General features: G+C 55.0%; 40 protein-coding genes and 1 pseudogene. 20 read left to right on the forward strand and 21 right to left on the reverse strand.

What is annotated here, in order from left to right; genetic code table 11:
• Nucleotides 1-853: 853 nt before the first annotated feature.
• Complete coding sequence (locus SM755_RS19270) at nucleotides 854-2,785, reverse strand: MEDS domain-containing protein (protein WP_323174073.1); 1,932 nt, start codon at nucleotides 2,783-2,785, stop codon at nucleotides 854-856.
• Nucleotides 2,786-3,349: 564 nt separating this feature from the next.
• Here SM755_RS19270 and SM755_RS19275 point away from each other — a divergent pair.
• A complete protein-coding gene (locus tag SM755_RS19275) occupies nucleotides 3,350-4,003 on the forward strand; it encodes a ribonuclease HI family protein (RefSeq protein ID WP_323174074.1) in 654 nt (217 codons plus the stop codon).
• Between the two features lie 148 nt (nucleotides 4,004-4,151).
• Here SM755_RS19275 and SM755_RS24520 read toward each other — a convergent pair whose 3' ends face one another.
• From SM755_RS24520 to SM755_RS19290, 4 genes are all read right to left on the reverse strand, one after another.
• Nucleotides 4,152-4,451, reverse strand: coding sequence for a transcriptional regulator (locus SM755_RS24520; RefSeq protein WP_369335261.1), 300 nt, complete (start codon nucleotides 4,449-4,451; stop codon nucleotides 4,152-4,154).
• A 3-nt stretch (nucleotides 4,452-4,454) separates the two neighbouring features.
• On the reverse strand, nucleotides 4,455-5,087 hold the full coding sequence (locus SM755_RS19280) for a hypothetical protein (protein ID WP_323174075.1): 633 nt from the start codon (nucleotides 5,085-5,087) through the stop codon (nucleotides 4,455-4,457).
• A 369-nt stretch (nucleotides 5,088-5,456) separates the two neighbouring features.
• Nucleotides 5,457-6,257: an iron-sulfur cluster assembly protein gene (locus SM755_RS19285; protein ID WP_323174076.1), complete on the reverse strand. Its 801-nt coding sequence runs from the start codon at nucleotides 6,255-6,257 to the stop codon at nucleotides 5,457-5,459.
• On the reverse strand, nucleotides 6,257-7,321 hold the full coding sequence (locus tag SM755_RS19290) for an amidohydrolase family protein (RefSeq protein ID WP_323174077.1): 1,065 nt from the start codon (nucleotides 7,319-7,321) through the stop codon (nucleotides 6,257-6,259). The genes SM755_RS19285 and SM755_RS19290 overlap by 1 nt, the downstream gene beginning before the upstream one ends.
• A 170-nt stretch (nucleotides 7,322-7,491) precedes the next feature.
• Here SM755_RS19290 and SM755_RS19295 point away from each other — a divergent pair, with 170 nt between their 5' ends.
• Nucleotides 7,492-8,535, forward strand: a complete 1,044-nt coding sequence (locus SM755_RS19295; RefSeq protein ID WP_323174078.1) for an NAD(P)-dependent alcohol dehydrogenase — start codon at nucleotides 7,492-7,494, stop codon at nucleotides 8,533-8,535.
• A gap of 104 nt (nucleotides 8,536-8,639) precedes the next feature.
• On the forward strand, nucleotides 8,640-8,912 hold the full coding sequence (locus SM755_RS19300; protein ID WP_323174079.1) for a helix-turn-helix transcriptional regulator: 273 nt from the start codon (nucleotides 8,640-8,642) through the stop codon (nucleotides 8,910-8,912).
• 510 nt (nucleotides 8,913-9,422) lie between these two features.
• Here SM755_RS19300 and SM755_RS19305 read toward each other — a convergent pair.
• Nucleotides 9,423-10,505 carry a class I SAM-dependent methyltransferase gene (locus SM755_RS19305; protein ID WP_323174080.1) on the reverse strand — a complete coding sequence of 361 codons (1,083 nt, stop codon included), beginning with the start codon at nucleotides 10,503-10,505 and terminating at the stop codon, nucleotides 9,423-9,425.
• A gap of 150 nt (nucleotides 10,506-10,655) precedes the next feature.
• On the opposite strand from SM755_RS19305, the gene SM755_RS19310 reads away from it, so the two are divergent.
• Nucleotides 10,656-11,561 (forward strand): transcriptional regulator, encoded by a 906-nt coding sequence (locus SM755_RS19310; RefSeq protein WP_323174081.1) that lies wholly within the window; start codon nucleotides 10,656-10,658, stop codon nucleotides 11,559-11,561.
• Between the two features lie 404 nt (nucleotides 11,562-11,965).
• Here SM755_RS19310 and SM755_RS19315 read toward each other — a convergent pair whose 3' ends face one another.
• Nucleotides 11,966-13,360, reverse strand: coding sequence for an ATP-binding protein (locus tag SM755_RS19315; RefSeq protein WP_323174082.1), 1,395 nt, complete (start codon nucleotides 13,358-13,360; stop codon nucleotides 11,966-11,968).
• Between the two features lie 327 nt (nucleotides 13,361-13,687).
• Here SM755_RS19315 and SM755_RS19320 point away from each other — a divergent pair, with 327 nt between their 5' ends.
• Nucleotides 13,688-14,887: an HD domain-containing protein gene (locus SM755_RS19320; RefSeq protein WP_323174083.1), complete on the forward strand. Its 1,200-nt coding sequence runs from the start codon at nucleotides 13,688-13,690 to the stop codon at nucleotides 14,885-14,887.
• 185 nt (nucleotides 14,888-15,072) lie between these two features.
• On the opposite strand, the gene SM755_RS24525 is transcribed toward SM755_RS19320, so the two are convergent.
• Nucleotides 15,073-15,369, reverse strand: coding sequence for an ArsR/SmtB family transcription factor (locus SM755_RS24525; protein WP_369335262.1), 297 nt, complete (start codon nucleotides 15,367-15,369; stop codon nucleotides 15,073-15,075).
• A 258-nt stretch (nucleotides 15,370-15,627) separates the two neighbouring features.
• On the opposite strand from SM755_RS24525, the gene SM755_RS19325 reads away from it, so the two are divergent.
• The 6 genes from SM755_RS19325 (at nucleotide 15,628) to SM755_RS19350 (ending at nucleotide 21,799) form a co-directional block, all read left to right on the forward strand.
• Nucleotides 15,628-16,440, forward strand: a complete 813-nt coding sequence (locus tag SM755_RS19325; protein WP_323174084.1) for an IS5 family transposase — start codon at nucleotides 15,628-15,630, stop codon at nucleotides 16,438-16,440.
• 101 nt (nucleotides 16,441-16,541) lie between these two features.
• Entirely contained in the window at nucleotides 16,542-17,681 is a 1,140-nt protein-coding gene (locus tag SM755_RS19330) for an acyl-CoA dehydrogenase family protein (protein ID WP_323174085.1), read from the forward strand.
• Nucleotides 17,682-17,686: 5 nt separating this feature from the next.
• Complete coding sequence (locus SM755_RS19335) at nucleotides 17,687-18,058, forward strand: tautomerase family protein (RefSeq protein ID WP_323174086.1); 372 nt, start codon at nucleotides 17,687-17,689, stop codon at nucleotides 18,056-18,058.
• A gap of 158 nt (nucleotides 18,059-18,216) precedes the next feature.
• The gene (locus SM755_RS19340; RefSeq protein ID WP_323174087.1) at nucleotides 18,217-18,942 is read left to right on the forward strand and encodes a helix-turn-helix domain-containing protein; all 726 of its coding nucleotides are present in this window, start codon (nucleotides 18,217-18,219) and stop codon (nucleotides 18,940-18,942) included.
• Nucleotides 18,943-20,135: 1,193 nt separating this feature from the next.
• On the forward strand, nucleotides 20,136-20,483 hold the full coding sequence (locus SM755_RS19345) for a hypothetical protein (protein ID WP_323174088.1): 348 nt from the start codon (nucleotides 20,136-20,138) through the stop codon (nucleotides 20,481-20,483).
• A 368-nt stretch (nucleotides 20,484-20,851) separates the two neighbouring features.
• A complete protein-coding gene (locus SM755_RS19350; protein ID WP_323174089.1) occupies nucleotides 20,852-21,799 on the forward strand; it encodes a halo transducer protein in 948 nt (315 codons plus the stop codon).
• Between the two features lie 93 nt (nucleotides 21,800-21,892).
• Here SM755_RS19350 and SM755_RS19355 read toward each other — a convergent pair whose 3' ends face one another.
• The 9 genes from SM755_RS19355 to SM755_RS19395 form a co-directional block, all read right to left on the reverse strand.
• Nucleotides 21,893-22,924 carry a phosphate uptake regulator PhoU gene (locus tag SM755_RS19355; protein WP_323174090.1) on the reverse strand — a complete coding sequence of 344 codons (1,032 nt, stop codon included), beginning with the start codon at nucleotides 22,922-22,924 and terminating at the stop codon, nucleotides 21,893-21,895.
• 79 nt (nucleotides 22,925-23,003) lie between these two features.
• Nucleotides 23,004-23,672 carry a phosphate signaling complex protein PhoU gene (gene phoU, locus SM755_RS19360; protein ID WP_323174091.1) on the reverse strand — a complete coding sequence of 223 codons (669 nt, stop codon included), beginning with the start codon at nucleotides 23,670-23,672 and terminating at the stop codon, nucleotides 23,004-23,006.
• 5 nt (nucleotides 23,673-23,677) lie between these two features.
• Nucleotides 23,678-24,562, reverse strand: a complete 885-nt coding sequence (gene pstB, locus SM755_RS19365; RefSeq protein WP_323174347.1) for a phosphate ABC transporter ATP-binding protein PstB — start codon at nucleotides 24,560-24,562, stop codon at nucleotides 23,678-23,680.
• Between the two features lie 32 nt (nucleotides 24,563-24,594).
• Complete coding sequence (pstA, locus tag SM755_RS19370; protein ID WP_323174092.1) at nucleotides 24,595-26,163, reverse strand: phosphate ABC transporter permease PstA; 1,569 nt, start codon at nucleotides 26,161-26,163, stop codon at nucleotides 24,595-24,597.
• Complete coding sequence (gene pstC, locus SM755_RS19375; RefSeq protein WP_369335263.1) at nucleotides 26,163-27,296, reverse strand: phosphate ABC transporter permease subunit PstC; 1,134 nt, start codon at nucleotides 27,294-27,296, stop codon at nucleotides 26,163-26,165. Before pstC ends, pstA begins: the two co-directional genes overlap by 1 nt.
• 55 nt (nucleotides 27,297-27,351) lie before the next feature.
• On the reverse strand, nucleotides 27,352-28,461 hold the full coding sequence (locus SM755_RS19380) for a PstS family phosphate ABC transporter substrate-binding protein (RefSeq protein ID WP_369335264.1): 1,110 nt from the start codon (nucleotides 28,459-28,461) through the stop codon (nucleotides 27,352-27,354).
• Nucleotides 28,462-29,727: 1,266 nt separating this feature from the next.
• A complete protein-coding gene (locus SM755_RS19385; protein ID WP_323174094.1) occupies nucleotides 29,728-32,262 on the reverse strand; it encodes an HTH domain-containing protein in 2,535 nt (844 codons plus the stop codon).
• Nucleotides 32,263-32,413: 151 nt separating this feature from the next.
• Nucleotides 32,414-32,782: a hypothetical protein gene (locus SM755_RS19390; protein WP_323174095.1), complete on the reverse strand. Its 369-nt coding sequence runs from the start codon at nucleotides 32,780-32,782 to the stop codon at nucleotides 32,414-32,416.
• Complete coding sequence (locus SM755_RS19395; RefSeq protein WP_323174096.1) at nucleotides 32,779-33,081, reverse strand: hypothetical protein; 303 nt, start codon at nucleotides 33,079-33,081, stop codon at nucleotides 32,779-32,781. The genes SM755_RS19390 and SM755_RS19395 overlap by 4 nt, the downstream gene beginning before the upstream one ends.
• A 188-nt stretch (nucleotides 33,082-33,269) precedes the next feature.
• On the opposite strand from SM755_RS19395, the gene SM755_RS19400 reads away from it, so the two are divergent.
• Nucleotides 33,270-33,479 (forward strand): winged helix-turn-helix transcriptional regulator, encoded by a 210-nt coding sequence (locus SM755_RS19400; protein WP_323174097.1) that lies wholly within the window; start codon nucleotides 33,270-33,272, stop codon nucleotides 33,477-33,479.
• An 8-nt stretch (nucleotides 33,480-33,487) separates the two neighbouring features.
• On the opposite strand, the pseudogene SM755_RS19405 reads toward SM755_RS19400, so the two are convergent.
• A pseudogene (locus SM755_RS19405) lies at nucleotides 33,488-33,712 on the reverse strand (transposase); the annotation flags it as partial.
• Between SM755_RS19405 and SM755_RS19410 the strand changes: the two are divergent.
• The 6 genes from SM755_RS19410 to SM755_RS19435 all read left to right on the forward strand — a co-directional run bounded on the left by SM755_RS19410 (nucleotide 33,667) and on the right by SM755_RS19435 (nucleotide 47,387).
• Nucleotides 33,667-34,698, forward strand: a complete 1,032-nt coding sequence (locus SM755_RS19410; protein ID WP_323174098.1) for a hypothetical protein — start codon at nucleotides 33,667-33,669, stop codon at nucleotides 34,696-34,698. The pseudogene SM755_RS19405 and the gene SM755_RS19410 sit on opposite strands and share 46 nt — an antisense overlap.
• A gap of 449 nt (nucleotides 34,699-35,147) precedes the next feature.
• The gene (locus SM755_RS19415; RefSeq protein WP_323174099.1) at nucleotides 35,148-37,886 is read left to right on the forward strand and encodes a hypothetical protein; all 2,739 of its coding nucleotides are present in this window, start codon (nucleotides 35,148-35,150) and stop codon (nucleotides 37,884-37,886) included.
• 31 nt (nucleotides 37,887-37,917) lie between these two features.
• Nucleotides 37,918-41,907, forward strand: a complete 3,990-nt coding sequence (locus tag SM755_RS19420) for a helicase-related protein (protein ID WP_323174100.1) — start codon at nucleotides 37,918-37,920, stop codon at nucleotides 41,905-41,907.
• Nucleotides 41,908-41,909: 2 nt separating this feature from the next.
• Nucleotides 41,910-43,994: a hypothetical protein gene (locus SM755_RS19425; RefSeq protein ID WP_323174101.1), complete on the forward strand. Its 2,085-nt coding sequence runs from the start codon at nucleotides 41,910-41,912 to the stop codon at nucleotides 43,992-43,994.
• Nucleotides 43,987-44,889, forward strand: a complete 903-nt coding sequence (locus tag SM755_RS19430; RefSeq protein ID WP_323174102.1) for a phospholipase D-like domain-containing protein — start codon at nucleotides 43,987-43,989, stop codon at nucleotides 44,887-44,889. The genes SM755_RS19425 and SM755_RS19430 overlap by 8 nt, the downstream gene beginning before the upstream one ends.
• A 206-nt stretch (nucleotides 44,890-45,095) precedes the next feature.
• On the forward strand, nucleotides 45,096-47,387 hold the full coding sequence (locus SM755_RS19435; RefSeq protein ID WP_323174103.1) for a pentapeptide repeat-containing protein: 2,292 nt from the start codon (nucleotides 45,096-45,098) through the stop codon (nucleotides 47,385-47,387).
• A 95-nt stretch (nucleotides 47,388-47,482) separates the two neighbouring features.
• On the opposite strand, the gene SM755_RS19440 is transcribed toward SM755_RS19435, so the two are convergent.
• The 3 genes from SM755_RS19440 to SM755_RS19450 all read right to left on the reverse strand — a co-directional run bounded on the left by SM755_RS19440 (nucleotide 47,483) and on the right by SM755_RS19450 (nucleotide 51,978).
• On the reverse strand, nucleotides 47,483-49,744 hold the full coding sequence (locus SM755_RS19440) for a DNA cytosine methyltransferase (RefSeq protein ID WP_323174104.1): 2,262 nt from the start codon (nucleotides 49,742-49,744) through the stop codon (nucleotides 47,483-47,485).
• Between the two features lie 114 nt (nucleotides 49,745-49,858).
• The gene (locus tag SM755_RS19445) at nucleotides 49,859-51,157 is read right to left on the reverse strand and encodes a DNA cytosine methyltransferase (RefSeq protein ID WP_323174105.1); all 1,299 of its coding nucleotides are present in this window, start codon (nucleotides 51,155-51,157) and stop codon (nucleotides 49,859-49,861) included.
• A gap of 56 nt (nucleotides 51,158-51,213) precedes the next feature.
• The gene (locus SM755_RS19450) at nucleotides 51,214-51,978 is read right to left on the reverse strand and encodes a hypothetical protein (RefSeq protein ID WP_323174106.1); all 765 of its coding nucleotides are present in this window, start codon (nucleotides 51,976-51,978) and stop codon (nucleotides 51,214-51,216) included.
• A gap of 643 nt (nucleotides 51,979-52,621) precedes the next feature.
• On the opposite strand from SM755_RS19450, the gene SM755_RS19455 reads away from it, so the two are divergent.
• Together SM755_RS19455 and SM755_RS19460 are read left to right on the forward strand one after the other, a co-directional pair.
• Nucleotides 52,622-55,984 (forward strand): AAA family ATPase, encoded by a 3,363-nt coding sequence (locus SM755_RS19455; RefSeq protein ID WP_323174107.1) that lies wholly within the window; start codon nucleotides 52,622-52,624, stop codon nucleotides 55,982-55,984.
• On the forward strand, nucleotides 55,977-57,317 hold the full coding sequence (locus tag SM755_RS19460) for a hypothetical protein (protein WP_323174108.1): 1,341 nt from the start codon (nucleotides 55,977-55,979) through the stop codon (nucleotides 57,315-57,317). The genes SM755_RS19455 and SM755_RS19460 overlap by 8 nt, the downstream gene beginning before the upstream one ends.
• Nucleotides 57,318-57,671: the final 354 nt, after the last annotated feature.

A 57,671-nucleotide genomic window follows, 5' to 3' on the forward strand; every position in this document is an offset into this window, starting at 1 on the left:
TCATCGGCGGTTTCCCGCTTCATCTTCCAAATTCTACCGGTCGAAACCGACGCTGTCTAGTGATTCACCAAAGCCAATCCGGCCAAAAACCAACTAGTATACAACGGGTTGCATCCGTTGGACAGGGTCACAAGCAGTCTACCAGCCTATGGCATATTTATCATCATACTGGTGGGTTGTGTGCGATCAAATGGACGCTCAGTAGAGGTGGATCGACGGTGTCTGAAAGTACGGTTCCGGTGCTCCCCGAATAGATACTCGGTCGCGTTGCTCGTCGGCAGGATGCACTCAAGGCGGTTCATCGCGAATACGCCCAAGACAGTGAGAGCGATGGAACGCCCGAGTCAGAGTACCGTGGCGTGACTGGCAATCAGTTTCGAGGGACAAGTGGGACGAAGTCCGCTACGCCGACGGATCGACGTACGGCGAGAAGACCATCGAACGAGCGATTGTGACCACCTCCGACCTCTACGATCCGGACGCTCGAGACGACTTGAGTGAAGGGAGTTCCAGTCAGAGCGAGTCGTTGACCGCCAGCAGTCGTGACGAACCAGCGCAAAATCATGCAGATCTGCTCGAGAAAAATAGACTATTAACCGACTGCGTCGACGAACGTGGGACAACTCTCGAGAAGACAGACGATCGTATCGGCGAACTTGAGACGACCAACGAAGCGCTTCGAGAGCAACTCAGTGACTGTCAGAAGGCACTCGAGCCTCGTGATCAGTCTTTGAACCCGAGATGGATGAAGCGGGTGCTGATGACGGTGACTCGAACTGGGGTCGTGCACGGGGTTCGCCGGGAATGATAACGCTGCACAATAAGAACGATAGCGAGTTATCAATACAGAATCTCATGTGTCGAGAGCCGGGAGCGTAAACGAAAACGTCGATCCGTCTCCGGGCTCAGAGTCAACCCAAATCTTGCCACCGTGGCGCTCGACAATCCGCTCACAGAGTGCCAGTCCAATGCCCGCTCCTTCGTATTCATTGCGTGTGTGGAGGCGCTCAAAAACCTCGAAGATGCGGTCCTGATCGTCGGGGGAGATGCCGATTCCGTCGTCGCGCACGGAGATGCGCCACATCTTGCCGGCACGGCCTGTGGAGATCACCACTTGTGGCTGCTCATCGCCACTGTACTCGATCGCATTGTCGATCAAGTTCTGCAACAGTTGCCGTAATTGATTCGCATCCCCCTCGACCTGCGGAAGGTCTTCGACCGTTACCTCAGCATCTGTCTCCTCAATGCGAAGGTGCAAGTCGGCCAGTACCTCGTCGGCGAGGGCATCGAGATCGACGGATTCGAACGACTTCCCTCCGGTTTCGATCCGTGAGTATTCGAGGAGCCCATCGATCATGTCCCGCATTCGGTCCGCCCCATCGACCGCGAACTCGATGAACTCTTCCGCATCTGCATCTAGATCGTCGGCGTACCGGGTTTCGAGTAGCTGTAAGTAACTGGATACCATCCGTAGGGGCTCTTGTAGATCGTGAGAAGTGGCGTGAGCGAACTGCTCGAGGCGCTTGTTGGACTCTTCGAGGCGCTGCTCGTATTCACGGCGTTCGAGTTCTTGCTGGACCCACTGTCCCATCGATCTCAGAAACGTACGCTCGGCGTCCGAAAACGGCGTGTTTCGAGATTCGGGGGACACGAAAAAGAACGATCGATCGAGTCCGTTTTCCACTCGGAGTCGCGTTCCCAAATACGATCTCACGCCGAATTTCTCGTAGGCTACCGTTCCCTCAAATCCTTCATCTGCGGGTGCGATGATGCTGATCGGGTTGCCGCCGTCGGTCAGGACGCGACAGTACGTCTCGGAGAGGCTTACTGTGACGCCGGGTTGGAGGTGGTCGTGCGAATCGCTGACATGTTCGACTTCAAAGAGGTCCATCTGCGGATCGATACGAGCCATGCCGCCGAGATCGAGATCGAATCGCTCGCATCCGAGCTCGAATAGGTCTTGGAGTTTTTCGTCGAACGACCGCTCGGGTTCCGACGTGATTTCGTAGAGTTGGCTCTGGAATCGATCGCGCTCGGTTAGTTCGCGTTGAGTCTGGGCATACCTGAGTAACCCCTCGACTGTCTGATCTACGTCGAGCGGTGGGTGGTCTGTGCCGAAGAACTCGTCCGGAGGCTGGTAGTAGAAGTTCTGACAGACCATCCCATCGTACACCACGAGCGGATGGCTCCGAATCACGTCCGAAAGCACGTCCGTAGAAAACCGATCGCGATTATACTGGCAGAGGACGACGTAATCATCGCCTTCGTAAATCGTATTGAGCAGCGCTTCATACCGGATTAATTGATCGAGTCCGGTGTCCTCATCAAGCGCCCACGTCATCTCGGCGGCGGCCCGCACGCCTTCGTACCCCTCGCGATCACACGCCTCGGCGAGGGTTTCCTCCCAGAACTCGACCATCGTCTCCGGCTCGAACTCGCCCGTCCGGAGGTACGTGTCCGCTTTCGTGCGGATCGATAACGCGCCGGTCTCTCGGGCGGCTTCGACGTCGATACCGCCGTCTCGGAGTGCGTCGAGGACATCTTCCGTCGTATTCTCGTCCGCGACGTAGAGGCACTGCTCTCCCCGTTCAAGCCCCTGTTTGATGAACGGCACGACCGCGGCGAACTGATCGTCCTGGGTATCGTACACGGAGGCGAGATGATCGTTTGATCCGTCGCCGCACTGGTGGTCGTGGATCGCGCTCGCCTTCTGTCGTGTTTCGACGCCAGAGAGGGCGCCATCAAGGCCGAACTTCGTACGTTCGTTAGATTGCTGTTTGCTCATGCTCAGAATTGGGGGTGCAGGGATTGAGAGGACAGTGAGTCGTTCGGAGAGTCTCGCCAATAAGCCACGCCATTTTCACCATGGAACGATTGGCTCAAGGAAAAAAGTTCGCATGGGACAACGCGGCCCTGAACTCGTACTCCGTATTCGGCAGTTCGCTCCTCTCAAAATTACAGACAAGCGAGCGCACGTCGGTGGGTCGAGCGATTTGTACACTGCTATGATCATCAGAAATAACAGCCGTCGCTTGGCAGGAGACTATCAGTCTAGGTGTGAAGCGACAGTGTGCTGTCCAGCACGGATTTCACGGCATGAACGAGGGTCCGGTTTCGGCGTGAAACGATGTGGTCGCCTTGCTGAGCGCAGTTGCCTATTCAGCAGGCTGTTTGTACCAGCTGCGGCGGTTTAGGGGCCGACTGATTCGAAGCGGCCCGCCACCGATGCCACCTGAAGAGATTATCCCGCTTGACCACAGAGAACTCGTATGCAGTGGTTCGACCAGCCAACGAGATCATTCGGGAGCGGGTGTGAGGGCTCGGAACCGGAGCCCGAAGGGACAGCGACGTGACCGACGATCCACTTCCGGCCGAACACCTCTCGCCGCTCGCCACGCTCGTCGACGAGGTACTCGCGGGCGTCGGCTACGAGGTAGCGGCCGCCACCGACGCCATCGACGATGCTGTTCCCGGCTACGGCGGTCTATTCGACCCCGCGACCACCCCAGACGAGTTGCACCACGCGCTCGAAAGCCTATTGGAGTCGGGACTCACCCGGCCGCCCATCTCCGAACCGACGAGCGACACGTTCGTCCTCTACGTCGACGGCAGTTCACGTGGCAACCCCGGCCCCGCGGGTGCAGGCGCTGTCATCATGGACGGTGCGGAGGACCAACTCGCCCGTCTCGGCCGACCCGTCGGCTCCCGAACGGGGAACAACACCGCCGAGTACGTCGCCCTCCAACTCGGGCTCGCCGAACTGTTGGCTCGCTACGAGCCACGCAGGCTGGAAGTACGCATCGATTCGATGACGGTCATCCGAGACATCTGGGGCGGCAATGACCCGACGGAACCGGGCGTCGAGACATACAGCGAGGCCGTCACGGCGGCACTGTCGCGCATCCCGGACCACCGGTACACGCACCTGGCCGACAGCGACCCGAACCCCGCTGATGCACTCGCGACGGTGGGAGCCGATATCGCAGCCTTCGGGCCTGGATAGTAGCGTTCCGCCGCTTTAAATCCCGAATCCAAGCCCGCCTCGGAAATGCCGTGCTCGACGCTTGTCGCCCATGAACTCGCGGAATCAGAGGACAGCGCCGAACCATCGGGATCGTCGTCGACGCCGGCCTCGTAACGTCGACAGCCGGTTATTCTGGCTCTACTTCGTCTAGAAACTGGCGTAGTTCCTGCAGGTATGTCTGAAACGATGAGACACCGCTTTGAGTGATTCGATAGCGGGTTTCGAAGCCGCTCTGGGTCCATGCTCGACGGGTTTCGATGTACCCTGCATCTTCGAGGTTCTCCGCGTGAGAGGCGAGGTTGCCATCAGTTAGCTCCAACAAATCTCGGAGTCGCGTATACGAGACGTCACGGTGCCTATACAGGAATCCCATGATTCGAAGCCGGGTGGGTTGATGGATGAGTGTGAGATCTGAAGGAAGGTCCATCTGTCACCCTCTCATCGATATGACCCATCCAGTAATAAAGTACGCTGCTCCCTGGAGAAACCCGGTCGTGAAACCCGCGCCGATGGGCGTGAGGTCGACGGTAGAAAGAACGATGTTACCGAGAACGATCCCGGTACCGGCCACAACCAGGGGAAGCAATACCCATTTTGCCTGGTATATGCGGGAGAAAATGATGCCGAGAAGAACTGTGAAGAGTCCCCCCGAAATCCCCATCGCGATGAAGGTGTTACTGTTGGGTCCGAGAGCAACCAAGACAGCAGTTGCAATCAAAACGAACGCAATTGTAAACCCGGCTCCCAGTAACCAGTTATCGGCGGTCGTCGAGTTCCGACCGAGAGAGACCGAATGAGTGGTCCAGAGTGCTGATGTAACAGCGACAGCCGCTACGATCCACGGCAGCCAGAGAACCGAAAGCACGACTGAACCATACTCGTGTGCAGTGAGCCACGGATCCGCCGCTGTATAGGAAATCGGAATCGCTGCAATAGCGAACGCGAACACCATGAGAGTGAGACCAAACGTCCGAGCAGTCAGTTTTTCGTCGTATCCTTCAATCTCTGTGAGCGCCTGTACAGCCTCGAGAGGTGGCAAATCATCAGTCGTCTCTTCTGTCATCAGTTCTCATTAACGCTGTGTAGATATAGCAGATTCGACCCTTTGTTCCGCAAAGGGCCGGATGGATGAACTCGTTACGTGTGGTGGACTGCTCGTGGCGGCGTGACAGCTGTTCGCCGGCCGAGCGACTCTACGCGACCGTTTGAGTACTCGATGCTGGTGAACGCGTCCTTTCGGACAGCGTCTTCGGCTATGCGTTCGAAGGACGGGGTCCCGGCGTACTACAGGTTCAACCGTGAGACTGGCTAGTGGTGTGGTCCCACTCACACTGCCCAGTGCCGCTTCCGTCGTGGCGTTGCGAGCCGACTCAACAGCACCGGGAGACGGGATTCTGTCTACGAATTCGATTCCTGACAGCCGTCTGCGTTGCTAGGTTCCTCGAGCCTCTCTGGCCTCCCGAAGACCATCGCAAATGCCACCCTGGCTCGACATATTGACCTGCGCGAGGCGGCCGCGCCGATGGACGAGTTCAAATGACTCGGAATCGATCGGTTCGCCTTCGGGCGTCCGGAACAGGATGTCCTCCGCGGAGGAGACAAGGTCCGTTTCACGGGCCTTCTCGAGGTAGCGATCGATCGGCGCTGCCGGGACGGTGACAGCAAACGAGCGATCGGAGACGTAGACGGCGAGTGTTTCGTCCGTATCGCTCGTACCGGACGATTCGGCTGTCTCGTCGGTTTCGAGGTCGGTTCCTCGGAGTTCGGTGATCGTTTCCGGATCGAGACCGGCCTCGAGGAGCGTCTCGACCGCATCGTACTGACGGGCGACGCGGGCCTTCTCGTCGAGTTCTTTACGAACCGCCTCGACGTCGTCGGCGGCGTCCGGGAACGCCTCGGTGAACGACAGATCCTCATTGACGCCGCGGTTGATCTCCGCCTCGTGCATGTGCTCGTGAAGCGTAATGTGTGCGTTCTCGACGCTCGTCAGGGATTCGATCTCGTCGCGGGCGTCGATCGCCATCATCCAGGCGAAGGCAGGTGAACACCAGGCGGTTGGGAGCGTGAGGTCGATACGCACGTGCCGTCCCTCGATCGTTATCGCGTCGATATACTCTAGGGTGACGATCGAACGATCGAGTTCGGGATCCGTGACGCGGTCCAGTCGGTCGCGGACGGCCGCCCGCGTGGGAGGCGAGGGGAGGGCGGGGCCGTCGGAGTCGTGTGTAGTCATCAGTCGTCTGCGGGTGCAGGATCTCCGCTTGCATAGTGGTCCTCGAGGCCGAACTGCCGGCTGATCTCGTCGTTTCGGAACGTCTCGCGCTTGGCCTCGATATCGATATCGTAGAGTTCGGCGGCGTTCTCGCCCATGACCTTCTTCTTGGTTTCGAGATCCCACTCGACGCCGTACTCCGCGCGGTGTTCTTGCGTGAGTTCGGCTTCGAGGACCTCCTCGACGAGCCAGTCGGGGTTCCAGATCGCGTAGTCCGAGCCGAACAGCACGCGGTCCTCGCCGAGCCACCAGAGGAGTTCGGAGAGAATTTCGGAGAACTTTCCCGGTCGGTTCTGGGCGAACGGTGCAGCGACTGCGAGTCCGCCGTAGACGTTGCTCTCCTGTGTGCCGATCCAGCAGAAGTCGTCGAGACGGGGGAGCCCGACGTGTTCGACGATGAAGTTGAGTTCGGGGAACGACGAGGCTGCGTCGTCGATGTCGCTGACATCGAAGGCATCGCGGTTCAACGGCCGGATTGTCGGGCCCTTATGGGCATGGATGTTCTCGATGCCAAGTTCCAAACACTTCTCGAGGAACTCGAATGCTTCCTCATCGTCGAGTCGCCACCCCTTCGAGTCGCCACGCCACTCGGCGGTATAGAGCTTCACGCCGGGGATGTCGTATTTATCGTGGAGTTCATCGAGGTATTCGAGGCCCTCGTCTCCATCGCGGGGATCGAAGGTGCCGTTGAGCACGAATCGCTCGGGGTACTCGGCCGCGAGTTCGGCGTTCTGCTCGGTCGTGTTGAACCCTTCCGTGTAGAAGTCGGTGAGGTACGTCGGTTGGAAGATTGCCATGTCCGCGGCTGCAGTGGCGAACAGGTCCTCGACCATTCGGTCGGGACCGTACTTCCGATACTCGTCCATATCCCACTGCCGGTCTTCGGGTGTGAACGTCGTGTGATAGTCGTAGAAACACTGGATGAACTCCTCGCCACCTCGGTGGTCGATGTTCTCCTCTGTGGCGTCCCAGAGGTGCACGTGCCCGTCGATGACGAATATTTCCTCTCCGTTGTGCTGATACATCCTATCACGGGAATCATTGTCATACTACATTATTCTTTCTTATAGATGGCTGAACTGCCACGGAACGTTATCCGTCCGTGTACTCTCGGCAGTCTCGCAAGGGACATATTCGAGTTGCGATACGCTGGGGGAATGTTATCACGCCTGGCCGTGAACTGAGGTGTGCTACCATGCAAACAGCCAGGCTCCACGAGTATACAGCGGACATGCACAATGCGCTCTCGATCGACGAGATTGATCGGCCTGATCTCGAGCGATCCGACCAGGTACTAGTCGAGGTCAAGGGCGCGGGATGGTGCCAGACGGACAACCACATCATCGAAGGGATGTGGGCCGACTACGCACCGCAGGATCTGCCGATGACGCTCGGACACGAAAATGCCGGCATCGTTGCCGAGACCGGAGACGAGGTGACGCTGGTCGAGGAGGGTGATCCCGTTATCTGCCATCCCGTCCAGACGTGTGGCATCTGTCGTCCCTGCCGACTCGGCGAGGATATGTACTGTGAGAATAGCGCGTTTAACGGTCTCACAACCGACGGTGGCTTTGCGGAGTACCTCCAGACCAACGAGCGTGCGGTGATCCCGCTTCCCGACGGTGTCGACCCGACCGAGATTGCACCCCATGCCGACGCTGGCATCACGGCCTACCATGCCGCAAAGAAGGCGGTCGATGAACTGAACCCCGGCGACACCTGCGTCGTCATCGGCGTTGGTGGTCTCGGCCACATTGGACTCCAGTGTCTTGATGCAATGTGTGCCGCCGATATCGTCGCCATCGATATCAAAGATGAAGCGCTCGAACTGGCCGATGATCTCGGTGCCCATCACACGGTCAACTCTGCCGAGGAGGACATCTCAGACGTTATCGCAGACATAACCGACGACGAAGGTGCTCAACAGGTGGTCGACTTCGTCGGGCGAGACGAGACGACTGGTCTGGCACCGGAAATCGTCGCCGCAGGCGGCGACCATCACATCGTCGGCTACGGTGGCCATATCCACGAACCCAGCCAGACGCTCGTCGACGGCGAGTTCTCCTTTCGGGGAACGTTGGTCGGCAAGTACGCCGAATTGCAGGAACTCGTTGCCCTCGTCGATCGGGGCGCTGTCCAGTTGCGAACCGAGCGCCACGATCTCGACGAGATCAACACGGTTGCGGAACGACTCGAGCACAACGAGATCGAGGGCCGGGCGATCGTCCTCCCGCCCTAACCCTGTGTGGTGAATGATGTTGCGGTCTGATCCGGTGACTGCTATGTGGATTCCACCCGTTTATGGTCGAGATAACAAACACCGTATTACTCAAAACCTGTCCTATGGACGACCTCACAGGATTTCAGCGCGACTTGCTGTATGTAATCGCTGGTGCTGTTCGACCATCCGGACAGGATATCAAAGACGAAATTGAGGGGTATTACAGTAGCGAGATCAATCACGGACGGCTCTATCCGAATCTCGACACTCTTGTCACCAAAGAACTCGTCGAAAAAGGGCAACTCGATAGACGAACGAACTATTACGCGATTACAAACGACGGCGAGCAAGCTATCGAGGATCGACGGGCGTGGAAGTCACAGTACGTCGACTAGCCGAGAACTGTCGTGATTGCGTGCGGTCTTTAGTAGCGAATCTAGCCACCAAGCGGAGTTTCGATGCATCCTTCGCTCGGTTGAAAGATCAACAGAGTTTCATTACTCGCTTTACTTTGTGATCGTGTACTGTTTTGTCGCAGCCGTGGGTGTCTCTGCCGGTCGAAACCCTGACGATGTGGAGTGTTCATCTTGTTACGCCGCTGTACAATACGCGCACAAACTGCCGGGTCAGTTCACTTCTGAGGATAGTAACAGAAAGGCACACATTGACTCCACCCACCGAGGGTGTGATCACTCATTGTTTTGGAGTTTGATTTTGATGGTGGTCATTTTCACACCATATATTACGAATATAGGGTTGCTGTGATCTGACAGTAGCACTACTGGAACCGACTGACAGGGACACAGAAGGTCTCATCGAGTGGGCAGCTGTACCACGTGTCGGATCGACCGGGAGGACACTCAGTAGTACATGCTGAACCGCCACTGATTTGGACGGGGATGTCGTCACGGCTTGGCTTCGAGTACGAGGTTGAACGGTGTCTCAGTCGCACGACGGAACCGAGTGAACCCGCCCTCAGTGATCACCTCACGGAGGCGCGCTTCGCCACCCTGTGCTCCCAATACGGGATCACCACCTTGGTCGAGCGAGTTCGGAACACAGGCCATCGTCGAGGCGCAGTAGAACGCTCTCCCAACCGGATTCAGGTTATCCTCGATCCGGTCGTTGGCGAACGGCTCGACTACCATCCACGCCCCGTCGCCGACGAGTGTTTCCCGGACGTATGACGCGACGCCGACCGGATCGCCCATGTCGTGGTACGCGTCGAACATCATCACGAGGTCGTAGTCGGTCCCATTGTACTCCTTCGCGGTCGCTACTTCGAACCGGATACGGTCCGCAACACCAGCCTCTTCGGCCCGCTCGCGGGCCACCTCGACCGAGTGATCGTGATAATCGATAGCGACGAACTCCGAATTGGGATAGGCTTCGGCCATGACGATTGTCGATGCACCGTGACCACAGCCCACATCGGCCACGCGCGCACCGTCCCTGAGCCTCGTTTCTATCCCATCGAGTGCGGGGATCCATTCATCAACGAGATTCGTCTCATAGCCCGGCCGGTAGAAGCGCTCGGTACCGTGACACACGTCTTCGTCTTGCTCATGCCAGCCCACGCCGTCGCCCGTTCGGAAATCGGCTTCGATCTTTGAGAGGGTCTTCTGATAGCCTATCAACCCCTGGAACCCACCGACGAGGAACGCAGGGCTGTCTTCGTCGGCCAGCAGTGCCGCTTGCTCGGGGGTGAGGCTGTAGCGGCCCGTCTCGGGATCGTAGGTGATGTATCCGCCGGCCGCCCCTGCGGCGAGCCACTCGTTGACGTACGGTTCCACGGTGTCGGTCCGCTCGGCCAACTCAACGGGGAGGAACGGTCCGCCGTCGGCCAACGCTTCGTAGAGACCGAGCTTATCGCCGATGACGATCAATGACGCGTAATAAGCTGCCCCGAGCTCGTTGACGGCCATTCCGACGAGTTCATCTAATTTTTCTTCGTCGACCGGTGCGTCGGTGGTTGTCGGTGGTGCCATATCTGAACGATGGTCGGCAGACATAGTGACCTCATCTATTAAAACGGCGTTTGCCGACGTGAACTCCGTTTCAGGACGTGAGAGGAATTTTGCGTCGTGTGCGGGATAGAATTACTATCTCTGCTGTCCTACGCTGAGCTAGTGAATGACATGGACCCTCACGAAGACGCCCGATCAGCTGGCCGTGTGTTCAAACCACCTGCGTCGCCGATCCTAGAGGCTGTCCTGCAAAACGCGCGAAATCAGAAGTATCTCGGGAAGCGTCTCGATGCAACTGGGAACCGGATTGAGTCTGATCGTCTTGTCGACATTGTGCGTCACGGACCGGCCCTCGAAGCGCTCCGCGAGAAGCCACTAGACCGCCGAGAGATTGAGGAACAGCTCGATGTCTCGCGGGCGACGAGTCACCGCCTGATGAAGTGGCTCGGCGAACAGGGATTCGTCGAGAAGAGTGATGGTCGGTTTCAGTTGACAGGACGGGGCGAGGCAGTGACTGACGAAGTACTGCGGTTCGAGGCGAACGTGAGCACCGCCCACCGGATGGGGCCGCTATTGGACGTGATCTGCCCGCACCACGCGGAGTTCGCCATTGAGCCGATGGTTGATGCAACCGTGACTCTCGCAGAACCGGCTGATCCGTATTGGCCGGTCGAGCGGTTCATCTCCCTTGTGAGCGAGTCGGAGACGTTTCGGGGATTTAATACAACACATCTGGCTCCGTTGAACGTCGGTGAATTCTACCGACAACTGTTCGACGCTACCGAAAGCGAGATCGTTTATCCATCGCACATCATCGAGAATATATTAGACGTGTATCCGACCCGGGCGAACGAGGCGATCGACCGCGGGCAGGTAACCTTCCGGACCCGCGAGGAGTTACCGTACGGACTCGCTATCTTCGACGACCGCGTCGGGATCGGTGGATACAACGACGAGACGGGGCTGATGCAGGCGTTCGTCGATACGGATTCGTCCCTGGCTCGCGAATGGGCCGAACGGGTCTACGAATCAGTCAAGACAGATTCTACGCCACTTGACAGACGGACGGATCAGTGAGATCTATTCGCATCAAGTTAGAACCAACAGCCAACGAACACTTCGAAAACCCGCATCGACGCTTGGACTCACAGCCACTGGTGACGGTGAAATTCACCTCGAGTACTCCTTGCAGTCGGTCACGCAGTCATCGGTTGTTCTCCCAAAACACCCATTCTGCCGAATCGAGAAAGGTGTCGGACACGTTCGAAGCAAGCCGTTCGGAGTCGGTTCTCAAGCGAGTCGTCGGACCAGCCGGTGTGTATCGTCATTTCGAGAAACGTGCGATCGACTCGCTACGTATCCGACCGCTCCTCTCTGGACATCACTCCGGTGTCCGCAAAGCGCGCCATCGAAGCAAGAACACTCAGAGCTTGATCCTGAAGCGACCTGTTCCACCGAGAGACGCTTAATACGGCTGAAGCCTACGACACCGGGGACAGGAGCGTATCCATCTCTGTCAGACTGAACAGCGACCAATTGTCGTCAAGTTCCTCAGCAAGCCCATCGACAAATCCGCTTTTCGAGAAGAGGGCGAATTCCTCGTCGCGAGTATTTGGCCCCCACCGAACCTGTTCAGCGTTGTCTTGCAGCGTCGTCGCGAGTGAATACCCAACAGGCTCTGTCGTCCACTTGCATTCTGCGAGTAGCACTCGATCATCATCCGGAGCAAGGCCGACGATATCAATCTCATCTCCGCCATACCACCACCGGCCCACTTCGGAGTAGGGGCCGAGTTCATCGCGTCGAATCGCTGCCCAGACCGCTTCCCGGCAAACATCTTCGAATGTCGTCGCAACGTAATCGGGAAGGTTCGGTTCAATAGTGTTGTTATAGACGACCGTTGGCGCTTCTTCGATGCTAGAGCGGTTGGGTTCGACGAATCGGAACCAGAACCGCAGGAATTCATCGGCGACGAGGTATCGGGATCGCTTCGATTGCTTCGCTGATGCGGTCACCGGAACCTCGCGGTCGATGAGACGCAGTCGGCGCAGTGTCTGCAGGTACTTCGATAACGGTCCCGAGTCAATGCCCGTCGCGCCGGCGATCTCATTCGGGGTTGTATGGCCCGTTGCGACTGCCTCAAGAATGCTCATGTATCGAGCCGGGTTCCGGAGCTCAGTACGCAGCAGGAATTCGGGTTCGTTGTAGAGGACCGCCGTCGGAGAGAGTACCTGTGTCTGGATATTTTCGGCGAGTGGCTGCGTATAGTCGAACAGCGTGAGATACATCGGCGTTCCTCCGGTAACGGCGTACGACCGAATCGCATCGTCGAAGTCGTACGCGATGGCCTCGCGGGCCTGCTGGAACGAGAACGGTTGGAGGTCGATCTGTCCCGTTCGGCGGCCGTAGAGCGGGCTTTCGTGGGCGAGGATTTCGGATTCCATCGTGCTGACGCTGGAACCACAAAGAGCGAGCATCGACTCGGTGTCCTGGAGCCGTTCATCGACAAACGACTGGAGATACGACGGGAGTGAGTCGTTTTCTTCGACGAGGTAGGGGAATTCGTCGATAACAACGATGAGCGGTTCGGCGGCGAGTTTCTCGCCGAGGTAGTCAAACGCATCGTCCCAGCCATCAACGCGAGGAACCCGGTCGTCGAAGTAGTCAGCAACCTTTTCGACGAATTTCTCACGTTGGCGGCTCTCGGCTTCCTGCGACGCAAGGAAGTAGAGATGTGGCTGCTCCTCACAGAACTCTTTGAGGAGTTCAGTCTTTCCGACCCGGCGGCGGCCGTAGACGACGAAGAACTCGTGTCCCGGTGACTCAAACGCCGTCTCCAGGGCGTCGAGTTCTGCTTCTCGGTCGTAGAAGGTCATACTCTAGATAATGATTATTGCGATAACGACTTATAGATTCCGCTGCTTCCAGTACAGTACCAGTGGAAGAACCAGTGGGTCAGTCCCTACTCAAGGTACTACTATAGCGGCTCACTGGAATCCTCATTGGTGATAGGGTTGGCACCCCAGCGATACGCATAGGGTATCTATATACTGTCTCGTTCTTCTAATTCGTCCTCCAATTTCGAATCATAGGGCTCTGTTGAAATCATCAAAGAGTTACACGTTCGACCAGTAGTTTGATTGGATTCCCATAGAGTACAGACCCCGACAACATCTACTGAGATCCTTTCGATGTAGATTTATGTGAAGACCGAATCACCCGGCCTCGTGAAAAATATTCGCGACCCGCTCTATGGATTCATCACGATCAATAAGATGGAACTGGACATAATAAGTGCACCAGAAGTTCAACGACTTCGCCGGGTTGCGCACCTCGGGTTATCGGACGCGGTGTATCCGAGTGCCACGCACTCTCGATTCGAACATTCGCTAGGGGTGATGCATCTCGTTGGAGAATTAGCTAAATCGTTGAGTCTTCCTGAGGACACGATCCAGGCATACAGGATTGCAGGACTCTTGCACGACGTTGGTCACTCGCCGTTTTCCCATGCGCTGGAGAAGGTCATCGAGGAGAGACTGGGGTTTGAGCACGAACGGCAGTCAGAACGTATCATCAAAGAACTCGAAGATCTGTATACCCCAGACGCTGAGTTCGTCATAGACATCATTCGGGGAGATAGCAGCTATAACATCGTTGCCGGAGCTATTGACGCCGATCGACTCGACTATCTTCAACGGGATTCGCTTCGAACGGGGTTTCAGAACAGTAGCGTCGATGTCCGGACTATCGTCAAGTTCGCTCAGACACACGAGGACCAGGTCGTTTTTGACAAGAAAGCAGTTCAGGCGATTGAGGACATGTTTTCGGCCCGGCTCAGGATGATGAAGACCATCGCCGGACACCATGCAACGTGTATCGCTGAAGCGATGCTTCGACGGGCTGTTAACGACTTTCTTGACAGTACCTCGTACACAGCTGAAGACATTCTCACGTGGGACGACTACCAACTCCATACGCGCCTTCTGGAATACGAAGGGCACGAGAACATTCCAAGGAAAGGAGACGGGAGGTTGTACACACGGATTGTGAATCGGAATCTCTACAAACGAGCCCTCTACGTTAACGAGAACTCTATTGGTCGCGAGACGATCTCCGAAATCGCAAGTGAGTATGACAATCCAACCAGTATCGAAGAGCAAATTGCAACTGCTGCCGGGGTCAGTCCGCAACACGTCATCGTGGACCTGCCGTCACTTCCTGATGATGAGAGTACGCACGTCCGCATCATGATGCCCGATGGAGTACAAGCCTTCTCTGACATCTCGCCGATACCGTCGCACCTCGTTGACGTGGGGTGGCGAAACACTACTCTCGGCGTGTATTCTCCAAAGAGCGATAACAGCGCTGTGCAGGAAGCTGCACGGGACTATTTCGGAGTTTGATCGTGTCGGCTTTGGTGAATCGCCATGCAGCGTTCGGTTGAGTGGTTTTTGAAGGCCTGCGACAGAGTCCAATTGCTCTGCCATCATGGATTCCTTTGAAATCGTATCGACATTGTCTCAGAGTAGCGCCACAAACTACTGAATCCTCCCTCAGAAGTTGACGCTGTCTAGTGATTCACCAGAGCCTAAATTTTCATTTCTTGGCCTTTCGCGGAGTATCGGGTGCCCGCAACACGAATCATGCCTGCTTCTTCCAGCTTGTCAAGGTGGTACGACACCCGTTGGAGGGTCATATCAAGCCGCTCAGCAAGTTCAGAGGGAACGGCGGGGTCTTCGTAGATCTCGGCTAACAGATTGCGAGCAGTGTCAGAGGCCAATGCATCCACTATGGTCTCCATTTCTTCGCTCTCGATACCAACGACCTGTAGTTCTCCTTCTTGAGTAGGGCTTACACGGGGACCAGAAGAGGGTAGCAGGGACATTATTTAGCTATACGTACTCATCTCACTATGAGACCACGGGGAAGGTTGTGTACCATACCATCTTGGAAATAAGTACGCATCATTTCTATCCTCCGAGGTTGTGGAAGTTCACAGTCTCGGAGGATGGGATCGTTGTGTGTGTCTTTATTTCTCTGACCAGACTCCCGGAACATCTGTTAAGTAGCTACTTCGAATTTACCAGTAGTGGCTCTGCTGAAATCCTCGGAGAGTTACAGGTTCGTCCGGTAGTGTGACCGAATGCAGACCCTCTCGAAGTCACGATTACTCCGGTTCGTTGAGCAGGCATTTCACTTGGCCCGACGAGCTGTCGCTCGCTACTCTTCGAAGTTCTCGAAACGCCGGCACACACTTCACCAGCACATCGTCTTGCTCTGCCTCAAGGTACGGAAGAATACGACGTACCGGACGCTTCTTGACGAACTCACCGAGATGCCTCGGATTCGGAGCGCCATTGAACTGGAGGAGCTACCCTCTCCTTCGACGTTGTGTAAGGCGTTCAACCGGCTCGATATGGCTGTGTGGCGCGTCCTACTCAACCTCTCGGTCACACTCCTCCCGACCAACGGTGTCGTCGGAATAGATGCCTCTGGCTTTGACCGCAGTCACGCCTCGAAGCACTACACGAAGCGAACGAAGTTGACGATTCAGCAGTTGAAAGTCACACTTCTCGTGAACACGGGAGCGAATGCCATCCTTGATCTCCACGTGACGACGACCAGAAAACATGACTCGAAGATCGCACCGTCACTCATCAAGCGGAACACCGGTGAGGTGGCGATTTTCCTCGGTGACAAGGGCTATGACGACCAGAAGATTCGGGCGTTAGCTCACGAGGAGAATCTTCGCCCGCTTATCAAGCACCGCGAATTTTCGTCGCTCCACAAAGCGTGGAACGCTCGACTTGACGCTGACCTCTACGGACAGAGAAGTCAGAACGAGACAGTTAACTCTCGCCTCAAGCGGAAGTACGGTGTGTTCATCCGCTCACGCCACTGGTGGAAACAGTTTCGAGAGCTCGCCATCACCTGCCTCACGCACAACCTCGACTGATCACTCTAATCGGTACAGATTGTCCCCGTCACGGATGTTCCCCAGCCAGCCTGCTATAGCAGGTTCTAGGTTTACTCGGCGAGGGACACCCCCCATGACATATGAGGTTTGACCTGACCGAGGATCAACGGGCTCTTCGAGATGAGGTTCGGGTGTTCACAAAAGAAGAGATCGAACCAAAGGCGAGAGACCTTGACCGGGAGGAGGAGTATCCGAGCACGATCTTCGACGAACTCGGCGAACGCCGTTTGACGGGCGTGACAATCCCGGAAGAGTACGGGGGACGGGGCGAAGGCTTCGTTGAGCTCGCGTTAGTGATCGAAGAGCTATCGGCTGGGCTAATGTCCGTGGCGAGCACCATCGGACTCCATCTCGGAGTTGCGGAAGTCGTCGAGCGCTTCGGAACCGAGGCGCAGTGCGAGGACTTCCTCCCCGAGATGGCGTCCTTCAACACTGTCGGCGCTCTCGGCTTGAGTGAGGCGAACGCAGGGAGTAATAAACTGGAGATGGAGACTACCGCCGAACGTGACGGCGATGAGTGGGTTCTCAACGGCCACAAGCAGTGGGTGACGAACTTTCTCGATACGGACTACGTCCTCACGTACGCGAAGACCGGCCCCGATGAGGACGCGCCACACAACATCAGTGCGTTTCTTGTCCCGACCGACGACTTCGAAGTCGAGACGGTGTGGGAGACGCTGGGCGCGAACAGTGTGAAGTCCCCGCGCGTCTCTCTCTCGAATGTTCGTGTTCCCGATGATCGACTCATCGGTGAGGAGGGCGAGGGCTACGTTCAGCGTGGTGGGCTTCATACTGGGGTGAATGTCCCCGCTCGCGGCGTCGGCATCGCCCGCGCTGCCCTCGAAGATACGGTGGCCTACACAAGCAGTCGTGAGCAGTACGGCCAGCACATCAGCGACTTCCAAGGGGTCAGCTGGGAAGTCGGCAAGATGGCCGAACGAGTCGATACCGCCCGGTTGCTCACCCTCCGCACAGCCGACCGTGCAGATCGCGGACACGACGCCACACGCGAATTCAGTATGGCGAAAATCAATGCGACACAAGCCGCCGTGGACAACGCGAACGAGGCAATGCAACTCCACGGTGGTATTGGTTACACGACGGAACACGACGTCGAGCGGTATCTGCGTGATGCGAAACTCCTCACGATCGCTGGCGGTCCGAATGAAGGCCACAAGAATACGCTCGCAGAAGCAGTCTTTGAGCAGTACGAGGGGTAAGTTCAATGCCACTAGTTAGAATTTCAGTTCTTGATAGAAAGGACGAGGGGTATCGCAAAACTGTCGCAGATCGGGTTAACGAGGCGGTTCTCGAGACGCTCGACTTCCCGCCGGATGACCGCTATCAGCTCATTCAAGGGTTTTCTTCGCAGGATTTCGAGTTACAGAATCGAGAGGGTGACCGAGTTGTCCTGGAACTGACGATGCGTGCTGGCCAAGCTCGAGAGGACAAACAAGCATTTTACGCCCGCGTCGCTGAATTATTGGAACAAGATCCGGGTATCCCGCCAGAAAATGTAATGATCGTCATTACTGAGAACGGCGAGGAAGATTGGTCATTCCAAGATGGTGTGGCCCAGTTCATAGCTGACAGCTGATCTGATTCAGTATACGTCTGCTGTACTATTCGTTTTCACCGTTCCTCGATTCGTGAATAGATGATCGATTACAGTTTGTTACCGAGTTTCAGTAACTTAGTAGGGTTAACCGTTATTTTGTTAAAGAGCATAATGGGAGCTAGGGGTAAACAGCAGTAATGCCGAAATTTGAACAATTTGACGGTGCGCTTCACGTGTCAATTGATCTTTGGTACCCTGATTGCTGGGAGATTGAGATCACCGAGTGCCTCGATGTTGGGATTCTCGGATACGGAATCTATTCGACTGGCAGCGAGGTTGCGACGCTTTTCACGATCTACGCAGACGATCATGAATCGATTACGGAGGGAATTGAGGCCATTCGCGCGTCTGAAAATGTTCATTCTGTCTCCCAGATGGCGTCTGGCTTCCGGCAGACCTCGATTCCGAAGCCAGGAAATGCAACGCGTGATCTCCTTGTCGTTCACGATGGGCGAAAGCAGATCAGCCAGCCACTCACCTCTCGTGGGTTCGTGTGTACAGGACCGATCGACATTCGGGGTGGGCGGGAGTATTGGAGTCTCACAACGAACCATGACCGGGAGACGGTTCGGGTCAAGCTTGATGAGGTTCGTGAGCAGATGAGTGCGGAGATTAATGTGCGGAGTATGAAGCAGCAGAGCCCTGGAACTGCGCCGACCACACTTCCGGTGGATCAGTTCACGAAGCGCCAGTTAGAGGTATTCCAGTTCGCTCGTGAGCAGGGGTATTACGAGTATCCGAAGGAAACGACAGCTGGCGAATTGGCAGATGAATTAGAAATCACCACATCAACGCTCCACGAACACCTTCACAAGGTGGAGGCGGTCTTACTAGGGAGAAACGGTCTGACGCGACTCGCATAGTGTCCTTTGAAAGCTGTGTTCGGCGATCTACCTAACACCCGTTTCACCATAGATAGTGTCTAACTAATAGGATTTCAACAGAGCCAATCATAGAAGTCTTTGAGTGCTATCCGACACCCGATGTATGCCGCAAGTACAGCGATTACAAACACCATCACAAGCAAAAGAATGATTTCAGCGATCAGACTAAACAATAGACTACTAGTATGTATTTGTTTTCTGGTATAGCGAGGTATTCAGTTTGAATCTCTCTGTAACGGCTGTTTCAGACAAAATTGCATCTGAAGAACAGGATTTCAATCAGGCCACTAGAGGAAATCTGGATGTCCTGGACAAGAATACCACGACCGTCGCGGTTGTCGCCTGTGAGCCCCACTTAGATCGAAAGACGAAATGCAAGTGGCCGCACATTTCAATATGACAAATAACTCACTAGGTGCTTCGTACGCATGATGCAGTTGCGATACGAGATAGAGCCTTTCGGCGGCAACAAATAATCGGCCGTTCTGTCCTTCTAACCTCTGTTGCTCTATTTCGCCCCGCAATGAGAGACAGACATACCGCACCGTTCAGCGTAGAACTCGTATGACAGAAGCCACAGCGGACAAACAATCCGCTGATGCTCAAGGGGAGTGGATAGCGATTGGGGCCGGAATGGGATGGTCGTAGGTGCAGCAGCAGGCTCAACCGGTGCAGGTCTCGTACTCGGAGCCGCTGCTGGGGTTGCGTATGAAGAAATAAAATCCCGAACAGACTGACAAGACGCCTCTCAAGAGCAATTGAAAAGCACCACTCATCGCTACATGCTCGACCACGGTTCGAACACTTCGAGGGGAATAGTTTCATTTGATTTTTATTTCACGTAACATCCACTCTATTTATTGACGGTGATTGATGCTGTCTGGTGATTTAACACAGGTAGATGGTGATGAAATGCCCATCTTCTTGCCGATCAACGGTAGATATAAGTCGTTACCGTTCAACAATTAGAACGGAAGCCATTAAATGGACACGAAAGTGTCCCGGATGTTGCACCATCCGAGACGTGGCTTCCAAACCCGTCCGGGGTTTGCAAGCATGTTTGCGTACATTCTCACGGGATATAAACATCCCGCACGACTGATGCATCGCACCATTCAAGCAGTAACACGACTCTCCTGCGGTATTGAAGGGACTCTGAGGTGTCCCTCGTCATGACCGACGGTACCGGTTCCGAGTACAGCCCGAACACGGCAGGTGGGACCGAGAAGAGTCGCAATGACACTGTCAGTACCGATGCTGCTGGGACAGCAGTGACGTTCGAAACGAACGACTCGGTGGACGGTGATCAGGGATCTCAGCCGGAACGCGACGCCGTCGATGACGGACGGGTACCCACTGGCGGCCTTCACGAAGCACTCCGTAACGCCGAACGTGACCTCAGAGAGATCGACGAACAACTCCCCGGTCCACTGACGCTCAACGACTCGCTCACTGAACTGCGCGCCACCGCAGACGCGTACGCTCGGCTCGGGCCTGCCCACTGCAACAGCGGGGACTAGGTCACCGGAATAGCGCAGGCGCTCATCGGCGGTAAACTCCCGTCTTTCTCGGGGGTTATGTCCACTTTTGCACTTCTGCAGACGGACGACTGATCCTGAACATGCGCCGCACAAACGCAGTATTGTGACGATCAAAGAGAACCTATAGGGTCTGTGATAGATGAGACTAATGTCGATGACCGACGACGGGCTCGAATATCTTCGAGCGCACGCAGAACCGCTCGCACCGAAAGATGACGCGACCATCACCTGCTGGCTGTCTCGTCTCGAAGGCACAGACCAGTTATCCAGGGAGCAAGACCGAGTTCAGTCGACAATGAAACACACGAACCGAACGACTAACGGATTACCGGTCGTAACGACCGAATATGGACAGACGCGAGATCCGTGAGGCGCGTGCGGGCCTCGACGGACTATCGCTGGAGGCGGCGGTGACTGTCGTCGACGAGCCGGCGGAGTCAGACACGATCCGTGAGACGCTTGCTATCGTCGCCGAGGACGGTGTCATCCGCCGGACGGCCGTCGACGGTGCACTGGCGAACGCTTCGAAAGTAGTAGCGACCGCAGAGACGCGCGCAGAACTGGCGGCCACCTCGCTGGAAGATGTCCGCGACACCGCCGAACCTGTTTCGGATTTAGATCTCGTCACGAACCGTCTCAACCCCTTTGAGACGCGTCTAGAGATCATCGAGGATCGAACGACCGATCTCGGAGATCGCGTTCAGATAATCATCAATCACAAGCACGATGGCGATCTCTACGACCTCGCCCGGGAAATCCGGCGGGTTACAGCTACGGCTAATGAAATCCAGCGCGCCGCCGACAACCTTCAGCTCGAACTAGGGACCTTCGAAGAGTGGCTCGAAGACCCCGACCACCGGGTCGCAGAACTCGTTGACGATATCGATGCATTCGAGCAGTCGCTAGACGAACTCGACAGCGTCGCCACCGATCTGGCGGCCGACGATACTGAACTCGAGGACGACGCTGCGGTTGTGTGGGTACAGGGGACGATCCAACACCGCGTTACTGCACTAATGGTAGATGACATACAATATGAGCTGGCAACGCTCCGAGAGTGGGCTGATCGTGAGGGGGCCGATCGACCGGCGGGCGTCGACCAGCGACTCGACGACCTGGAGGCGCATCACGATGCGCTGGGCGAGCGGTTCGCCAACTGTGCCGAGTCTCCGTGGTACGAGCGCTTTGGTGACCGGGTGGAAGATATCGACGATGCGCTGGGTGAGATGGAGTCACCAGTTGCGTGGAATGAAGTCGAGGCTGTCATCAAGGAGCATCAACCCAGCGTCGAGTAGCGACGCTATTGCCGCGACAGTGGGAAGGAAAATCGATGACAGAAGGAGCAGCCAACTGACAGCGACTGGAAGTCTGGGATAGCTGTTAGCGCGTCAAGCCCGGTTATCAAGATTCTCAGCACGGATTGCGGCCTGAACGGCGATCCTGGCGATAGCGTGGCCGTGATCGGCGGTCCTGCGGAGGTGGTCGAGTGCGCTGGTCAGCGCGACCGCCGTGGGAACGGACTCCACGCACGAGCCGTCGAACAGCGTCTGTTCGAGCGTATCGACCGCCGTGACGGCATCGTCGCGGTACTTTATCGCCTCGTGAGCCGTACTAACACCGTCTTCGTCCTTGAGGATAGCGGCCACCGCAGTATCAACGGCGTTTCTGGCGTCTTCGGCAGCCGAACGTACGTCCCCAGCGATCTCTTCGGAGAGCGGTTCAGGAAGTTTCTCGGCGATGCGGGCGGTCCGGACTGCCCGGTTGGCGACGGCGCTGAGCCGGTGTGCGGTTGCGTAGTAGTCGAACAGGTCCGGCCGCGAAACGTCCAGTCGGTCGAGTTCATCGAGCGAAATTAGCGACCGCGAGAAGTGTCGGGTAATCAACTGTGCAAAGCGGGCGACCCTGTCGGCGCGCTCATCGACGTGAGCGCGAGCGTCGTCGGCGTTGACAAACGCCACTGTCGCGTCCTCGTGTAACAACAGCGCGGCGTACTGGATTTGGACAAGCGATTGGCAAATCGAGACGTTCGAGGGGTCCATGAGGTGCTTGACCGTGATTTCTGTCTCGGACTCGGCGAGGACGTCCGTTCCGACTAAGTTTCGCACCGCCGACCGCGCACCTCGGCGTCCAGCGTCGGTGAACAACTGTCTCGGTGTCAGCGTTACGGTTTCGAAGCCGCCCGTGTGGGCCATCTGGATTGCCTGTCGGATCCTTTTAGGATCGTCACCGTCAACCTCGACGGTCGCCTCGGCCAGTTGTTCGACATCCTCAGCCGAGGAACGGATGACGATCGATCCGTCGAGATGGGTGTACAGCTGCAGTTCCATGCCCGGCTCCAGCCGGTGCTCAGTCACCCATTTCTTGGGGATCGAGACAGTATGGGTATAGCCGCCGGCCTCCTGTAGTTTTCTCGTTTCCATAGATGTCGTCATCTCCTCGGCAACACGAGTCGGATCATCAGTATCAGTATCAGTATCAGTATCAGTATCAGTATCAGTATCAGTAGATCAATTCTGGGTCATTCTCAACCATGTAATGGGTACGCGCGGCGATGTTGACGGCATGGTCGCCGATCCGCTCCAAGTCACGAATCGTCAGCAGTACCCGCGAGACATCGTCCAGTAATTGTTCGACACCCCAGGCGCTAGCCTCGCGGGCGATGAGTTCGCGTACGACCGCCTCGCTGGCGCGCTGACACAGCGCATCGATTTCGTCGTCGCGGGTGTTGATCGTCCGACAGGCGTCGGTGTCGTCCGCGACGTAGGCATCGATAGCTGCCTGGACTTGATTGTGAACTTCATCGCCGATCCTGTGAATATCGATCTTGGAGAACGCTCCTGAGGCATCGGCCAGCGCATAGCGAGCGAGGTTTGTCGCCAGGTCGCCGACCCGTTCGAGATCGGTGAGGATCTTGAAGGAGGCGGCGACGAACCGCAAGTCCGAGGCGACGGGCTGCTGGAGTGCTAGTAACTGTATGCAGTCGCCCTCGAGGTCGAGGTACCGTTCGTTGACGGCCCCATCGGTGTCGATCACCTCGCGGGCTACCATCTCATCGCCGTCTTCGAGCGATGTTAGTGCTCGCCGGAGCTGGGTCAGTACCGTCTTGGCCATCGATTCGACGCCGTCACGTAACTCGGTGAGCGACTCACGGTAGTCCTCTCGAGCCATGCGTATTACCCGAATTTCCCGCTGATATAGTCCTCAACGCGCTGACTTTCAGGATCCTCGAAAATCTTTTCGGTGTTGTCGTACTCGACGAGTTCACCACCGGTCAGGAAGACTGCCGTCTGATCAGAGACTCGGGCGGCTTGTTGCATGCTGTGAGTAACGACGACGACCGTGTAGTCTTGTGCGAGGTCTTCGATGAGATCCTCGATCTTCGAGGTAGCGATCGGGTCGAGCGCTGAGGCTGGCTCGTCCATCAGGATGATTTCTGGATCGACTGCTAGACACCGGGCGATACAGAGCCGCTGTTGCTGGCCGCCCGACAGACCTAGCGCGTTGTCTTCCAGTCGGTCACTGACCTCTTCCCAAAGCGCGGCTCGCTCGAGTGAGCGCTTGACGAGTTCCTCCTCGCTTTCAGGATCGGCGCGACCGGTCAGCCGTGCGAGTAATCCTGTCTCGATATCACCGTGTTTTCGCGGCCCGTAGGAGACGTTTGCTCGAATCGATTTCGGGAAGGGATTCGGGCTCTGGAATACCATACCCACGCGCTTGCGTAACTCGACGAGGTCGATCCCATCCTGGTAGATGTCCTCACTGTCGAGTTCGACCGTCCCGTTGATGCTGGCGCTCCGGATGCGGTCGTTCATCCGATTGAGACAGCGCAGGAACGTCGACTTGCCACAACCAGACGGTCCGATGAGTGCTGTCACGCTCTGTTCGGGGATATCCATTGAGACATCCTTCAAGGCGTGGTCGTCACCGTAGTGGACGTCCAGATTCTTGACTGCGAGTTTCGTTTTGCCGCCGGTATCGTAGTCGACCCACTCCGAACGTGTTTCCTCGGCGGTTTCGCCGTCGGTCGTCGATATCGTCTGTTCGGCTGTGCGGTTCATCTCATCAGTCGCGTCGACAGGGTCTGTTTGACTCATTGGTGGAGTTTCTTTCTGAAGTAGTATCGCGTTGCGATACCGATCGCATAGAACACCAACACGACGAGCAACAGTGTCAGTGCCAGTCCCCACGCAAACTGCTGGGGAGCCTCGATGTTTCCGCTGAGCCCCGCCGTGATCAATGCATACAACTGGTAGGGCAGCGCGCTAGTTGCCTCGAGTAGTGACGGGTTGGTGACGAAGGGTGGCGAGGCGCTCAACTGGAAGCCGCCGAGGACGCTGGGAGCGGCTGACTTACCAGGCAACACACCCCCGCCGGTCGTCAGCAGGATGGGTGCCGTTTCCCCGGCGATGCGGCCGACCCCCAAGATGACGCCTGTCGTAATCCCTGGGACCGCCGCGGGCAGGACAACACTGCGGATTGTTTTCCACTTAGAGACGCCCAGCGCAGCACTGGCGTCGCGGTACTCGTCGGGGACTGCCAGAATCGCCTCGCGGCTCGTGATCAGCACTAGCGGCAACAGCATGAACCCGAGCGTCAGCATGCCAGCGATCAGCGACTTGTTGTTGCCAAAGCGTGGAATGAGGAAGGCAGCGCCGAAGAGCCCGAAGACGATGCTGGGCGTGCTCCAGAGACCGTTTGTTGCGACTTCGACGACCTGTGTGAACCGGCCCTGCTCGGCATACTCGCTGAGGAATACCGCTGCGCCAACACCGGTCGGGACCGCGAAAAGGACGGCGCCGATGACCAACCAGACCGTGCCGACCAGTGCGGGAAACACACCTGCAACGTCGGCCAGCAACGACGCACCGTTAGTCAGGAACGGCCAGCTGATCACTTGTTCGCCACCGATAGAGAAACCATGGAACAAGCCAGGTGACCCTTTGACCACGACGAATGCAACAAGTCCAACCAGAACTGCAAGAATCGAAAGGACAATCAAGTATATTAAGACGTACGCGCCGACGTTGCGCCCGCGGGTACCGAATCCGCCGTAGGCCTTGGCGGCCGCCCAGCCGGTTAGAAGCGATGCAAACATCACGACGACTGGGACGGCGGTGTCACCGAACAGCGTCGCGTTGTAGCTGACGAGCACCCACTCCCAACCGGGGCCGATGACGCCGATTGTGAGTGCCACTCCGCCGAGGACGGCCACGCTCCCGGCTGGTAGTGTCGATCCAATATCTTCGCGGGAGAACGCAGTCACAGCAAATGCGACCGCCCCTGCGACCAGTCCGACGGCCATCCAACTGACCGTTCCGAGACCAATCGCGCCAGCGACGAGCGCACCGATCGCGAACCAGACGCCCGTGAACGCGACCGCGGCGACGATGCCTGCACTGGGTTGAGGACGGGTATCAACGTAGTCCAGCCGTGAGGCGAGACCGAAGCTGATGATTCCCACTCCGAGCGAGAGCAGCACGATTCCCATCGCTGTCGATAACTGGACGCCTGCGACGGGGGTGGTGATTTCGAGGACATCGACAAGCGTACCCAATCCGACAGCAAACATCACTCCGGAGAGGCCGATTGCGGTGGCGGCGGCACCCTCATAGCTGCTGCGCCCTTCCCGAACGAGTGCGGTTTCGGTCGCACGGCTCATCACTCGGCCCCCCCAAGGCGTCGACGCATACGCGCCTCGATGTACTGCGAAGCGATACTGAGGCACAATACGGTCACGAACAGGACGATGCCTGCAGCGAAGAGAGCACTTTCGTGGACGCCAGTGGAAGAGCCATAGCCTCGAGCGATCAGCGACGTAAGCGTCTCGTAGCCGTAGAAGACGTTGGTCACCGGGTCAGGAATTGCCTGGGTTCCTGCGAGCATTACAGTCGCTGCCATCGTCTCGCCGATGGCTCGACCGACACCGAGCAGGACGGCTGCCGAGACGCCCGAAAACGCTGCTGGGAGCGTGATTGATGTCATCGACTGCCAATCCGTCGCGCCGAGAGCGAGCGCTCCATCCTTCATCGAGTCGGGGACGCTTGTCAGTGCGTCTTCAGCGACAGAGACGACCGTCGGTAGCGCCATCAACCCGACAACTAACCCAACGAACAGGTACGTCGACCCGCCGTTGAGTGCGAACTCCGTGCTCGTCCACGGGTTGATTACCGTAAAGCCGATGAAACCGTAGACGATCGAGGGAATGCCCGCGAGTATCTCGATGCCGGGTTTGACGAGTTCTCGAACGGTTGGCGGCGCGATTTCGGCGATGAACAGCGCCGTTGCGACTCCTAATGGGGCCGCCACGAGGGTCGCAATAGCCGTCACCATTACAGTTCCGTGGATCATCGGCAGCAGCGAGTAGCGAACGGGTTCAGTGACCGCGTCCCATCGCGTTTGGATGAACATCCCCAGTCCAGGCACAGAGACGCCGAAGACGGTCGCACTCTCGTACTGGAACGCCGGAATTGCCTCGTAGAAGATGAAAACGACAATCAGTCCCAGTGTGACGATAGTCACGGTCGTCATGGCGAACGTGACAGTCCGTGCGATGAGAGCCTGATGTCGAATCCAACCGTAGCCGGTCGAAACGAGAAACGTGGCGAAGGGAATGGCTGTCCACGATGACGCCAACAGAAACCCCCCGAATGCGGTCAGAAGCGACCCGATCGACAGGATGACTATCGCGAGTGCAGCCGGCTCCGTCTCGGTGACGAACTCTCGAGTCCGCTGAAGCCGCTGCTCAACATGTTTCCTCCAATCCTGAATCCCCAAACCAGTGTGTGAACTCATAGTATCATAGTATTTGTGTATCTTGCCGTGAATCGTGCCAAAACGGTCGGTTAGCTTACTCCTGATCGGGGAGTTTTTCCTTTTCAGCTTCCAGATCGGCGGTCGGCAACGTGATGTAGTTCTGATCTTCGACGAATAACTGCTGGCCGAATTCGGTCAGGAACATGTTGAGGAACGCGGCTTCACGCTTGTCCGTCCCGTCGGGAGTATCGTCGGTGATCCGAGTGTACATATGCAGGTCGCGGTTTAACGGGTACTCAGCGTCGAAGATGGTATTCTCGGCGTCGGGATCTGGCTCGTAGACAGTTCCATCAAAGTCGATGGCAATTGCCTGAATGCCCGACCCTGAGAACGCCAGTGCCATGTAGCCGATCGCGTTGTCGTTGTCCTGAAGGACTTGCTGAACCTGCTGGTTCTGTCCGCGGCGAGTATCAACATCCATCTCTGCCTCAGCGTCGCCGAGCATGTTCATTCGGAAAGTGGTGTCAGTCCCCGATCCTTCGGCGCGACCGACCGCATAGATTTCCTGATCGGGGCCGCCGACCTCGCTCCAGTTAGATATCTCTCCCTGGTAGATTCCCCGAATCTCTTCGCCAGTGAGCTGCTCGACGCCACTATCGTACACCTCCTGACTGACGAAAACGGGCTGACCGTCGCGGCCAACGACGTGATCGACGTAGTTCTCGTCTCGCTCCTCCTCGCTGATATCGAGCTCTGCGGTGATCGGTCCCGAGGAGTTACCGATGTCGACGAGGCCGTCGCGGACGGCCTCACAGCCAGTTCCAGAGTGGCTCAATGCGACCTGCGTGCTGAACGGCGGGTTCGATCGTTCGCCGGTCTCTTCGAAGCCGTACAGACCCGCGAAATAGTCCGCAATGTTCTTATCGGTCTCGATCTGATCCCATCCGGGAACCGACGACTCGTCATTCGCCCCCCAGTACTCGCCGTCGTCCGGCGGCGAGTTGGAGTTCCAGTAGGAACTACCGGTGTTTGATATGGGATACACCGTCGACGATCCCTCGGCGGTCAGTGTGTCTGAAGACTCAGAGTCGGAGTCCCCGCTACCGAGACATCCAGCCACTCCAGCTGCTCCCACGCTAGCAGATGCAAGCAGGTATTTTCGTCGTGATACCCAGTCAGCCTGGCGCTCCGCATCCCGTGACATCACCTGATCCGAAGCATGAGTATAGTAAACCGGTTTATAATAGTGATATAGCCGGATATCTATTTCTCCGTGACAATAGTTGGTAGTACTATCTCTGGATAGGGGTATGTTCGGCTATATATTGACATAGAGAAAATACTGCTAGAAAGAGAAGCGCGTAGTCACAAGGTATGAGAAAGCACTTGCTGCTTGAGTAGTGGACCCATCTGCACGGCCTGGTTGTTCCCGGTAGATCCTGCTACTGTGAGCGCAGCTGCTAGTTGCAGCCACGGGCCAACTCGGTGGTGATCGAGTAACCCTTGGGGGTCCGGCGGCCAGAACAGCACACCACCGAGCGGGTCGTCGGGGCCGCTGTAGCGATCTGGTGGGAGGATCGTTTCGAGAAATGTATTGGCTGCGCCGAGGGCGTCTAGTTTCTGACTGTGCGAAAGATATAATTGGGCGAACGGAGAATATATGCCAAGGAGATGGCCCTAAAGAATATCCCTACTGTGGATGAACTGGCTGAAACGACTGGCCAGTCCAAAGAGCAGCTTCTGAAGGACCGTGAGGCTGCGGCGAAAATGTCGAGCACTTCTGACGACGAGTAGCGACATTTCTAATGGGCAAGTCTGGTTCTACAAATACGATAGATCAGTTACTGGGTCATACGAAAGGACCGGCGGAGCCGGTTACTGACCGTGATCTCACACGAGCGCGGTCGTCAGCCTATATTGTCCACGGAAACTTTCACGAGCTAGCTCAGATGTGCGATGATGTATCCTCTACAGGAACAATCATCGTTGAAGAAGGAGCCGATAACACAGACGTAGAAAACGAGGTCTATCGACGAATACACAATTATGTTTCGTCACTGTACTCCTACAACGAACAGATTCGGTCTATCCTAAACAAGCGCTTGAACCAGCACATCAGAAAGGGATATTTCCTCCCGGCGCGAGATAACAAGGCTGCACCAGACTATGTTCGGCGAGGAATGTTTCTCTGGGGACTACGAAATGACTTCCAACATGGCGACTACTGGTGTCTCAAGGTCCAATACGAAGGGACTCAAAATGGAAGTGACTGCTATCAGTTGTACTTTCAGAAACGGGATTTTGAAGCAACGCCAAAAGGTGATCTCGATAGCGCTGGCGACTACTTAGTCCATGCTTCAGATGAGGATCAACGATACCCACTCCCGTATATCGGTAGCTTCCACCGGAACCTATTCAGAGAATTTGAGAACGCGTTCGAAGAGTGGTGTGGCAAAAACCGTGCCTAAATCTAGGGAGTTGTACGCAAAAGCACTTGCTGCTCGAGTGGTGGGCCCATCTGCACGGCCTGGTTGTTCCCGGTAGATCCTGCTACTGTGAGCGCAGCTGCTAGTTGCAGCCACGGGCCAACTCGGTGGTGATCGAGTAATCGCTGGGGGTCCGGTGGCCAGAACAGTACGCTGCCAAGTGGGTCGTCGGGATCACTGTATCGCTCTGGCGGGAGGATTGTCTCGAGCAATGCGTCGGCAGCGTCGAGGAGCGTCTGGTTCTCCTCGAGGACTGTTGGAACAACCGAATCGCGGCGTTCGGAAGTAGTCTGGAACGATAACGCCAGACGATATCCGTTCTCGTCAATACGGATGAGATCGAACGCCTCGAGCTGGTTGCGATAGTTCCGGATGGTCCGTGCTGAGACGCCCGCTCGGTCGGCGAGGTCACGCTGTGACAGGCGGTTTTCGGCTGTGAGAAGCGTCTGAACGATTCGGGCAACTGTCGGTGGAAGATCGGCGAGCAACTGCTCGGAGTCGAGCGTTCCCAACGCGTAGCGGAGTTCGTCCGGCCGGAGCTCTCGGCTCTCGTCTTCGGTGGCGAGTTGCTGGAGTGCTCGAGCAGCAGCGTACGGTGAGCTGACTAACGCCTGTAGTAGCGAGATGCTGTCTCGAGTCAGTCGGAGGTTCTTGGCCTGTAGGATCCGCGTCGCGGCCATTGCGTAGCCCGTTCGATCGACCGTCGAGAGGGAGACATGGACAGCGAATTCGGGAGCGTCATCAGCGACCGCTGCTGGCCTCTCGAGTGCTTCCTCAAGGTATGGGTGAAGTCGGTGGACATCCTCACCGCGAACGACGACAGAGCCGATGAGCATCCCCAGCGGGTCATCTGCATCAACAGTCGGTGTGAGTGCGGTGCGACGCTTTGCCTCGCGAGACTCGAACAGCTGCCGGTACGAGGCAAACACACCGTATTTCCCCTGAACCGCGGCCGAAATACTGAGAGACGTTGCGAGCTCGTCTAGCGAATCGGTCTCGAGTCCCGACGGGACGCGAAGCTCTCGAACGATATCGATTTTGAGGGCATCGAGCAGATGGATGATCGAGCCAGCAAGGCCGTGAGCGGAGCGCATAATCTTGCTGCGGAAGCGGTTACGATCCTCATAGCCGCCGGCTGCGAGTTTTGCGGTGAGATCCTCGAGGTCAGTGCCCCACTCGATGAACGCCTCACGAAGCCTTTCGGGATCTTCGAGTGCCTCATCCGAGAGTGCACCGATACAGCGAGCACCTCGCAAGATTGCCGGCGGGTCTTCCAGTGACTCGAGGCGGTTGTCAGTGAGCGCTCGGTTGAGCAATCGCGGTGAGGCTAACGCTATCGCGAGACTCACCACATACTGCAGGGCTCCATTCGCTCGAACCGCGACCACGGCTTCCTCGCGATCACCGTCGAAACTCACGTATCGAGTATGGTCAGGGCCGTCCGTACGGTCTTCGAACGGGGCCTCAACAAGGGTGATCCCGCCGTTCTCTCTACAGCCAGCGGCGGCGGCATGCCCTGGACGGTTGAGGTAGGCCGTCCGGTAGGGGTTGCTGTCCTCGCTGCCGTCATCCCCCACCCCTTGTGTGCGCGGGATTACACGGCACTGTTGGGAGGATGTTCCGGTGTCGCTCACGGCCTCCGAAAGTTCCTGCTGACGGCCGACCTGGGTGTCCAGCTGCTCGAGTAGCTGTCGGCCGGCCTCGAGCAACTCGACAGTTCGATCATCGGCAGGTCCGAACTCAGCGACCAGGCCGAGTTCAGTGAGCGAGTTCGTTTCGGAGACGAGCAGTTGGGAGATTCGGCTGCGATCGACGTCGTGCATTGCCCGCAGCGCGTGCCGAGAGAGTGTTTGGGCGGGTTCATCCGCGAGCTGCCGGAGGAGGTCGACCTTTCGGCCGTCTGGATCCAGCGCCTCGAGGGCGTCGTCGACGCGGTCCCCAGTAGGGTGGTGTGTCTCTCGCCATTCGCTCACGCCGGGCAGATCTTCGCGGTGCTCTCGAGCGAGCCAGTGCTGGGTCCGTCCGGTTGCGATGACACGGACATCGAAGCCCGTTGCGAGGACAGCGAACAAGCGACAGATCGTCTCGCGTTTACGACGTGGGGCTTGTTCGAAAGCCCGATCGATGGAGACCGCGACCATTGGTGGGTGGTCGTCGGGGACGTGGACAGCGAAGAATTGGGCGGTCGCGAACAGATCCTCGAGACTCGCATGGCCCTGCCCGAGCTTTGGAACGAGATCGGCGGCGAGTCGCCACGCGTTGCGACGGTTGCCGCGAGCGACCTCGAGGATCCGGGAGCGAAACCAGTAGGGAACGTTCTTCTCCTCGAGGGCGTCGTAACACTCGGGGACAGTGCGGCCGTCGGCGAACCGACGCACGGCACGGACGAATTGGTCTTGGATTGACTGGTGGTCGAATAGCTGTTCCCAGAGCTTTGAGATGGGATCAGTGTCGACCTTGAGGCTGGCTTGTGGGGACAGCGGCGGCTGTTGGGTCGGCGTAAGTCCCGCGTCGGTCATAGTGGGCTCACCTCGAGTGTGAGCGGGAGCTGGGGGCGTGCTGACTGGCGGCTGGAGTGGCGTACCATCGAGTCCTGGAAGCGAATGCGGAGAATGCAGACAGCCGAGTGCAGTGGCTCACCGGCTGTCGGCGCGAGTGCGTGTTAGGGTCTCACCGATTCGGGATGGGGGTCGCCTCTGGTTCGGTGGTCTTGTTGGTGGGTGGACTCGAGTCTTGGATCTCGGGCTCGAGAGCGACTAATCGTGTCTGCTGGGTGGCCAGATCAGCGCGGGTGCCGAGTCGGCACTGGGCTAAGAGCTCCGTACAGCCGAGTGTTGGCTCTTTGATGGTGTCGGAACTGCAAGCCACGCAGTAGGGTCGATGGATCGCCCAACGGTCGGTGTCGGCTGGGCGGGAGGCAAGGACGGTCGCACGGTCGCCTTCGTATAGTCGGTACTTGCAGTGTTGGCACTTGGTGGTGCCGTGGGGACCGACCGGAAACCCCTCGAGGAGTTGCGTAGGGGTGGTGACGACTTTCATCGGTCGTCACCCTCGAGTGCGTCGAGGAATGAGCTCGTGAGGCTCGAGTAGAGGTGTTGGCTTTTGAAGCCTCGTTCGTCTTTGACGTACTCGATCCAGTCGTTGATTCGCTGGTTGACGGTCTCGAGGTCGTAGCGGTAGGTGCGTTTTGTGTTGTGGATGACGTGGACGGTTTCGTCTGGGGTGCGGTAGACGTGGTGTGCGTCCTCGGTGTCGACGCCGACGAGGATGTAGTCTGGTCGGTGGTCGGTGCGACTGCGAGCCGAAACCGTTTCGGTTGTGCGTGGTTGAATTGACATTGGTCTTCTAGCCAAGACCGAGGTCGGCTGTGCCATCAGCCGGCCAAGATTCTCCCTGGCAACCCTGGGTCTCTATTCTGTATTATTTCGCCAGCCCAATTAAACCTATTGGTTGTAGGTTATGGCCCATAGGTTTTTGGCGATTGCCGCCCACTTATCAAACACTAATGAGTATAGCAACTCAATCTATGGACGCAGACGACATGCGGGATGCCGATTGGGCAATTGTCGACGTGCTTCGTGAAGGGAGAGCGAATGCGCCGTTGATTGCTGAAGAGACAGGATATTCCTCACAATATGTTCGTGAGCGTCTTGGTCGGCTGAAGCAAGATGATATCGTTGAGCCACTTGGTCACGGAATCTATGACCTTGTTCCTGAAGAGTTGCCGAATAAATAATATATTAATTATAAAGAAATTTTTTGAAAGACATGGAATTCCTTTGCCCACTTTTTGGTGTAGCTAACTCGCTGTGTCACTTGGTCGAATACGTCTTTGACTAGGTCGTGAAACTCCTGTTCATCGTGGATGATCGGCGACATCGTCCACTTCAACTGTTTCCAGACTCGTTCGACCGGGTTGAGGTGTGGTGATCCAGACGGGAGAAACACCAAGTCGATGCCGAGTTGATGTACTCGAGCGGTACTGTGACCAGAGTATCACAGCAAAGCCACCGGGGGGACCGATCTTCGTCGAGAGAGATGACTTGGTAGCTACCGAGCATACCGAGCTGTTCTCGGAGTTGACCTTGATCAACGGCCAGTTCCTGAATCCAGAATTCGACTTCGGTTCCGAATTTGACTACATCCTCTGTGTGGATGAGCCAGTTGATCTGGATAACCTCGAGGACGAGGAGTTCAAGCAATACGCGGCGAACTATGTAAGCCTCTCCGTCGATTCGGAAATTCTGGATCCCACAGCACTATATTTCGAACAGGTCCTCAGACATCTCGGTACAGACGGGAGAGCGATCCTGTTTACTGGCCCCGGATTCAGAAGCGACGAGGAGCTGGCAACGTTCCGGGATCAGCTCTACTATCAGATAGACTCGATAAAGCGGTACGGCTCAGAAAAGATAGAGGGGATCAGCGGCCTACGTGCTGCAACATTGATCACACATGAAGACCATGACGCTGGTCAAAGTGGTTATTCGTATAACCCAGAGCGTTTTGAGGCGATGCTGGGCCAACGGGTGGACAGCAGTCGTCCGTTTGAGGTTGCAGCTATGATGACTGAGAATCCCAAGGGTTACAGCCTCGATGAACTTGCCTCAAAGACCTATATCGACCTTCATTACCTAGACTTTGATGCTGCACTTATATTCGAGGATCCCGACAAGCGCCGTGGCCTGACTGGATTCATCTCCCGACAGCAACTTCGATCAATGCCGAGGGACAGACTGCGAGACCAAGCTACAGAACTCTCGTCGGAGTATCTTATCGAACCCGATGCCAACTTTGCTGACCTGATTGACAGACTCGGGTCACATCGGTTCGTCTTTGTGGAGGAGAGAGATGATGTGGAAGGTATTATGACGCGATTTGATCTGAACCGATTCCAGTGTTTATTCATCTTTTTGACTATTTCTCCGAACTGGAGATCGGACTCCGGAATCTGATCAGGGAAGAACTTCCGGACTGGGAGAAGCGTACCGACATCTATATTGGTACACGTAGTTCGCGTGAACTGCACCGGGACAGGCTCTCGATGGTAAAACTGAGTACACTTGTGAACCTTGTGACTGAGTATGACGGCGAATACCTCATACGACGTGATATCGCCGGATATAGTGTTTCTCTGGATGATATCGTCAATCTTTGGAATGCCGTCGCGTATTACAATCCAATTATTCACACTATGGGTGGCGGCTCAACTCTGGATTCCGAAGTGAGAAACGCCGTACAGTTACAGAAAGAATATCAGTTCCTGAATGACTGTGTCGCTGGACTTAACTGATCCATGGATCTCCTTTAGGTCTGGTCTGCAGTTCGGCTGATTTAATATAGATATATTGTACTGTTTGGGAAAAACATATATCCGTCTGGTGATGACGCTTACTCATCTTGTATGTCGAAGGGAGATGTTTTAGAGATTGATACAAGGGCGGCCCCGGTCTTGGAGACTGATAGAGACGGACTAATCAGATATCACGGAGAAACTGCTGCGTTTACCCGGATGGACCGGACCTACATCGCTGCCTCGGCTGCGGTATTTCGAAACAGCCGGGATATTGCCATAATCTATCCCTCCCCACCAACTTTCGTCCAGTTGCCGGTCCTGCTTGCCATCGGGTATCAGTGCCGAGGAGATGGCCCACCTGCACTGTTTGTGAGCAACCGAAGTGGAATCCGGGACCAGTATTTCAGTCTCGGAATCGGGCAGAAATTCTCGGCTCCCGGAATCGAACCGGAGCCGCTCGGTGAGTTCACCGCACCGATGGTTAGGACCGGAGACGGGAAGTCAGTCAGCTATATCACTAACCACAAGCCCCGGAACTGGGATGGAGATCCCAATCAGGCAGCCATCGTCCACACGAATTTCGGCAAGAAAATTGCGAGCGGCTGTGAAATTCCGCTTTCAGGACTGGTGCTTGACTTCACAACTGGCTTGCTCGATGATAGATCCACGCAGGAGGGCTACGAGCGTCTGGCTCGCGAAAACGACGTCCCCCGGATCATGATCTTTGACTCCCCCACTCACGATTACTTGGAAGTGCTCGAGGAGGAAAACGAAAACTTCGAAGACGGGGAGGACGAAACGCTGTTCTGGGGCTGGAGCCATAATGAGCTCGAGCACGCCTCTGACTCGTTACTCTCGCCGGTCGCAGATGTAGAGATGGTCAGAGCGAGCGGGGGCGAGGAGGGAGAGATACAGGGGATGTCCAATCCCTTCCATGAGTCGGTTGGACCACTCCAGAACGTCTCTGCTGGAATCTCACGCGAAGTGATTGAGATTCCTCATGGTCCACTCGAAGAGGCTGCGAAGGAAGCCTGGGAGCTCACCAATGAAGCAGCACAAACCGTCCGAGAAGAATCCCATGTGTCTTCGTTCGCTCACCAGAGCGTCGCCAATTCGTACTTTATCTATTCGTATCTGGATACATTGTTATCCTCGGTCGATTATCACGATTCATTGATGCGGCTGGACGACACGGAGAGCTGGGGATCGGGGAAGGCGATCGCTCGCAAGATCAACAGCCTCCGGAAGCGGCGGGAGTCCCTTGATGATGAGATTCTGGGTCTGGGCGAGCAGATTGAGGACTGCTGTGATGCCTTCGAGCGGATGACTGACATCCTCCGAGAGGATAATCCAAAGGCCGAGGAAATGGCGTCCCAGATCCGCAGTGCAGTTGACTCAGGTCAGTCGATGACCGTGTTGGCATCGACGAGAAAGCAGGAGTCTATCATCAGGTCGTTTATCACCGACCGAACGGAACTCTCGGGGGACGTTCTGTTGGGATCGGGAGTCAAGTTCCACAATCTCTATAGCCCGCACACGATTCCTGAATCGGATATCTTGCTCTTCCCGGGTGTTCCCACGAACAGTCACTACCCGGCATTACTCGCCGGTGCAGGGGCCGAACACCGGTTCCTGATGTACAAATGGAACCAGTCCCGGTTCAAACGGCGGCTTTCGGATGTCCTGCGAAAGGCTGAATGGCGAGCTGGTGGTGGGCCTCAGCATCACTTAGCCAAGGAACTGGACCTCAACCGGGAGCAACTCACAGAGCATACGCGTTCCACTGAACCGCGTGCCCCCGGTCCTTATCAATACGGATCGGCGTTTGCATCAAATACAGTGGTGAGTGACGTCGAAGTATTGAGATCCTCGGCGCGTGATGGCGGTGGTGGAGGAATTGGGAAGAGTGACTCGGTGTCGCCTGATGATCTTTCCATCCAGCTGGGTGATCTTACCCCTAGCGAGGACGACTTCTGGGCAACAGAACAGGAATTCGACCAAGGGCAACAGCAGGAAACGATCAACGCCGGTCGTTCAGGTGCGGACGCGATGGCGAACGACAGGGGTGAGGTTGAGGCATTGCAAATCGAGTTCAGCGACGGAACCAGCCTATATGAACAGCCAAGAGGCCTCCTCTGGAAACTGGATCACAGTGGGAGCAGCCTTTCTCGAGTTCGGATCGCAGCCCAAGCACTCGATCCCGGTGATGAGGTTATCGTGATCAAGGACGACAGCCGCCGGGACATCTTCGAACACGTCGTGGAGAAGATTCATTCTGAGTGCCGGGGACCATTCCAAGATTATCTCTCGATGCTGGACCTGTGGGTGACCGGACTTGACCAGATCATGGAGCAGCTCAGTCCGAATGAAGCCCAGCGTGAAGCGCTTAACCTTTCGGATGGGGAGGACCCTTCGAAAGGGACCATGGCTGGCTGGATCAAGGATGATCTGAAAGAATGGAAAGCAGCCAATGACCCAGATCACGATCCGACGCGAACATCCAACCAGATAGCGAACTGGCTCAAAAAGGAAACTATTGGGCCATCGAACCCGGTTGTCATCGAAGTACTGGGCGATATCTACGACATCGAATCACTTCGCTCACACTCCAAGCAGATATTCAGAGGTCTCGAGGAAATCCGGACCCTCCATCAGCGGGTCGGCATGAATCTAAGCAAAATCCTCATTGGCGCCAGAGAATCGGATGCCGACGACTGGTTGCTCGAGGAAGTCGGTCTCAGGATTGGAGACGTCCAGTCTGCGACAACGGTCAAGACAGTATCAAGTGTTAGTGATGATCTGGTTGAAGTGAATACCATCAGACTCGGTCGACTGATGTCCACATAATATGACGGAACATAACAATCCACAACAGAGCATGGACGAAGAAGTGACCACAACGGACCCTGTAACGGAATTCCCTGACGCAGAAAAGACACTGAAAGAACCAACAGAGGAAATAGGCGATGCGGAGTATCGCGATCAGGCGCGATTTGCAGAGTATATCGGGTCGCGGGTTCTCCAGAAGATCAGCGGGACTGGAAATCGACGTCCTGAGGACCGAAAGTCTGTCATTGACCGACCGTCTGATCGGTATTTCGCCGGGCAGCTTGTCTCAGATGAAGAGGCCGGCCACAGCGATCTTGATGATGAGATGCAGGCAAAACTCAATCCGTCAGCCCTGCAGGCCGAATTCCTCGTGGATCCGGAGGAGGCCTCTGGCCTGTCTGTCAGGGTGTCTGGAAATATCTATTATCGGACTTTCCCGACATTTGATGAGCAGGTCGATGAAACCTCCGTTGCACTTGGGGACCAGTCGGAAGACGAATCCAGATCCAGCGACGACGAACAGGACCGGTTCACACCAGTTTACCGACGTCTCAGATTCGAGACTGGACCGATCTCGGTCGAGATTCCCTCACTTGAGGATGTCGCCAAGGGGGAAATTAGGCCGGCCGAGATCGAGAATCAGATTCTCGGACAATTCACCGATCACCTCCAGAGTCGAATCCGTGAGCTAGAGGCCTCGGATGAAGAACCACCAGTGTGGCGACCCTCGGAACACGTGGATCGCCCGCTCTCGGTGAGTCCGGTTGATGAGATGGACGCTCCGGTAGATATCGATACGCGATGGGATGGTGAATATACGTTCCCCGCGGGATTCCTCGATGTTGATGACGATGAGGAGTCCCGGTGCCGCTATCAGGCGTTGATAGACGAACTAACGGCCGGCCCAGAGTCAGAGATCCTCTGTCCTCCTTGGGATTTCGACGTAACCTGTGAATTCTCTCGGCGGACTGAAAACCAGCCAGTCGATACTGACCAGCCGATCCTTCAGGGGACACTGGTCGTGGAGAACCACTCGGATGCAAATCCGGATACAAAGGGAGTCGATTCCGACTATGGCCGGTATGATTTTGATACGACGCTGTTCGATGTCGAGGCAAGACTGGAATTGACGACCGGGGACTTCACGTATTTCACGTTCGAACGGCTGGAAGAGGACTTCCGGTACGACAGGAAAATCCCTGGCCATGGGACAAACTGCACTGTGGTCCGTCCGGACGGAGAGCCATCTGGGATGCTCGAAACGGAGTACCTCCCAACTCACAGACAACAGCGGTTCGTCACCAGAGATCCTGAATCACTGGATCCTGTCCCGGATATAGGGTTCCTGACGCTGGCAGATCTGGAAAACGGTGGCCTCGAAGCGCTGGATGATCTGATCGATGCGATGGAGTGGTACTTGGAAGACTATGAAAAGGGCTTCAAAAAAGCACGCACGGAATATTACGAGCAACGCGACGATTTCTTCGAAGAAGATGCTGAGGACATGGCTCGTGACCAAGAAGCATTCAGACGAGAGATCCAGCGCTGTCGCCGGGCTGTAAAGTGTCTCCGGTCTGATATCGAGCGAGCCAGCGAAGATCCCGATCATGAGCCGCGAGTGGCCCGGGCCTTCGAGCTGATGAACCAGACATTCCGCAGCAAGGTCGAGGGACCTGATGGTGAGCCAGAGTATGAATCCTGGCGTCTGTTCCAGCTGGTCTTTATCCTCCGAGTACTGCCTGATATTGCTACTAGGGACTCCAAATACGAGGAGTGGAGCGAAGTGACGTGGCGAAAGGAAGAGAACCAGTATACTGTTGACTCCGAGTCCCGGAATTTCAATGGTGACGACATGGAGGCTCTTGACTTGGTGGATATTGTCTGGTTCCCGACCGGCGGGGGCAAGACCGAAGCATATCTCGGGCTGGCCGTTTTCAGCGCCTTCTTCGATCGATATCGGGGGAAGAAGTACGGTGTTTCTGCTTGGACTCGGTTCCCGCTTCGCTTACTTTCCCTGCAGCAGACCCAGCGGATCTGTGAGATTCTGATGCACGCAGAAATGGTCCGCCTCGAGGACCCGGTGTTACGAGAGAAGGGTGGGCTGCCCCTCTCGCTTGGGTACCTAGTTGGTTCTTCGAACACACCGAACAAGCTGACCTCCTACACAAGCGCTGAATATGCCGATGACGAGGACTATATCCGGAAGTATCTGCGATACAGGGATGACAAGGGGCTCCGCGACGAGAAGCAGGTCCTCCCACGGTGCCCCGTCTGTGAAAGCGAGGCAACGCTCCGCGTCACCGAGGATATTCGGCTGGCACACAGCTGTACGGCATCACCGGATGAATGTGACTGGCAGCAACGGAACCAAGACGTCTCGGGGGCCTACCAGATCTTCGCCGGGGACGAACTGCCAGTCCACGTTGTGGACAACGAGATCTATCGGTATGCCCCGTCAATGGTGGTAGGAACGATCGACAAGATTGCAGCTGTCGACTACGAACGGAAGTCTGGACATCTTTATACCGGTAAAATGACGCATTGGTGTCCCGATCACGGGTTCGCCAGTGGCGGCGAATGTACTGAGAAGTACGGCTGCCACGACAGGTACGGCGGCGATGCAGATCCTGATGATCGCCTTGTCCCGCTGTCGGAGACGCCGATGGGGAGGCCCCATGACATTGCACCGACGTTGCAGATTCAGGACGAACTTCACCTGCTCGAGGAGACACTCGGCACGTTCGACAGTCACTTCGAGACCCTTATCGATACTCTTCAGCGTGAGAACGGTCAACAGCGTACCAAGATCATAGCGGCGACAGCAACGATCGAGGAATATGACCGACAGGTGAGAGACCTCTATCTCCGGAAAGCCGAACGGTTCCCTGCGCCAGGCCCATATAACGGCGAAAATTTCTATGCAACGACCGAGGAGACGACTCGACGCCAGTTCTGCGGCATTATGCCCCACGGGAAAACCCACATCAATGCTGTGCTTGATCTCATGTATCACCAGACGTATGAGATTGAGACAATCCGTGAGGAAATCGATTCGATGGGTGGGGATCATCCGCTAGTTGAGGAACTCAGGCTGGAAACTGTCAGCAGTGAATCCGAGTTTCGGGACCTCCTCTCACTGTATGAAACCACACTTTCGTACTGTATCAGCAACGACGAGAAAGACCGACTGATTGAGTCCGTTCGTGGCCAGATCACCGATTACATGCAGCGTGAAGATCTACTGACACCACTGGAAAACGAACTAACGGGAGATACGAAATTCAACGAGGTTGAGGGTATCCTCAACAATCTCGAAGACCCGCCGAAAGATCCAGCTGAGCGGATCGATATGCTGGCAGCAACAAATATGATTAGCCACGGGGTTGACGTTGACCGGTTCAATTACATGGTTTTCTTTGGAATGCCCCGCCAGACTGCCGAATACATCCAGTCGAGTTCTCGGGCTGGTCGAAAGCATCCTGGTCTCGTTATGCTCTGTTTTAACCCGGCTCGGGAACGAGACCAGAGCCACTATCATATGTTCGAGAAGTACCACGAGTACCTTGATCGGCTGGTCGAGGCTGTTCCGCTGAATCGCTGGAGTCACTTCAGCGTCAAGCGAACACTGCCCGGCATGCTCTTTGGATGGGTTCTGACTCAGTGGTGGTACGAGTCGGATGAAAACCTCTACTTCGGTGACCCAGTCGAAGAGATCGCAAGGGCCCTGCAGCCAAACATGACGGTCGAGAATTCGATACTGGAAGATCTCAGTATCGATACCAAGGACAATGTCCAGACGTTGCTTCGGCAATCCTACGGAGCAGACCTCAATGGGGAACTCCCGGAGGCGTTCGAACAACAGATGGAGGACGAACTAGATCGAGCTCTGGGGAACTTGGAGAATATTGATGCTGACATGGCCTCGGAGGCGCTCAATCCACCGCCGATGTTGAGCTTGCGGGACATCGAGGAACCCATTCGAATCGTTCCGGACACGGACACAGACAAGCGTATCTTCCGGAAAATGTCCCAGAGGTAACCATGAGCGACGACAACTACATGACTCGAGGGCGGTCGCAGGTACTGTTCAATTACCTCCCCGGCAAGACTTTCGATTACGCGGGGCCCCACGGTATCCATCGAGTCACCGGGGTAGACGCCGTTCCAAGTTCTGAGGTAGATACCGAATTCGTAGCGGAACGAGTGCTATCCCGGGTTCGACAGTGGCAAGGAACGGAGGACTCTCTGGGTGCTGCTGGATTCCCTCCGAAAACGAGCCAGTATCAACTGGTCGAACCTACGAAGGTCCGCAGTGAACTGTTTCCCCTACTTTTCTACTGTTCGGATTGCAGAATCATTGAAACGTACGATGGTGTAGAGGAACTCGATCGCTATAACACCACGCTGACCTGCAGGCACTGTGATGGGGACCTCAGGCAATATCGCTACGTGTTCATCCACGAATGTGGCAATATCGAGACACCGAATCCCGGTCGGTGTGGCGGATGTGGAAACTATGATCAGTGGGTACTGAACACACAGGACAGCCAGCGCTTCGAAAATTTCAGATGGCAGTGCCAGAACTGTGGCAATCAAGATAAACCCCAAGCATGGTGTTATTGTCACCTTCAGAACAGCAAGATGCGGCTTGCAGTCCACAGTGGCAGCAGCGTACACATCCCTCACCACTTCTCGCTGATCAATATCGAGGAAAGCACTTCTGGCAGTGCGGATAGCCCTGTCTATGCGAAGAAGGTGCTGGCTCGGTACTTGGATCTGACCGATACACCCCTAGATGATATCGATCTCGACGCTGCGGGGGGCGGTGAAGAGGTTGAGGACCTCAAAACTACGCTCGAGGGGCTGAAGAATATGTACGAGCAGAGCGGAGCGCAGAACCTGAAGAAATCAATTAAAGAAACAGAACGTCGGATCGAGGAACTAGAATCATCGACGGATCCACTCGTAGAGATAGTTGAAGATCATGTCTCTATCACTGAACCACAGGAGGATGGTGAAGTCACACTGTTGGACCATCATGCGACGATAGTCTATGAATTGCGCCAGTATCTGAGCACGGTCGAAGATTTTGACCGGAAAAGTGTTCGCGACGTTATCACCGAGGCGGGATCTGAAGATCCCCAAAGCCAGCAGTCTCGGGAAGCTCGGGCTGAGAGAGTTGAGCGACGGCTGGAGGCCAGTGGAATCCAGAACACCACATTCATCGAGGATTTCCCGATGACAAATGTTGTCTTCGGCTACAGCAGAGGAAGTCGCGATGAAGACGAAGCGCTCCTGCAGGGCTTCAGTGAGAACGATATCAATACCAGTAATGAGGGATTTCCGATCTTCGTCGATACCGTCTCGACAGAAGCCACTCAGTTCGAACTGGACCCCCGGGCTGTTCTGGTTTGGCTGCTCGAAAACAGTCGAAGTGACGAAGAACTGGGTCGCCTGCTCCGGGAACAGCTCCACGATGCCCGAACTCCCGATGACCGTCTCCAGCCAATTCTTGGGGACTGGGACGCTGAATCTGTTGAGGATTGGCTGGCAGGAAGCCAGCTCTCACGGCAAGATGTTGAGTTACTAGAGAACTGGGATGAAAATGAGATCCGGGCCTGGCTCGTGGATAACATGACCGAGATTCCGGAATACAGCACGATCAATATCGAAGACAATCCCGAGAATGCAGTGACATACTTCGTCTACAATCTAGTTCATACGTTCTCTCATAGTGTACTCAAAGAGATCACCCGTCTGTCCGGGATATCTCGGACCAGTCTCTCGGAACATCTCCTCCCGTATGCGCTAACGTTCATCATCTACACCGACCAGCGGGAGGACTTCTCGCTGGGCGGGATCTATACCATGCTTGAGGCAGATCTGGAAGACCTGCTATCAGAGATTCATGCTAAAGGCAACAACTGTGTGTATGACCCAGTTTGCAGTCGACGAGGATCAGCCTGTTTCAGCTGCATGCATGTCTCTGAAGTTTCCTGTTCACACCTGAATCGGAACATTGGTCGGGATTTCCTGTTTGGTTCGAAGGTCACTGCCTCACGATCACTGACCGGATATCTTGAACTCGCTGAGGAGTACCGCCCTTCACAGGAGACCGATGACTGAAGAACCATCCACCGAGACACTCCTGAAACAGCTGGATTTCGGGACCCTGCTAGGAGACCAGTCGACTGCCGAACGACTGCTCAGGGGTCTTCTTGCCTTCTCTCATTCTGATCGAACACATGGGTCTGCTTCTCAGATATTCTCGGAGGTTCCGGATGGAATCTCGCAAACATTGCTCGAGGATGCACTCGGATATATGGAGGCCAGTGGCTGGATCGACACTCAGTTCGTTAATGGAGAGATCCGGTATGAGATTCGAGCAGAAGATGTGATCGAACCGCTGGTGGGGGCTCGCCGGATGCTTGCTCTTTCACGGGAAATGGAAGACAGGTGCGAGCCTGAGGAGTTTGAGTTGCTCTGTACACTGCCGGAAGAGGATCCACAGTTCGAATATTTGCATCCGGTTGATTTCGGCCTAGAACAGATCACATCACGGTTGCTGGAACTCTGTGGTCGGGCATCTTGCCGGATCGTCCTGCTCAGTCCCTTCATCGAATCCGAAGGGGTTGAGTGGCTAATACCGGGACTGAGGTCAGCCATCCAGCGCGGCGTCAGCATTGATTTCATTTCGAAGGATCTCGAGATGGGATCACCGAACAGCCATGCGTTGGATTCTCTCATTAATGCAGACCAAGGGCAGACCCCGGGATCACTCCGGATCTTCGACTACTATGAGCCACCCGAAGATAGAGAGGTATATCCACTATACACACTTCATTGCAAACTCCTTCTCGTCGACGGAGAGCGAGCATATATCGGAAGTGCCAATTTCACAGAAAATGCCTTTAGCAGATATTTGGAGGTGGGGACGATTCTTGAAGGAACCCAGGTCGCTGGTCTGGTTGATCTCGCCGACCATGTGCTGACCGGTAATGCGCAGCAAATTTACCCATGAATATCTGCAAACAAACGGTTTTCGAAGATGAGACCCACCCAGATCTCAAGCTCGGGGCGTACTGCTGCTACTGGCCAGTCTATGAGGACACTATGGGCTGTATCTGGCATGTCCGGAGCACCCAGAGACAAGTCCCGGAACTTCAGGAATTGCTGGAGACAATCGAGGGCACGGCCCGATCCAGAAGTCGTCTGGACGAAGCCCGATTGGCCGATATTCGATTCGGCCCTAGCGTATCATTTGCTAATCTAAGCCTGGTCGATGCTGACTTTTCGGAAAGCACACTTCCAGATGCGGACTTTAGCAGTACTCGCGTTCACGGCGCGGATTTCTCCGATGCGATGCTCTCCGAGGTGGATTTTGAAGATGCGTCAGGTAAAGCAGTCAATTTTGAAAATATTGGGCTGAAAGACGGGACATTGGAAGGTGCAACCTTTACTGGTAGTTGTTTCAACTGGGGGGATCTTCGTGAGGTAGAGGCCGAGGATTTCACAGGGAATGGGTCTGAGTTTGTGCACGCACAGCTCAGCGGAATCAACTTCACCGATGCTATGCTCAGTGACTGTTCGTTCGAGGATGCTGCGGCAAATCACGCAGTCCTGAGCCGAACACATCTAATTGGCTCTACCTGGGATGGGGCTGAATTCGAGAAGGCGAAATTCAACTCAGCAACTATCGGCGATAGTAGTTTCGTAGATATCCATGGTAATCGGGCGGATTTCCGGAACGCGGATCTTTCGGATGTACTGTTCACGGAAAGCTCACTTAAAGAAAGCAATTTCATCGAAACTGATGGGAACCAAGTAGGATTCATTGATTGCGATCTCCGGGGATCGAACTTGTCTAGTGCCCGTCTCGAAAATCCGAATCTAGCGGGATCGAAGCTCCATGGCGCTGATCTGCGAAATGCTCGATTGATCAATGCGGAGCTTGATCAAACTACACTGGCCGGGGCAGATCTGTCCAATACAAAGCTCCGCGGAGCATCAATGTCTGATGTCGAACTGAGCGAGACTAATCTTGAACAGGCTCAGCTTCAGGAGGCAGGACTCCAGTCAGGGACGCTCCGTGATGTTACACTGACGGGAGCGAACGTTAGTGAGGCAAACTTCCAGAAGGCAACGCTGGCGGAGATTTCTGCCGATCCGGCGGACAGCAAGCCTGTACTCGAGGCAGCAGACTTCTCGGAGGCAACACTGACGCAAGTCTCACTGCCCCATGCGGCATTGGCCGGGGCATGGTTTCAGGACGCTACATTGGAGCAGGTAGACCTTTCGAAGGCTGACCTTTCAGATGGTGTTTTCCGGGAAGCAAGTCTCTCGGATAGTCACTTTCAGGGGGCTGATCTCGACCACGCAGATCTGACTGGAGTCCGGGCTTCCTCAGTCGATCTGTCAGGGGCATGCCTTGATGATGCAACGTTGAAGGGGGCTCATCTATCGGGGGCAAATTTGTCGGGGGCGTCGTTTGTCGGCGCTGACCTGAGTGAGGCGGATCTTTCGGGTGCCAATCTCTCGGGTTGTGATTTCACAAATGCCTCGATTGAACGGGCAACACTGGAGAATGCGAGAGCGAACAGCGACACCTGTTTCGAGCAAGCAGACTTCACTGCTGCAAACTGTCGAAAAGCCTCGTTTCAGGGGGCCAATTTCAGGGAAGCCAAACTGCTGGATTGTAATCTCCGTGGCTGTAAACTTCAACACTCAGTTCTCGAAGCAGCGCTTCTCGAACGGGCAAATCTGTTTGCAGCAAATCTACAGGATAGTTTCCTCTATGGGGCGGGTCTGACGGGCTCGCGGATCAATGTCGATACCGAATTTTCCAGACAAACACCGTACGAGGCAGGCAAGGTTCCTGCTGATAGTGCGAATATCTCGCCTCAGGAGGCATATCGACAGGCCTCGAGTACGCATCGGGCTCTGGAGCGAGTTGCAGAGGCTAATTCCCTGACAGAGGATATTGCTAGACACCACATCCAGAGCGAGGAAGCAATGCGACAGGCAAGTGCGATCGATTTCCGGATGGCAGCACTTGGATGGCTCCGGAAAGCTAAGGAGCGAATCCGTGGTCCCTTGGTTGGAAGCGAGGCGGATACTGCTCCAGAAGTGACAGATAAGTCGATGCATAGCGCCGGATGGGAGTGGGCGAAACGTACCATCGCTAGACACGGAATCCAGTATGGTGAGGGCTATCGAAACCTAGCGGTCTGGACAGTACTTACCATCGGACTCGCGGCGGTGCTGTACTCACTGGGGCTTGCGACGACGCCGGCAGGAGAATCACTGGGACCGTTCCATCAGGCATCATCGGCCAAGGAGATGATCAATGTCCTTCTGGACGGAACTCTGTTTAGCCTTGCCAACTTCGTCTCGCCTGGGTTCACCGATTTTGCTCCGAACGGTATGTGGGGGCGTGTGGTTGCCACGGCAGAGGCTGCAATCGGGACTGCTGTCTTCGCCCTGTTCATCTACGTCATAGGCCGAAAGTCCGGAAGATAACTACGACACCTCCGGGAAACCAATCCGAATCCATGATGATCGCGGACGATTTATAGGTCCCACTTCTGTAGACTGCGAGTACCCAACTGGATATCTCAGTCGTCAGATGCTGCGGGTTGCTGATTGTCTCTAATTTCAATCGAAACCCCACTTTTGGTATTGGGGAGAGTTGAATACAGTAGTTCACCGATCTGTCGGCTTACCATTGGAGGAACTGCATTTCCAATTTGACGGAACCAGCTGGTGAATGGCCCCAGAAAGATCCAGCTGTCCGGGAAGGATTGGAGTCTTGCAGCCTCTCGAGGCGTTATTCCTCGGTATCGTCTTCGATCAGCCATCTTTTCATTATTGCTGACATATTTGTAGTAATCAGGTAGCACAAAGCTATTTGCATCCTTTGCTAGATGAGCCACAATTGTTGGTGAAGGCTCATCCCACTCCAGCATTCGGTATTTATCCTTAAATCGGGGGTTTTCCTCTGTGCCCACATCATAGTCGATTAAATCTGCGTATTTCCTATCCTTCTTGTATTTAACATCCCATCCGGTATCGCCCGGTTCCAGTGCTTCTTCGAACAGCTTCTGATCCTTTTCCATTGGATGTTCGCGGGCCCTGTGATTGAATGACAACAGAGAATCTTTTTCAATATTGTTCTCGTGTATATAATCACTGCGGCGGCCTTTCTGTTTTCCAGCTACAACCCGTCCACCTTCTCCGCGTAGCAATTTGGGAAGGCCCGCGAGTGCCTGTCTAATGGTCCGATCGCTGGAGCTGTTTTCACAGAGAGAGCTGAATAAAGAGTCAATCTCGGATTTTTCTTCGATAATATCATCTCTTATACCGATCAAGATGAGGCGTTCTCGCTTTTGAGGGAGCCCCAGTTCAGACAGATCTAACAGTTCGTAACTAAATTTGTACCCGTGTTCCGAAGTTTCTGCTATCGACTCTAGATCATCAATCACCTGATCGATCACACTGATTTCAGTTTCTCCCACTTCGTTCACCATCCCCTCAACATTCTCCATCACAAGCGCCCTAGGCTGAAGTTCCCGAATTATCTCGATATATTCTTTATACAGTGTAGTTCGGTCATCGTCAAGGATACTGTACTCCTCATCATGGGCAAGCCGCGACCGATAGCCTGCCTGAGAAAGAGACTGGCAGGGCGGGCCTCCGACGACCAGATCAGGCGAGCCGACCACCGATCGTATCATATCTACAGCATCTATTTCACGGATATCATCACAGACGATATTTTGATGAGGGATTTTGGGATGGTTCAAGCGATATGTCGCTGTGGCGTGTTCATTATTATCTATCGCCCATCTCACGTCAAAACCGCCATCAGCAATACCGCAAGAAAAGCCTCCTGCACCCGCAAATAGATCGACTGCAGCTATCTCGGGATCTGTTGACTCTTGGACGCGAAGTCGGTGCGAGAGCAAGAATTTCTTCAGTTCACAATCTTGGTTGCATGCGTCCATCCCACCGTTCCAGGCATGTCCGGCCAGAGCACGGTGCAAAACCGGAATCAGCCGGTCAGTGATTTTATCCTCCAGTAATTCGTGTCTCGGTCTTGCAGTTTCTGCTTCTGCTGGTGTCAAAAGTCCAAACGAACATAGAAGCGAGTCGATTTTTGGATCTGCTGGCCACACCGGCTTGTCAAATGCAGTGAGCACAAGCCACCAAGCTTCGTCATCAGAAATACCCAAGAGAGAGGCCAGCACTTCCTGATACCTCTCATACTGCATCGTACTAAAGTCCGCGAGAGTAATTCCATCAGTGTATTTCAATTCCGCCACCTCGTCAAGAAGAGCCTGCAAAATTGAGGTGACCATCTTCGTATCATTACTATTGATAGGTGAACTCTGAAGATGACTGCGGAGATCGGTGTAGTCAAGGTCAGCAATCTCTTCCCAGATTCCTATTTCTGAGCGAAGGTGTGAAATTATATTCCGTTCCTGTTTTTCAAAATAGAGATGGCTGGCTGGTTTGCCCGAATTCGATATGGCAACAGCAGCAACGGAGTCCAGAGGATCGTCGCTACCGCAAAGTGGATCTCCGCATTCACACGGAGCGCCCGGACAGATGCTTCCTGTCGGCTTGTCCACAGTAGTATAACGACAGGGGTAGGCCTCATTATCCCGGCGGCGTCGTGCAATGGTTTCTGGGGTCGCACGAGGACAGCAGGCGGGAAGATCCCTCTTTCGGTGAATCTGCTCGGAAGTCAGGACGTCGGCTACAAAATCAAGGTGGTCAAATAGAAATTCGCGATGTTGCCGTTGCTCCGTGGCTGGGGCGTCACGTACGATGGATGGTATGGAAAGAGAACCGCAAGACACACCCTGATTCGACATAGTGAATCCATTTAACACTGATGATATAAATAGCTCCTGGTCTTGTCACGTCTTGTAAGACGAAGATTTCTGAACAGCCGGAATTAGTCTCACAGATCCTTCTATGAGGTTTCCCTACAGCAGCTCTTCGCGGATTGCCGTAGCCACTGCTCGAGCAAGAAGTGGCGGAACAGCATTACCTACCAAACGGAATCCGCTCGTTCGAGAGGTGAGAAACTCGAACGTGTCTTTGAATGACTGAAGTCGAGCGGCTTCCCGTACCGTTAATGATCTGACCTCACGGGGATGAACAAACATATGTCCGTCCTTCTGAAGATGGGCTACGATTGTTGATGCAGGCTCCCGAGGATGCTGCTTTTTGTATTTGTCTGTAAAGATATCTTCTCGATATGGCTGCAATTCGGTGTCAACGTCCCCTATGTTCCACCCAACACCTTCTCCGAGTATTTTATAGAGTGTGAGGTCAGTGATGTTCTGGCCGCGCGAACTATGATTGGTTAATTCTACCTCTTGCCAGTCACTGTCCGCAGGAATATCTCGAGCCCAGTCCTGATAGTTCGTCAGTGCAGGCACAGTATACTCGGTTGCTTCTTTTGGTGGCATTTCCCCATCTGGAGAGACTGGTGGAAGATCGAATATCGCATCAGCAACGGTTACATGTGGTTGCTTTTGTCTCGGATGTTGCTGAAACTCGCACTCCCTTTCTGGGTTCTCTGGTCCGTATTCAGTAATAGTGCTCTGAGAGGATGACCCGAACGCATCTGGCTTGGTCCGAAGTTTCATGTCTTTCTCTTTATCACGCACTGGTGGGCGATGTGTTCCCCATTCTTCAAGATCAAAATGGGTTGGTTCGCCCTGATCTCCGACAAAAAACACCCGTTTTCGGTGCTGAGGAACGCCGAAATCAGCAGCATCGACTTCTTCAACATATACTGTATAGCCGAGTTCCTCCATCTGTTCTCGAATGAGATTTACAATTAGCTCCCCATTTGCACCTCTCGAGGAAAGCATTCCCTCCACATTCTCCATTAGAAACGCAGCTGGTGACAGATAATCAACAAATCTCAGGAAGTCCTCATAGAGTTGATGACGGTCATCCGATTCCGGTGATCTGTTATCGAGAGATTTGATTTTTGAACGGCCAATACTCGAAAACGTCGGACAGGGTGGGCCACCAGCCACCAAGTCGACTTCGACTTGCTGAATATCTCCAAGTACTGTTTCCGGATCCAGCTCCGATAGGTCCGCAGTGATGGCTCCGTATTTTGGCTCTGAAAAATTATGCCGATATGTCTTTATCGCGTCGTCATCCGAGTCGACAGCTAGTATCACCTCAAAACCAGCATCTTCGAGCCCTGCGGAGATACCGCCTGCACCGCAGAAAAGATCAATAGCAGTAGGGCGGTCAGCCATTGTACATTCGTGGTAGACCAGTACTTATGATGATTTCGAGTTCTGTGATTGCATCTTTACTGTGAAACTGCATTCTGGCTTTCCTCTGGGTAAGCACATCCCTCTCTCAGGGGACAGTGATAGCACTCCGGACTGGACTGTTCACAGATTACTGCACCTATATCAAGAATTGCAAGGTTAAAAGCACGGGCCAGTTCTGGATCAGTTGGCGTAACCCCTCTAATTAGCTGGTAAACCTGATCTCGCTTGTGCGGTTGCGAGGGCATCTCATAATCAAATACGCGACTGAAGACTCGCACGAAGTTTGTATCAACTAGCTCTATGGAAACTCCAAATGCGAAAAGCAACGTTGCACGTGCGCAGTAAGGTCCAGCCCTCCATGGCCGTTGCAGTGCGTCAAGATCTTCAGGAACTTGGCCTCCGTAGTCTTCTCGGATGATTGTAGCAGCATCTCGCAGAGTCCTGGTTCGCTGGTTGCCAAAACCGAGTGGTCGAACCAGTTCATAGATGCTCTCTTCATTTGCTAGCAGGATTGATTCTGGATCCGGGAACGTCTGGAAAAAGTCATCATATATAGATTCGACGGCATCGGCTCGTGTACGCTGGAGGAGAATTTCTGACATATAGACTCGCCAAGGATCGGTGGTCTGGCGCCAAGGATATACACGTCCGTTCGTAGCAAGCCAGTCGAGTAAGTCTGGAACAACAGAGAGGAACTTTCTGACCTGCGCTCGTGCAACTGCCTCGACCCGACCCTGTGCAACGAGTTCATCAACAGTGGGTTCGACCGAGACAGAATTTGAGACCTCCTCAAAAGTCACATCAGTTCGTCCAAACGGAAGATCAGTTCTGCCCATGGCAGGTAGTTGCTGGCAGATACGGTTGGAACCCGTGTAAGAGCGTCGGTCACTCAAAATCTACAGAGCCGTGGGTATATTTCCGATACCAGTTGTGACCCACCCGTTATCGCTTAAGGATCCAGCTCGACCAGCAGGGACAACTCCCGCCCACACACATGCGGAGACATGGATCGATGGCTTCACCTCATCTGCCAAAATCTGAACTCCCTGATCCCTCCCCGGTCGGTGCGCGACCACAGTCGCGCCACCGACCTCATCGAACGTGACCGCCACATCGACGCGACTTCGTTCCTCTGGACGTTCTTGGCCGGGACTGCTCACTCGGATGGCTCTGTCAGTGCCGGAACGTGCCGGCGGCCGACACCGTCCTTCGGAATCTCGAGCGCGGATTTATACTTGAATAACCCGTTCAAAATGACAAAGCCCCCGCGGAATTGGATCGAACTGTCGCGTTTGTCCAAGGTCACCGATCCGACTTCGCAGCGAGTCTGAAAGGAATCCCGCTACGTCATCCGCTCTTAGTACTTTTCTGTATACGAGACTCGAAGCAGTACACAGGGCGATCAAGAAGAACATTCAACTTCCTAACTTAGCATCTACTACTATGGCGAACGACCGCCGAATGACTACCGATCGCTTCTTCGGGGGCGTTGAGGAGCGACTCGAGAACCTGAAATCACTACTCAAATTCGTCGATGCTACCGAACCAGACAAATCAGAACTCCAAGACTGGCTCGAATCGAATACAACTGCAGAAAGCGAATCTACTATCCAGACGTATGTCGGTTTCCAGCACTCAATCGGCCTAATCGAACTCCAGCAAGGCCAGTACCGAACAACATCCCGCGGAGCAGCGTTTGCAGACACCGGAGACCCAGAACTCATCTTTGACGCTCTCTTCGAGCACGTCGACGGCTTTGATACAATTTTACAGACGCTCGATGACGGCCAAACCACCGCAGCGGCAATCCAAGACAACCTCCGGGAAGCATATCCTGAGTACAAACTCCCAGAAGCGGTCGTTGGCAGACACCTCGAGTGGCTTGAAGCAATCGGTGCGATCGAGAAAAAGCAGACCACTAGAGAATACGAACTGACATCCTTTGGGAAGAAGTTGCTCCGAGAGAAGTTCGATAAGCAATCGACAGCCGACAATCTCGAGACCAGTCACATCTCGGGCCTCGTTGATCCACATGAAGACCAGTCTACATCACCGACTGTTTACCAGGTCCCGGTAAAGACAGGCCAAAATCCAATCCGCACAAACTTCCAGCGCACCGTCTTGGATGGAGTCCCTCGGGATTCCCTCGAGGAGATCATCGAAATTCCGATCGATCACGAGGAACTCCGAGTTTGGGGGAACCGAGAGGACGACGCCGCGGAGGTCGGCGACTACCTCCTCTTCGCTGACAGAGATAGACGACATGATGGTCAGTATACGGTTCTTGCTCGCGTTGCTCATTCAACGCTCCTCGACCCACAAACGGCCACCGTCTTCACGGACGCTGTTAGCTGGGGCGAAGCGATCGACGCTACGTTCCACCACATTATGTTTCTCGAGCCGGTCTATGAAGCCGACCTCGATCGAGAACAGCTTTGGGAAACGTTGGGCTTCAAAGGCTGGCCAAACGACACCTACAGCGCGATCAACTTTGAGAGAGCCGACTCAGACTTCCACTCAAAGTACCAGTCGATTCCGGAGTTCCTCGACCAAATCAAGGACGACCAACTGTACCCCAAATCAATGACTGCAGGAGACCATACACGTCTTGACGCAGAATCCCCGAGTCCTTCGGAAAAGACCTTTATTGACGACGACATTCTTACAGAGACAGCGCCCTACTACTGGGTCAATCAGAGCAATAATCCAGATGAAATTAAAGAGGGATATCTACGGGCACCTCGCACAGACTTCCCGAACTATGACTTGCAGAAACTCGAAATCGGAGACACTGTCTTCAACTATCGTAATGGCGCTATCGTTGGATACTCAGAGGTCGTCAGCCCCGTCTATTTAGTAACCGAGAACGGTGATGACTACCGACAAATTGACGTGGATGTTACAGAATTCGAGGAGCCACTGCCGTTCTCCGATGTATTCTCGTATCTGGCCAGAGATAATGTCCTATTAGATCGTTACTATCCGATCAATCAAGCCGGGATCAACCAACAGTATCTATTCAATCTCTCAGAAGCAGCTGGTGCTTATCTCTTAGCTCTTGGCAGAGGAGAATTCCTAACGGAAAATCTCGACGAACATAGCCCTCAACCGGATCTACCCACCGACACCAGCCTTGAGGAAACAAAATCTATCCAAGACACAGATCACCCATTGATAACCCATCTCCAAACAACGAAGCCATCCGTCTACAAAACCACGGCACCACCAGAATACTGGCTCACAGCCATCGAATACGGATCAACCTCGTTCGAAGACGGACATCGAAACCGATGGAACAAGGTCGAAAAGGGAGACGTCGCAATACTGCACTCTCGAGACGAACCATTTGACCCGGATCTAGAAAACCAACCAGCTGGAATAATCGGCGTCGGAATCTTCGGCGAAAAACACGAGAAAGACGAGCCGTGGTGGTGGGACGAACACCAAGAGAATAAGGAGTTCTCGATGATCGCAAGCTTCGATCAAATCTTCCTCACTGGCGACATCAAAGCAATCGACACCACTCGAGGGATCACTGAAAAAGACCATTCCACGATCACACAGGAAATTGCCGCACTCACCACGAACTGCCTCCCAATCGAGGAGGCCAACCAACTCTGCAAAAACGCTACCGGCAGGGCTTTCCCAGCACAGTCGATGTACGGGACCTTCCGAACACCCGACGACAAAATCGATTACGAGCGCCCAAGAGCCCTTATCAAGGCAATGGCCAATGATCTGACCGAAGTCACAACAATAAACCCACACAAGCCCCTCCAGAGTACGCTCTCGGATGATATCCTCGAGGATCTCCATTTCCAAGGCAACACAGCCAACCAAATCCTCGAGCAGATCTCCACAGCTCTTCGATCGAACAAACACATCCTCCTCACTGGCCCGCCCGGAACAGGAAAAACAGAGATCGCCGAACGCGTCTGCGAACATCTCGCCGACACTCACCCCTACCTCTACACGGATTTCGAGATGACCACAGCCACCGCTGACTGGTCGACGTTCGACACCGTGGGCGGCTACATGCCGAGCGAATCCACCGACAACGGCCAAGACCTCTCGTTCACGCCAGGAATCGTTCTCAACTGCCTCAAGGACCGCCAAAACGAAAGCCAGTCCAACGACCTCCTCGTGGTCGACGAACTCAATCGCGCAGACATCGACAAGGCGTTCGGCCAGCTCTTCACGCTCCTTTCGGGCCAGTCCGTCCAACTACCCTACACTACCAACGACAACGAAGTCGAACTCACAACCCACGACGACCTCACCGGCACTGCACAACCCCACCAGTTCGTCGTCCCCAACTCATGGCGCATCTTTGCGACGATGAACGCCTACGACAAGACCTCGCTGTACGAGATGAGCTATGCGTTCATGCGTCGCTTCGCCTTCATTCGTGTTCCAGCACCCGACCTCGAGAACCCAACCTCCGAGACCAAAGACTCAGCAACGGAGCTCGTCCACGAGTACGCCGACGTCTGGGATCTCGACATCAACCAGCAAGAAGCACAAGCAGTCGGTCGTGTCTGGCGGACAACGAACACTGCCGTCGACGAACGAGCGATCGGCCCGGCAATCATCAAGGACGTTCTCCAGTATGTCACACTCCATGCTGACGACCTCAAGTATCACCTCACCCAGGCCGTCATCAGCTACATTTTCCCGCAATTAGAAGGCGTCCCAAAACGGGAAACCATCGTCCGAGAACTCACCGCCGTCCCGGATCTCGATTCTGACCTGCTCACGGATGCAGCCCAGGAAATGCTCCAAGTAACCCTTACAGAGAATGAATAGAGACGAACTCCTCGGCCAGCTCACCGAGGACATCCTCGCCTATGCGATGCGAGGTTCGTTCCCCGAACAGGAGTTAGCCCGGTCGCTCAAACCGGAACAACTGGACGAGCGCTTCGAAGAGTACGAACTCCTGCTGGATCTCCATTTCATCCTCCAAAAAGACGTCGTTGAGTTCGTCCGGAACCTCTCCGAGCAACTGCGCAGCATCCGCACCGAAACCCGAACGACCTCTCGAACGAGACGCGGAACTGTCGACGGTCGGATCAACTGGGGGGACACCATCAAGAAGCGCTACTCACAGTATCCTCGAGACAACTCGATTTTCGTCTGCGACAATCGCTCCGAGGACTATGACATCCCGGAGAACATCGTCTTGAAGCGACTCATCTCGATCATCCACAATACAATCCGAGAGGCAGAAGAGTACCTTCGTGCAGACTACGACTGGGTATCCGAGACCTGGAAGGGGAGCGACGATCTAATCGATGAACTCCAGCGAATCGTCGAGCGTAATGTCCACGTTCGACGTATCCGCGATCCCGATACCTACGAACCGACCGAGCGGATGTTGACCACTGCCGCTGATTCCCGACAGGAGGTATATCGAAACGCTGCCTCACTGCTCAGATCGCGCCAACGGCTGTTCGACGGAGACTCTGAGGCAATCCGCCGGTTACTCGAGCAGACCGCGATCGCGCCGGACGATACGGATTCACTCTTCGAACTGTTCGTGCTCTTTCGGTTCATCGCAACAATCGAAGAGCTACAAGAGAGTACTCCGCAGTTCCAGACGATTGCAACAGATCGCCAGGAAGTTGCTCGATTCGAAGGTGGCCACGAGATCGTCCTCTACCACGACAACTCTGCACGTGATCGTAATCTCTCGTTCACTGCGGTTCCCGACGAAGATGAGGACAGCCAGTCCCGAACCGACAAGGTGCAACTCGTGGCAAAGGAGATCGCTGGCAACTACTTCAAGAAGGAGTACCAGGATCACACTGGGCGGCCCGATGTGATCGTCCTCGAGGTCATCTCCGACGACGATCACGAGTATCTGATCGTCGAAGTCAAAAACAGCGCCAACGAAGACACGATCCGGCGGGGTATCAAGGAAACACTCGAGTATCTCGCCTTTTTGCGTCTCAATGAGGAGTACGTCTTCGGACGGGATGATGAGGAGTACTTCGGGTCGGGTTGGAATGGACTGCTCGTAGTTCAGGATCTTCAAAGAGAGACTGCTTCGCTCAAGGAACAGGCCGAGAGTGAGATCAAGGTACTGCAGGCCTCCGAACTCGAGAACCAGCTAGAACAGGTATTCAGACGGAAATTATGATTCTATACCCTCATTTAGTGCCTTGAGGAGAGAAGTGGTCGTGCTCTACGCTCAAAATATGTCAAATGAATTTAATATATTAAAAGACTACATTTTAATATACCAGCAACACTCTCTGATTTTCAGTCTCTTCCAATTACGTGACCTCAGTTAGATTCCGAATTGTGCCATCGGTGCTTGTTGAATAGCCAGATAGTGTGCACCGATCAGGTCCGTCTCAACTTCGGTCCGTTTGTGTGCTGCGTCCAGCCCGTCGAGAGCTGCAACCGAAAACAGTGCATCGCTACCAAATGTCTTCTCGTGAGACCGCAGTCGATCAGTAAACGCCGCCGTTTCACCGATATATGACAGTCC

Origin of the sequence: Natrialba sp. PRR66, from assembly GCF_034808065.1 — an archaeon.
Classification (GTDB): Archaea; Halobacteriota; Halobacteria; order Halobacteriales; family Natrialbaceae; genus Natrialba; species Natrialba aegyptia.

Excerpts from the sequence above, each read along its gene's own strand:
- SM755_RS19270 (WP_323174073.1), bottom strand. The coding sequence starts at position 2,785 with ATGAGCAAACAGCAATCTAACGAACGTACGAAGTTCGGCCTTGATGGC.
- SM755_RS24520 (WP_369335261.1), bottom strand. The coding sequence starts at position 4,451 with ATGGACCTTCCTTCAGATCTCACACTCATCCATCAACCCACCCGGCTT.
- SM755_RS19280 (WP_323174075.1), bottom strand. The coding sequence starts at position 5,087 with ATGACAGAAGAGACGACTGATGATTTGCCACCTCTCGAGGCTGTACAG.
- SM755_RS19285 (WP_323174076.1), bottom strand. The coding sequence starts at position 6,257 with ATGACTACACACGACTCCGACGGCCCCGCCCTCCCCTCGCCTCCCACG.
- SM755_RS19290 (WP_323174077.1), bottom strand. The coding sequence starts at position 7,321 with ATGTATCAGCACAACGGAGAGGAAATATTCGTCATCGACGGGCACGTG.
- SM755_RS19295 (WP_323174078.1), top strand. The coding sequence starts at position 7,492 with ATGCAAACAGCCAGGCTCCACGAGTATACAGCGGACATGCACAATGCG.
- SM755_RS19300 (WP_323174079.1), top strand. The coding sequence starts at position 8,640 with ATGGACGACCTCACAGGATTTCAGCGCGACTTGCTGTATGTAATCGCT.
- SM755_RS19305 (WP_323174080.1), bottom strand. The coding sequence starts at position 10,505 with ATGGCACCACCGACAACCACCGACGCACCGGTCGACGAAGAAAAATTA.
- SM755_RS19310 (WP_323174081.1), top strand. The coding sequence starts at position 10,656 with ATGGACCCTCACGAAGACGCCCGATCAGCTGGCCGTGTGTTCAAACCA.
- SM755_RS19315 (WP_323174082.1), bottom strand. The coding sequence starts at position 13,360 with ATGACCTTCTACGACCGAGAAGCAGAACTCGACGCCCTGGAGACGGCG.
- SM755_RS24525 (WP_369335262.1), bottom strand. The coding sequence starts at position 15,369 with ATGTCCCTGCTACCCTCTTCTGGTCCCCGTGTAAGCCCTACTCAAGAA.
- SM755_RS19325 (WP_323174084.1), top strand. The coding sequence starts at position 15,628 with ATGCAGACCCTCTCGAAGTCACGATTACTCCGGTTCGTTGAGCAGGCA.
- SM755_RS19330 (WP_323174085.1), top strand. The coding sequence starts at position 16,542 with ATGAGGTTTGACCTGACCGAGGATCAACGGGCTCTTCGAGATGAGGTT.
- SM755_RS19335 (WP_323174086.1), top strand. The coding sequence starts at position 17,687 with ATGCCACTAGTTAGAATTTCAGTTCTTGATAGAAAGGACGAGGGGTAT.
- SM755_RS19340 (WP_323174087.1), top strand. The coding sequence starts at position 18,217 with ATGCCGAAATTTGAACAATTTGACGGTGCGCTTCACGTGTCAATTGAT.
- SM755_RS19345 (WP_323174088.1), top strand. The coding sequence starts at position 20,136 with ATGACCGACGGTACCGGTTCCGAGTACAGCCCGAACACGGCAGGTGGG.
- SM755_RS19350 (WP_323174089.1), top strand. The coding sequence starts at position 20,852 with ATGGACAGACGCGAGATCCGTGAGGCGCGTGCGGGCCTCGACGGACTA.
- SM755_RS19355 (WP_323174090.1), bottom strand. The coding sequence starts at position 22,924 with ATGGAAACGAGAAAACTACAGGAGGCCGGCGGCTATACCCATACTGTC.
- phoU (WP_323174091.1), bottom strand. The coding sequence starts at position 23,672 with ATGGCTCGAGAGGACTACCGTGAGTCGCTCACCGAGTTACGTGACGGC.
- pstB (WP_323174347.1), bottom strand. The coding sequence starts at position 24,562 with ATGAACCGCACAGCCGAACAGACGATATCGACGACCGACGGCGAAACC.
- pstA (WP_323174092.1), bottom strand. The coding sequence starts at position 26,163 with ATGAGCCGTGCGACCGAAACCGCACTCGTTCGGGAAGGGCGCAGCAGC.
- pstC (WP_369335263.1), bottom strand. The coding sequence starts at position 27,296 with ATGAGTTCACACACTGGTTTGGGGATTCAGGATTGGAGGAAACATGTT.
- SM755_RS19380 (WP_369335264.1), bottom strand. The coding sequence starts at position 28,461 with ATGTCACGGGATGCGGAGCGCCAGGCTGACTGGGTATCACGACGAAAA.
- SM755_RS19385 (WP_323174094.1), bottom strand. The coding sequence starts at position 32,262 with ATGACCGACGCGGGACTTACGCCGACCCAACAGCCGCCGCTGTCCCCA.
- SM755_RS19390 (WP_323174095.1), bottom strand. The coding sequence starts at position 32,782 with ATGAAAGTCGTCACCACCCCTACGCAACTCCTCGAGGGGTTTCCGGTC.
- SM755_RS19395 (WP_323174096.1), bottom strand. The coding sequence starts at position 33,081 with ATGTCAATTCAACCACGCACAACCGAAACGGTTTCGGCTCGCAGTCGC.
- SM755_RS19400 (WP_323174097.1), top strand. The coding sequence starts at position 33,270 with ATGGACGCAGACGACATGCGGGATGCCGATTGGGCAATTGTCGACGTG.
- SM755_RS19415 (WP_323174099.1), top strand. The coding sequence starts at position 35,148 with ATGTCGAAGGGAGATGTTTTAGAGATTGATACAAGGGCGGCCCCGGTC.
- SM755_RS19420 (WP_323174100.1), top strand. The coding sequence starts at position 37,918 with ATGGACGAAGAAGTGACCACAACGGACCCTGTAACGGAATTCCCTGAC.
- SM755_RS19425 (WP_323174101.1), top strand. The coding sequence starts at position 41,910 with ATGAGCGACGACAACTACATGACTCGAGGGCGGTCGCAGGTACTGTTC.
- SM755_RS19430 (WP_323174102.1), top strand. The coding sequence starts at position 43,987 with ATGACTGAAGAACCATCCACCGAGACACTCCTGAAACAGCTGGATTTC.
- SM755_RS19440 (WP_323174104.1), bottom strand. The coding sequence starts at position 49,744 with ATGTCGAATCAGGGTGTGTCTTGCGGTTCTCTTTCCATACCATCCATC.
- SM755_RS19445 (WP_323174105.1), bottom strand. The coding sequence starts at position 51,157 with ATGGCTGACCGCCCTACTGCTATTGATCTTTTCTGCGGTGCAGGCGGT.
- SM755_RS19455 (WP_323174107.1), top strand. The coding sequence starts at position 52,622 with ATGGCGAACGACCGCCGAATGACTACCGATCGCTTCTTCGGGGGCGTT.
- SM755_RS19460 (WP_323174108.1), top strand. The coding sequence starts at position 55,977 with ATGAATAGAGACGAACTCCTCGGCCAGCTCACCGAGGACATCCTCGCC.